The sequence below is a fragment of the Paenarthrobacter sp. YJN-5 genome (assembly GCF_015040095.1).
GTDB lineage: Bacteria > Actinomycetota > Actinomycetes > Actinomycetales > Micrococcaceae > Arthrobacter > Arthrobacter ureafaciens.
In genome coordinates this window covers 4229733-4284646 of sequence record NZ_CP053544.1, presented here as the reverse complement: position 1 = coordinate 4284646, position 54914 = coordinate 4229733, and the positions used below count along the sequence as shown (strand labels likewise).

Sequence of the window (54914 nt, the reverse complement as noted above, 5' to 3'; positions counted from 1 at the left end):
ACCGCTACCGGCAAAGTGACAGCCAAGGGGATAGTGACTCCGCCGGACGGCATCAAGGGAACCGTCAAGGTCTCGGTGAGTTGGGTGGACCCGGCAACCTCGGCAGTACTGGCACGCGGCGAGCGATCGTTCAAAGATGCTCAGCCGGGGAAGGCTTTGGACTGGTCGGTTGAAGCTGAAATCGCCAAGCCAGGGACAGAGGCCAAGTGCGTCCTCGGAGCCAGCGTGCTGTAGCGCGCTGCTCAAAAGCGCGGGCTCTTGCAGTGGGGCCTGTGCGGCGCTGGAAGCGGCTGTCCGGATCACCCTCCGGGCAGCCGCTTTTCTTTGACTTCTGAAGCAATTAGGTCACAAGAGTTTGACGTTAAGGTAAACCTAAGTAAGGTTTGCCTATGCTAACTAGTGCAACGGAAGGAAGCTGACGTGACGTCACCAACTGTCGAGGAGCGGATAGCTCAGGAGCAGGATTTCGGCTCCAAAGTGGAGCTGGCTCTCGCTGCCACCAGCCAGCTGTTCAACGCGCGAAATTCGCCCAATTATGTGGCGCAGGTTCTGCAGGGCGTCAACGCTGTTTCCACAAAAGTGCAGAGAACCGCCCGGCCGTTCACCGGCGTCGCACCTTCAGCGCTGAAGGCGAAAGTGGAAGCCGTGGACCTGGACCGTCCCCTGCCGGATACGGCTGCAGCCCTCGACGAGCTCGACGACCTCTACCTCAAGGACGCCATCTACTTCCACGACGCCCGTTACGCGGCGCACCTGAATTGCCCCGTGGTCATTCCGGCACTTGTGGGCGAAGCAGTCCTTTCTGCCGTGAACTCGTCCATGGACACCTGGGACCAGAGTGCCGGGGCCACCATGATCGAACGCCGCCTCATCGATTGGACTGCTGTGCGGATTGGATTCTCCGCAGAGGCCGACGGCGTGTTTACCTCCGGTGGAAGCCAGTCCAATTTCCAGGCGCTGTTGATCGCGCGCAACCATGCAGTGGCCAAACTCCGTGCGACCAGCCCGGGAGTGCGCCTGCCGCACCTGCTGGATCGCCTCCGCATCTTCACCTCCGCAGACAGTCACTTCAGCATCCAGAAGTCGGCCTCCATGCTCGGCCTCGGGTTCGACGCGGTGATCGCGGTTCCCACATCCGAAGACCACCGCATGGATCCCGCTGCGCTGGCGGCAGCCCTGGCGGAAGCGCACGACGCCGGGCTGGTGCCCATGGCGGTTGTGGCCACTGCGGGGACCACCGACTTCGGTTCGGTGGATCCGCTTGCCGAGGTGTCGGCGCTCGTCCGGGCCTACGATTCGTGGCTCCACGTCGACGCTGCTTACGGCGGAGGATTGCTCGTCTCGCGCAGGTACCGGCATCTTCTTGACGGCATCCACTTGGCCGACTCGGTGACCGTCGATTTCCACAAAACGTTCTTCCAGCCGGTCAGTTCCAGCGCTGTGCTGGTCCGGCGCGGTGCCATGCTCGGCCATGTCACCTACTACGCCGACTACCTGAATCCGGAAAGCGCGGCCAAAGCCGACATTCCCAACCAGGTGGACAAGAGCATCCAGACCACCCGCCGCTTCGATGCGTTGAAGCTTTGGCTGACACTCCGGATCATGGGGGCGGACGCTATCGGCGTGCTGTTCGACGAGGCGATCGAGCTCGCTGGCCGCGTGGGCACACTGCTGGCTGAGGATGCAGAATTCGAACTGGCTGCCGCACCGCAGCTCAGCACCCTGGTGTTCCGCTACCGCCCGTCCGTGGATGGAGTCGCCGTGAACGACGATGCCGCGGACCTTCTCAACCCGGCCATCCGCGCAGCAATCTTCGCGTCGGGTGAAGCAGTAGTGGCCGGCACCAAGGTGGCAGGGCATCACTACCTCAAATTCACCCTGCTCAATGCTGAAGCATCCCTGGGGGATATCCAGGAAATCATCGAACTCATCCGCCGGACGGGCGCCGGCCTGCTCGCGAACACTACGGAGGCCGCTGCATGAGCACCCCGGACAAAGGCAGGATCTACGACGTCGCGGGAATCGGCGTCGGGCCCTTCAACCTGGGTCTGGCCGCGCTGAGTGAACCGGTGGCTGACCTGGACTGCGTGTTCCTTGAGCGTCGGGACTCGTTCGACTGGCATCCAGGCATGATGCTCGAGCCGGCACACCTGCAGGTCCCCTTCATGGCTGACCTCGTAACCTTGGCCGATCCGACGTCGCCGTATTCGTTCCTGAACTTCCTGAAACAGACAGGGCGCCTGTACCGCTTCTATATCAGGGAGAACTTCTACCCGCTCCGCGCCGAGTACAACCAGTACTGCCAGTGGGTAGCCGGCCAGCTCGATTCCGTCCGTTTTGGCACGGATGTGCTGGATGTGGCCTACGACGACGGCGTGTACCGGCTCTCGGTGCAGGGCCCGGGTGGCGCTGAGGTGCTTCTCGCCCGGCGGCTGGTCCTCGGCACGGGTACCTCGCCGAACGTTCCAGCGTCCTGTGCAGGGATAGTCGACGGCGGGGGACTCGTCCTCCACAACGCCGAGTACCTGTCGAGGAAGAGTGAGCTGCAATCCAAACGGAGCATTACGATCGTGGGCAGCGGACAGAGCGCGGCCGAGATTTACTACGAACTGCTCCAGGAAATCGACGTCCACGGCTATCAACTCAACTGGGTCACGCGGTCCGGGCGCTTCTTCCCCTTGGAGTACACCAAGCTAACGCTCGAAATGACGTCCCCGGAGTACGTGGACTACTTCCACTCCCTGCCGTCCGAGCAGCGTGACTCATTGATCAGGAACCAGAAAAACCTCTACAAAGGCATCAACTCGGACCTGATCGACGATATCTATGACCTCCTGTACACCAAGAGCCTTTCCGGGATGGTGGACACCCGGCTGCATACGCATTCTGCACTGAACGCTGCCGAATGGGATGCGGGCAGGAGGACCCATACACTCCAGCTCCGCCACGAGGAACACGGACGCGACTACCAGCTGGAGTCCGAAGCCGTGGTGCTGGCCACCGGTTATGCCTACAGGGAACCGGCATTCCTGGCCGGCATCAAAGACCGCCTCCGCCGTGACCACAAAGGGCGGTTCGACGTCGACCGTAACTACGGGACCGGCGTCGAACCCGGCGAAATCTTTGTACAGAATGCGGAACTCCACACCCACGGCTTCGTTACCCCGGACCTCGGCATGGCCGCGTACCGCAATTCCTGCATCCTGCGTGAAATCACGGGCCGGGAGATCTACCCGATCGAGCGCAGCATCGCTTTCCAGCAGTTTGGCGCACCTGCAGCAGTGCAGGCTGAAACCGTAGGAGCACCTGTATGAGATTCACCTTCCGTCCCGTCGATCCGGTAGCCGACGCACCCGTCCTCCACAGCTGGGTGAGCCGGGAGTACGCGCGGTTCTGGGGCATGGCCGGATGCACGGAACAGGATGTTGTTGAGGAGTACTCAGGCATCGTCGCATCCGGACACCACCAGGCATTCCTGGGGCTCGACGGCGGTGTGCCCGCCTTCCTCATGGAACGGTACCTTCCGGAAGCGTCCCCGCTGGCGGACGTCTACGAAGTACAGCCCGGGGACGTGGGAATGCACCTTCTGGTATCGCCGCCGAGCGGAACCCCTCAATCCGGCTTCACCACGTCCGTCATGCAAGCCGTGATGACAGAACTGTTCGATGATCCCGCAACCCGGCGGGTCGTCGTCGAGCCTGACGCCCGGAACCATAAGATCCATGTCCTCAACCAGAAGGTGGGCTTCCGCCCGCACGGCGTGGTGACTCTTCCCGCCGACGACCCTTCCGAGGACCACAAGCAGGGGCTCCTTAGCTTCTGTACCCGCGAGGACTTCCTCGCCACCCTGACCCCGATTCCGGCCGTGCCCGCCGCGGCGACCGAAGGAGAAACCCAGTGACAAGCACAGCCGAGGCCGCAACAGCACAGTCGCCGGTAGCCCACCTGACGCCGGAGCGTTGGGACGTTGCCAACAGGCACCTGGTCCGCAAAGCGCTCGCCGAGTTCTCGCATGAACGAATCCTTGTTCCCGAACTCATCCGCGAAGAGGGGGACGGCACCGGTCTCTACAAGGTGGTGAGCGACGACGGTTCCGTGGAGTACCGCTTCCGCGCCCGGGTCTTGGAGCTGGAGCACTGGTCCGTGCTCCCGGACTCGATCGGCCGGCACCGGGATGGCGGGAAGTTGCCGCTGGATGCCTTGGATTTCATTGCCGAGTTCCACCAAACGCTCGGCATCGGGATGGACATGCTGCCGGTGTATCTGGAAGAGGTCAGCAGCACCCTGGCCGGCCACGCGTACAAGCAGGGCAAGCCCTTCAGGTCCGTTGAACTGTCCGCCGGCGTGACGGGTGGCTCGGATGTTGCGGCTGACTTTCAGGCAATCGAGCACAGCATGGCCGAGGGCCACCCCTGTTTCGTGGCCAACAACGGGCGGTTGGGTTTCGGCATTGAGGATTACCACGCTTTTGCACCCGAGGCCGGGGCTACCGTCCAGCTGCAGTGGATAGCGGTCCATCGGTCCAAGGCCGTGTTCACGTCGAGTGCCGGTTTGGACTACAAGGCGCACTTTGACGCGGAATTGGGCCCGGCTACCGTGGCTTGGTTCAACGCCGGGCTCTCCGCCTCAGGGCTGGATCCCGAGGACTATTTCTTCATGCCGGTGCACCCCTGGCAATGGGACAACAAACTCACTGTGACCTTTGCTGCGGAAATCGCACAGCAGCACATCGTGCACCTTGGCCATGGCGAGGATTCTTACCAGGCCCAACAGTCCATCCGGACGTTCTTCAACACCACCTCGCCCGGGAAGGCCTACGTGAAGACGGCGATGTCCGTGCTGAACATGGGCTTCATGCGAGGGTTGTCGCCGCAGTACATGAAGGCCACGCCGGCCATCAACGACTGGCTGCAGGAACTGATCACCAAAGACCAGGAGCTCCAGGACCGGGGCTTGGCCATGATCAAGGAAAGTGCGGCGATCGGCTACCGCAACGACTATTTCGAGGCTGCGTCGGCCAAGGATTCGCCGTACCGGAAGATGCTCTCTGCCCTGTGGAGGGAAAGTCCCCTGCCATTGCTTAAGGATGGCCAGCAGCTGGCAACCATGGCATCCCTGCTGCACGTCGATGCTTCCGGCACCTCAATGGTTTCGTCGCTGATTGCGCGCTCCGGGCTGGAGCCCACGCAATGGTTGCGCCGCTACTTCGACGCGTACCTCGTGCCGTTGGTGCACTGCCTCTGCAACTACGAGCTCGCATTCATGCCGCACGGCGAGAACGTGATCCTGATCCTTGAGGACGGCGTACCGGTGCGGGCGATCATGAAGGACATTGCCGAGGAAATCGTGGTCATGGGGGACAGGCTGGAACTGCCCGGGGAAGTTTCCCGCATCAAGGCAGAGATCCCGGCCGAACAGATGGTGTTGGCAATCTTCACGGACGTCTTCGACTGCATCTTCCGCTTCCTTTCCGCGATCCTCGTGGAGGACGGAACGATGCGCGAAGACGAGTTCTGGGGGACTGCTGCATCGGTGCTGCGGGAATACCAGGCCCGCCACCCCGAACTCGCCGATCAGTTCGACAGGCACGACCTCTTCGCCCCGGACTTCGAGTTGTCCTGCCTCAACAGGCTGCAGTTGCGGAACAACCAGCACATGCTGGATATCTCCGATCCCTCCGGGGGCCTCCAAATGGCGGGACGTTTGGCCAACCCTTTGGCGAAGTTCGCCTGACCCTCCGCGAGGGGTGAGCTCCCGGCACATTGGACGCCCCAAAGTGCCGGGATCTCACCCCTCGGTGGGGGTGGCGGGGGAGATGCGGGGCGCTAGGGTAGGGCCATGACCACTCGAGCCAACGAACTGACTGCCCTTGTCACCGGGGCCACCGCCGGCCTCGGTGCGGAGTTCGCCCGCCAGCTCGCCGAGGCCGGACACCACCTCATCCTGGTTGCCCGCGATGAAGAGCGACTCAAAGCCAAGGCCGAGGAACTCGAGCGCGACTTCAGTATCTCGGTGGAGGTGTTGCAAGCGGACCTGACCTCCGACGTCGGGGTTTCCGCAGTAGCGGATCGCCTGCGGGACGCAAGCAGGCCCGTGGACGTGCTGGTGAACAACGCGGGGATCGGGCTCTTGAAGTCGTTCGAGGACAACGATCTTGAGGAAGAGCGGCGGCACTTGAGCCTCCACGTCCAGACTCCCATGGAGCTATGCCACGCCGTCCTCGAGGTCATGCTGGCGCGGGGCAAGGGCCGGATCATCAACGTGGCCAGCGTGGCGGCCTTCGCCAACCGGGGCAGCTATTCCGCGGCCAAAGCGTGGCAGGTGACATTCAGCCGCTGGGCGAACACCGCTTATGCAAAGTCAGGCGTACAGGTCACCGCAGTCTGCCCGGGGTTCACCCACACGGAGTTCCACGATCGCATGGGCATGGATAAGTCCGTGGCGCCGCGATTCCTCTGGCTGAAGGCCGAGCGGGTGGTTCGTGAAGGCCTCGAGGACAACGCCAAAGGCAAAGCTGTGTCCATCCCGACGCGGAGGTACAAGGTGGTCACCTTCTTCGCGCGCGTCCTCCCGGCGAAGCTGACCGCAGGCCCGCCGAGGCGCCCGGCGAAGACGTAGGCTCATCCATTCTTCCCCGAGCCTCCTTTCAGGAAGTTCCGCCGAAAAGAACTAGTTCCACCTATGCCGCTGCACCACCACAGCAACGGCAATTCCGATGACCGCTCCCACGAACGTCTCAACGGCCCGCTCCAGTACCAGCACTCCCGGATCCATGGGTGCCGCCAGCTGCGCGATCAGCAGGATCACGGGGGTGAAGAACACCATGGCCCAGCCGTAGTGCCTGGCCATGAACAGCTCGGTGGGGAACTGGCATAACATCACGATCACCGCGAGTACCACCGGGCCGTGGCTTGGGAAGTACTGAAGCGGCGACGCCGGACTCGGGAAAAGCACGACGGCGACCACCCCCAAGCCGAGGAACGTCCCCACGATCCTGTGGATGCCCCGGTGGACCCGGCTGGGCAGATCGGCACCGGCCAGCGGGACGGCCGCTGCTGCCATGGCCCAGTGCGGGTGGCCGCTGCCACTGAGCACGCCGCAAACCCCGGCCGCGCTGACTGCAAGGACGTAGCGCGTCGCATGGACCAGGGCTGACTGCCGTAGAGGCCCGCGCAATATTGGTACGTCCCGGACCGCACCCCGTTCCCATGAGCGGGTTCGCAACCACCCCGCGAAGCCAACCACGATCGAGAACGCTGCTGAGGCAGCACCGATGAGCACCGCCGTCGTAAATGGAACGCTGGTGGGTACTGATGCGCAGGCGCCCAGGGCGAGGATTCCGAAGAACGGTCCTACGGGCCTTAGCTTCGCGGCATCACAGAAGAAAGAGCCGGCCCCCGCGAAGAGCGTAGCCACGAGCACGAGCCACCATGAGTGAATATGGTTGACGGACAGGAAGGTGCCGATGGACAGGCCGCCCACCAGCAACAGCGCCGCTTGTGCTTGGTGCCTGAGCCGAAGTTGGTGCGATTCATTGCGTCCGTACATGCCGGTCAAGGCACCGAACACCGCATACATCATGAGCTCGGGCCGGCCGATGGCAATAAGGAAGAGTCCAGGCACAACCACGCTGAGCCCGACGCGTACTGCCGATAGCCTGTCGTTGTTCGCCGGACCGATCCGGTGAAGTTCCCGGGCGTGCGTCATGAACACGGACATGGGAACACCACCAATCATCAAGGGCTTGTGGGCTAAAGACTCACGTCCGAAAATTATCAGGATTGCCGCGCGAGCTGCCATAAGCCCGGTCACAACGCGTAGCAAGGACTGTCAGAGGAATCTGGAAAGATCGAGATATGCCCGTAGCTTTCGTCTGCAGAACCCGCTCCACCATGTCACCGGCGGACTTGTTCAACTTGTCCCGAAGCATCGACGCCCACGTGGGCTCCATGACCAAAAGCCGGGAGAGGGCAATCGCCGGCACCACCACAGGCCTTATCTCGGAGGGCGAGCACGTGACCTGGCAGGCATGGCACCTCGGAGTCAGGTTTCGCATGACCAGCCGGATCACCCACATGGAGGCGCCGGCGTCGTTCACGGACCAGCAGGTCCGCGGACCCTTCAAGTACCTCCGGCACACCCACGAGTTCCGGCCCGATGGCAGCGGCACGCTGATGGTGGACACCGTGGAGTTCGCCGCGCCGTTCGGTGCCCTGGGCCGGCTGGTGGAGAAGCTTGTCCTGGCGCGCTATATGGAGAACCTGATCCGGGAACGGAACGAGTTCCTTGTGGCGCAGGCCCCTGCAACACCGGATCCGGGCCGATGATCCGGCTGGCGCATTCGGATGACCTCGGGCAGCTGCAGACCATTGAGCGCGCCGCGGGGGAGGCCTTCCGTTCCTTGGGCATGGACCAGATTGCCGACGACGAACCCTTCCCCCTGGACGTGTTGCAGGAGTATGTCTCTGCAGGACGGGCCTGGGTTTACGTCGACGGCCTCGACTACCCCGTTGCCTACATCCTTGTGGACGTGGTGGACGGCAACGCCCACGTGGAACAGGTGAGTGTCCACCCGGACCAGGCCCACCAAGGCATCGGCCGGGAACTGCTCCATGCCGCCCGGGTTTGGGCGAGGGGCCACGGCATGCACCGGCAGACCCTCAGCACCTTCCGGGACGTTCCCTGGAACGCGCCGTACTATCGCCGCCTCGGTTTCGAGATGTTCGACGCCGGGCTGTGGGGCCCGGAGCTCACCCGCCTGATGGAGCATGAGGCGGAGTTGGGACTGACGCGCTGGCCGCGGGTGGCGATGTGGCGCCCGGTGGTCCCGCCCGCGTAGGCTCCGCCACCGCAGGCGAATGCGCCTTGGCCACTCCTGAGCCTGATTGCCGAGTCTATGAGTTCCGTGCCCGCTCAACGTCGGCTGCGCTGGCCGCGTCGCCTACCGACCGGAGTCCAGCGATGACGCCTTCCACATCAGCCGGCGTCCGGTTTTGGCTGAGTTTGGCTTTCGCCTCCACCCGCGTCATCACAAGTTCGACGCCGACTATCGCCTTCAGTTGCCCGGCGATGAAGCGCTGCGGTGCTTCGTCCACCGACCACGGACGGACCATCGCCGACTCGTGGTGATCCGAAAGCTGCCGGACGTGCCTTCCCAGCCAGTCGCCGTCGTCGTGGACTACAACCCGGCCATAGACGTGGGCTGTTGTGTAGTTCCACGTGGGAACCACGCGGCCGTGCTCGGTCTTGGAGGCGTACCACGACGGCGAGATGTAGGCGTCCGGACCTTGAAGGATCATCAAGGCCTCACCCGTAGCCGGGGTTGACCATTGGGGGTTGTTGCGCGCCATGTGTGCCTGCAATGCGCCGTGGTCCCCAACGGAGGGGTCGTAGATGAACGGCAGGAGCGTGGCGAGCAGGCCGTCCGGTGTCATGGTCACGAGGTTCGCGGCCCCGGAGTTGCGGAGCAGTGCCTCGATGGTCTCTTCGGATGCGGCGAAGTGGGCGGGGGTGTACATGGAAGTGTCCTTTCGGCTTGGGTTAAAGGCGCGACGGCGGCGCGAGCCTCACGCGCACGGCGGCGCCTGCGCAGAGGATCACCATGAGTCCGCCGATGACGGTGGTCAGGGTGAGGGACTCGCCGAGCAGGAGAGCTGCCCACGCGATGGTCATGACGGGCTGTACCAACTGGATCTGGCTGACTTGGGCCATGGGCCCGATGGCAAGGCCGCGGTACCAGGCGAAGAAGCCGAGGAACATGCTGACCACGCCTAAATAGGCAAAGGCCGCCCAACCGGCCGGCGAAGCGGAGGGGAAGCCTGATGCCAGCGACAGGGCAGTCAACAGGATCATGACGGGGGACGCCACCACCAGGGCCCAGGAGATGGTCTGCCACGAACCCAGTTCGCGGGCCAACAGGCCGCCTTCCGCGTAGCCGATAGCGGCGGCCACAACGGCTCCGAGCAGGAGAAGGTCAGCCCAGTGAAGTGACCCAAAGCCGCCCGACTGCGCCAGGGCGAAAACCACTGCGGCCACCACGCCCACCCCGGTGAGCACCCAGAACAGGGGCCTCGGACGTTCGCGTCCCCGCATGACGGCCACAGTCGCTGTTGCTGCCGGCAGAAGGGCAATGACCACCGCGCCGTGGCTCGCGGAGGTGCTGGTCAGGGCAAAGGTGGTGAGTAGCGGGAACCCGGCCACGATTCCGCCGGCGACTACTGCCAGGCGCAACCACTGCATGCCTTGGGGGAAGCGTTGCTTGGTGATTGCCAAGGCAGCGGCAGCAAGGACGGCGGCTATGACTGCCCGGCCGGCTCCAATGAACAGGGGCGACATCCCATCCACGGCCACCCGCGTGAAGGGAACCGTGAAGGAGAAGGCGAACACGCCCACAAGCCCCCACCAAATTCCGGATGCGGTTGGCGTGGGTAACGCTGGCGACTGAATGAGAGTAGCGCTACTATGTTGGCTCATGAACAACGATAGCAGTTCACGGATAGTCTCGCGACTGAAAGAGTGGATTGCCGCAGCCGCCCCCGGGGCCCGAATGCCTTCTACCCGCCAACTCGTGGCGGAGTACCAAGCGAGCCCTGTGACAGTACAAAAGGCACTGAGGACACTCACCGCCCAAGGGCTTATCGAGAGCCGTCCCGGCGTTGGAACGTTCGTCCGCGCCTACCGCACCGCGCGTCCGGTGGATTACGGGTGGCAGACGGCTGCCCTTGGTGCGCTCCAGGCACCCCGGCTAACCAACACCGCTGCGATGCGCAGTGCGTCCAATGATGTGATTGCTTTCCACTCCGGGTACCCGGCGCGTGAACTCCTTCCCGAGAGGCTGGTTCGTTCCGCCCTGACCCGTGCGGCGCGTGGCGAGGCGGCGTTGTCCAGGCCGCCCGTCGCGGGCCTCCCCGAGCTGCAGTCGTGGTTCGCGCAGGAGCTTAGTACCTCAACACCGGTTGGCGTGACGCCGCCCCAGCCCGGCGACGTCGTCGTACTTCCCGGAAGCCAAAGCGGACTGAGCTCGATCTTCCGCGGCCTGGTGGGCCACGGCCAACCGCTGCTGGTGGAGTCGCCCAGCTATTGGGGCGCGCTGCTCGCCGCCGCGCAGGCCGGTGTGCGCGTGGTCCCGGTGCCGAGCGGGCCGGACGGCCCTGATCCCGCGCAGCTGTCCCGTGCCTTTGAAGAGACGGGGGCCCGCATGTTCTATGCCCAACCCAACTTCGCGAACCCGACCGGTGCCCAGTGGCCTGGCCGGCGCGGCGAGGAAGTTCTGGACGTGGTGCGGGCCCATGGAGCTTTCCTCGTGGAGGACGACTGGGCCCACGACTTCGGGATTACTGCCCAATCCGTGCCCGTCGCCGCCAAGGACGACTCAGGGCACGTCCTCTATATCCGGTCGCTGACCAAAAGCGTGTCCCCGTCCATCCGCGTCGCAGCGGTCATAGCCCGCGGTCCGGCCCGGGAGCGGATCCTTACTGCGCAGGCAGCCGAGTCGATGTATGTCAGCGGCCTTCTGCAAGCGGCCGCGCTCGACGTCGTCACCCAGCCCGGGTGGCAAACCCACCTCCGGGGAGTCTCGGCCCAGTTGCAGTCGCGGCGGGACCTTTTGGCCACCAGCCTCAGCGAGCACGTTCCGGAGGCCCATCTGACACACCTGCCCAAGGGTGGCTTGAACCTCTGGTTGCGGCTTCCGAACGGGTCCGACGCCGATCGTCTCACCAAGGATTGCGAGGCGGCGGGCGTCCTGATCGCCGCAGGTTCCGAGTGGTTCCCTGCCGAACCCGAAGGACCGTATGTCCGGCTCAACTATGCCGGGCCCAACCCGGGAGCGTTCCCGGAAGGGGTGCGGATTATCGGTGCGGCGCTGAAGCGGCAGAGGTAGCTGCCTGCCTGGTTAACAGCCGTAGCCACCAACCTCAAGGAGAGCGCCTTGTGGTTGGTGGCTACGGTGGGCGGTTTGGTTACCGCGAACTATCGGGTACGCGCGCAGAAGTCGCAGGCAAGTAAGTCCTAAGCAGGTGTCAGGTCCTTCTTGTCCCGGCCAAAGGCCACATCGCTGACGGGCTGGCCATCGAACGGCATCTCGTTCAGGTTGATGAGCGGGTTGCTGTCCTGGGTTTCCACGAGTTCACGGGCTTCGGCCTCGGTATCCACGCTGGGCATGGAGCCCGGAAGCGGTCGCTTCGCGGATTCACGCAGGAAGAAGATCGCGATCCCGCCAACAATGGACGTTGCCATCAGGTAGTACGCCGGCATCATGTCGTCACCGGTACCTTCGATCAGGCCCTGCACGATGAACGGGGTGGTGCCGCCGAAGATCGCTACCGAGAAGTTGTAGGCAATGCCCATTCCGCCGTAACGGCTGGACGTGGGGAACAGGGCCGGCAGAGCCGAGGCCAGGTTGGATACGTAGAACGTCACGGGGAAGGCGATCAGGGCGAGGCCGAACAGCGTTGACCATACGTCTCCGATGCCAATGAGCATGAAGGCAGGAATGGAGAAGACGACCGTGCTGCCTGCGCCGATCCACAGCACGGGGCGGCGGCCGATGCGGTCGGAAAGCTTGCCGGTCAGCGGAATGCAGAGGGCCATGATCACCAGGACCGGGATGGTCAGCAAGGTGCCGTGGACGGGGTCGTAGCCCTTGGAGTCCGTGAGGTATGTGGGCATGTACGAGGTCAGTGCGTAGCCAACGGTGTTGGCTGCTGCGGCAAGAATCATGGCCAGCAGGATCTGGCGCCAGTAGGCCTTGATGATGCCGATCGGGCCCTTGGCCACGTGCACGTCATGCGAAGCAGCGTCCTTTGCGAGGGCTTCCTGGGCGTCCAGGGTTGCCTGGAACTGCGGGGATTCCTCGATCTTCGTCCGGAAGTACACGGCGATGATGCCCAGGGGGCCGGCTACCAGGAACGGAATCCTCCAGCCCCATTCCTCCATGGCTGCCTGTCCCAGCGTGAGCTGCAGGACTGACACCAGGGCGGCACCGAGCGCGAAGCCGATGTAGCTGCCCATGTCCAGGAAGCTCGCGAAGAAGCCGCGGCGCTTGTCCGGTGCGTATTCGCTGACAAAGGTGGTTGCGCCGGCATATTCACCGCCGGTCGAGAAGCCCTGGACGAGCTTGAGGATCACCAGGAGCGCGGCTGCCCAGATACCGATCTGCGCATAGCCGGGCAGGAGTCCGACGGCGAACGTACTTGCCGCCATCAGCATCAGTGTTGCTGCGAGTACCTTCTGGCGGCCGATCTTGTCGCCGAGCCAACCGAAGACCACGCCGCCGAGCGGGCGGGCGATGAAAGTGGCGGCGAAGGTGCCGAGAAGGAAGAGGGTCTGGACGGACGGGTCAGCTTCCGGGAGGAAAACGGGTCCCATGGTGGTTATCAGGTAGCCGAAGACACCTACGTCGTACCATTCCATAGTGTTGCCGACGATCGTGCCGCCGAGTGCTTTCTTCAGCATCGGCTGGTTCACGACGTTCACGTCGGATTCCTTCAACCTGCGCTTCGTCCGAAGCTTCGGCATTTTGGTGCTTTTACCAACTTTCGCAGCGGCCGGTTCGTGGCCTGCCGCTACCTTGTTTCCGGAGGCGTTCCTTGCGCCATCCGGAGAGACGGTGTTGCTTTGGTCTATGGGCATTTGGGCTTCTCCTAGGGAGGTCATTTGCTTGCGACTTCTGCTGCCCCGCTCTGGGCAGGTGTTCAATTTTACGCGGTTTTGCCCACCAATCCGAGTTGGGATCGGGTTTCGGGGCCACTTCGGGGCACATATTGCTAAGCAATCTTACTTCTCTTTGCCCGGTTTTGCCCCGTCATAACAGGGAAGTAGGTGCCGGCCGCATGCCGTTATCAAATTGTTTAGTGAAATGCATCAAACGGCAGCTTTTTCACCGCGAAAGCTAACCTATTGCACCCCTAGGGCCACCGTCCGAGGACCACCGTTGCACCAAGATCCCCATCGAAAAGGACGCTCGCCCGGAGCCCCACGCCGACCATCAACGCGGCGGTCGCCGACGCCTGTACGTCCGAGGTCTCAATCAGCAGTGCTCCGCCGGGCGACAACCACTCCGGAGAGTCCCTCACGACGCGACGCTGGACGTCCAATCCGTCGCCCCCGCCGTCGAGCGCTGCCATCGGTTCGTGAAGGCGGGCCTCAGGCGGCATCATGGCGATCGAGCCTGTGGGAACATAAGGGGCGTTGACCAGCAGGACGTCCACGCGGCCCCGAAGTTCCGGGGCCAGTGGCTCGAACAGGTCACCTTGGAATACCTGGCCGCCACGCGGGCCGATGTTCCGGGCGGCGCATGCGGCAGCCAGGGGGTCGATGTCCGCGCCGTACAGCTGGCAACTGCCCAGCAGATCGCTCAAGGCAGCGCCAATGGCGCCCGAACCACAGCAAAGATCGACGACGACGGCGCCCGGCTTGGCGACCAAGGCCGCCTGACGCACCAGGAACTCCGTGCGACGCCGCGGCACGAAAACGCCCGGCTCCACCACCATGCGGCGTCCGCAGAATTCGGCCCACCCCAGGATGTGTTCAAGGGGTACCCCGCTGATGCGCTGCTGCACCATCGACGCGAAGTCTTCATCGCCCCGGGCGGCTTCCATGAGCAGCCCGGCTTCCTCCTCAGCGAAGACGCAGCCGGCGGCACGAAGCGTTTGGACGACGGCGGGATCCGGAGACATTGGGGTCATGCTAACAAAATCACGGTGCCCGGAGGGGTTCACAAACACCGGGCAAGGTAGCTAAGGTGTGACGCATGGGAACACTGATTTTTGAGTAAACCGGCCTGTGCCTTTGTGCGCCGCCGAGTTTCACCCGACAAAAATCCACGCCTGTTGAGGCCCTGCCTCCATGCCGTTCCCGTTGTCGCCTCTTTTTGCATCATGATCGCACCGTGACGCCGTGGTTCGTGCGCCTCTCCAGGATTGTAAAAACCTTTGAGGAGTTCACTAATGACTGCCAACACCCCCGACAACAACCAAGCCGCCTCGGGCGGCATTAAGTCCAAACTGACCGACGCCCAGAAGGCCATGCTTGCCAGCAAATCCGGCGGCGGCACCCCCGATGGCTGGAAAAGCACCGGCAAGGGCCACAAGCCAACGCACGCCAGCGGAAAGCAGGCCAAGACCATGAAAAAGGTCCGCTGGTAGGCCTAAAATTGAAGTCCCTTCGTTTCATCGGAGAAAGGAAGAACCATGACCGCCAATCAAGAATCCGGCAACATCAACCCCGAGGTAGCAAGCCACTTGGTGGAGTCCATGGACATGGCCCCCATGCCTGAGCCGACCGCCATCGCAGCAACCCTCGGCACCGGACAAACGAGGCAGTGGCCGGACGGGAACGGCAAGAAACGTCATCCCAAGGACCGCAACCAGGCCCACGGCCGGATGGGACAAGGAGCAGCTGTGACAGCGATCCACCGGACCAGCCGACCGCAGATGCCGCACTCCTCCTAATCACCACTTTCCAGCCCAACTGACTGGCATTTGTGGTTGCTCTGAGCGCTCAGAACAACCCCTATTGCCAGTCAGTTGGGCTGGTTCACGTCCTCAGGAGACTTGTCCGGCCGCCAACCCCGCCACACCGGGTGCCGCAAACGGCCCGGGCCGGTCCACTCCCCGAAAGTCACCTCAGCCACCAGCTCCGGATCCACCCATCGTGCGCCGGCGGCATCCTCGCGCGGAATATCCAGGAAGGGCGATTCCTCCGCGGCACGGGCCTCGAGCTTGCCCATGATCTCCTTGAGCTGCCAGCCCTTGAAGCCGGTGCCCACCCGTCCCACGTAATGCAGCTTCCCGTCACGGGGGACCCCCAGGAGGAGCGAGCCGAACGTTCCGCTCCGGGCTCCCGCGCCGGGACGCCAGCCGCCAACCACCACCTCCTGGCTCTGTTCGAGCTTCAGCTTGATCCACGCCCGGCTGCGCCGCCCGGGGGAGTAGCGGCTCCCGGCCTTCTTGGCCATCACGCCTTCCAGTTTGAGATCGGACGCCACATGCAGGAGGTCGTCCACATCATGGTCCAGTACCTCGGATAAATGAAGCGGGCAACCGCCAGCCAGGCGTTCGGCAAAGGCTGCGAGCCGCTCCCTCCGGCCGCGGAAGGGCAGCCCGGTGAGGTCCGCGCCGTCGTCGTACAGCAGGTCGAAAAGCATCAGTTGCACGGGAACCGAAGCCCGGGCCCGCTCAATGTCCCCGGCTTTGACGAGGTTCATGCGCTGCTGGAGCAAGCCGAAGTGGGGCCGCGAACCCTTCCCGAGGGCAACGATTTCGCCGTCCGCCACGAAGTCGCCGTCGGGCCAGCAGGATCGGTCCGTCAGCTCAGGGTAGGTGGCTGTGAGGTCGTTCCCGTTGCGGCTCATGAGCCGGATCTTGCCCTTGGTTCCGGTGATGATGGCGCGGATGCCGTCCCATTTGAGTTCGTAGAGCCAATCACCTCCGTGCAGATCATCGGTGGTGCCCGACGTCGCCAGCATCGGCGCATAGTCCTGCATCGGTCCGGGCTTGGGTTGAGCCTCGGCCTTGGGTCGGGGCTCGACGGCGGATGGCCGCTTGGCGGCGGAAGTCGCGGGTGGTGCTGGTGCCGCTTTCGGCGCCCTGCGGCCTCCGGGCTGTTCCTTCATGAGGTGGATGAGCCAACGGTCGCCGGTGTTGATGAGGGCGAGCCGCTTTGTTCCGCCCAAGCCACCGCCGGGTTCTCCCGTGAGGGTGGCGATCACTTCCTTGCCTTCGCGCCACTTCTCGCACGTATATTCGCCGCGGTCCCAGATGGTCATGGTCCCTGCGCCGTACTCGCCTTTGGGGATGACCCCCGCGAAATCGGCGTACTCCATGGGGTGGTCTTCGGTATGCACGGCAAGGTTGTTCCGGTCCGGCGTCTCCGGGACGCCGCGCGGCAGCGCCCATGAGGCCAGCACTCCGTCCCGCTCCAGGCGCAGGTCCAGGTGGTATCGCCGGGCGTGGTGTTCCTGGATGACGAAGATACCGCCGGGCGGGGCCGGGTCTCCGGGCTTGGGCTGTTCGGACGACCTCCGGGACGCGTCGCCTACGGAAGGACCGGACGACGACGGGAAAGGTTCCGGGGTCTTGCCCGGATCACGCATTCCTACGTACTTGGACAGGCGGCCCTCCACCGTCAGCTTCTCCCGACCACCCGGGTTCGCATCCGATGACGCGGAACCCGGCCTCCCGCCGTCGTCGTTTTCACCGTGCGGCGGGAGGTGCCGGCCGGAAATCGGCGCGAAGAAGTCCTCGCCAGTGCTGACCCGTTCCATCACTTCGGTGTAGTCGAGGTGGTCAAGGTCCGGGTCTTCGAGCTCCGCCCAGGTCCTCGGAGCGGCGACGGTGGGATGCGCCTTGCCGCGCAGCGAGTACGGGACAATAGTGGTCTTGTTGCCGCTGTTCTGGCTCCAGTCAACCAGGACTTTTCCCTTGCGGAGGGACTTCTTCATGTCACTCACAACCAACGCCGGGTGGTCCGCTTCCAAGGCCCGGGCAAGTTCGTGAGCGAAGGCGGACACCTGATCGGACTTCAGCGTTCCCTCCAAGCCCGTGTAGAGGTGGATGCCCTTGCTGCCACTGGTGACCGGCACCGGCTCCATGCCCATGTCCTGAAGGATGGACCGGGCCAGCCGGGCAACTTCAACGCATTGAGGCAGGCCTGCGCCCGGCCCGGGATCGAGGTCGAGGACAAAGCGGTCAGGGCGCAACGGATTGCCTGCAGGGTCCACCTGCCACTGCGGTACGTGGATTTCCAATGACGCGATCTGCGCCATCCACGTCAGCGTGGCGAGGTTGTTGACCATGGGGTAGACATTGGCGTGGTCCGAATGGTGGATGGTGACCCGCGGAATCCACCTGGGCGCCGAGTCTTCCAGGTTCTTTTGGAAGAAGACCTCGCCCGGGTTTTCTGCCGTTCCAACGCCGTTCACCCAGCGCTTGCGCGTCACGGGCCGGTTGGCCGCCGCGGGGATCAGGTACGGGGCAACCGCGGCGTAGTAGGCCAGCACCTCGGCCTTGGTGGTGCCGGTCTCCGGGTAGATGATTTTGCCCAGGTTCGTGAGGGTCAGCTCATGACCCTCAACGACGACACGCTCCTTCTGCTTTCCTGCCACCTCTTCTCCTCCGTTGCCTTGTGCTGTTGACTGGGTTCATGAGGGCCATCTGGAAGGGATCTATCGCGTTCGGTCTGGTCAACGTACCAGTCAAGCTCTACAGTGCCACGGAGGACCATGACATAAGCCTTCACCAAGTGCACAACAAGGACGGCGGACGGATTCGTTACCAGCGCAAATGCGAAATTTGCGGTGAAGTTGTGGCTTATGAGGACATTGATAAAGCCTACGAAGAAGAAGGACGAACGGTAGTCCTTACGGCAGGGGAACTGAAATCCCTGCCTGAAGAGAACAGCCGGGAAATCGAGGTAGTGGAGTTTATCCCTGCCGAACAGTTGGACCCGATCATGTATGAGCGAAGCTATTTCCTCGAACCGGATTCCAAGTCTCCCAAGGCCTACATGCTCCTGCGGCAAACGCTGGAAGATACGGACAGGATCGCCATTGTCCAGTACGCCCTCCGCCAGAAGACGCGGTTGGGAGCACTGCGTGTGCGTGGCGACGTCCTGTTGCTGCAGGCGCTGCTGTGGGGAGATGAGGTCAGGGAAGCCAAGTTCCCCTCCCTTGAAACCGATATCAAAATTTCGGACAAGGAATTGGAGATGTCTTCCGCGCTTGTTGAATCCATGGCGCACGATTTCGACCCCGACGAATACACCGACGATTATCAGGTCCAGCTCCGAACGTTGATTGAGGCCAAGCTTGAAAAGGGCGAGGCGTTGGATACGGAGGCCACCTTCGGTGCCACGGAAGGCGAAGCCGAGGGCGGCGACGTCATCGACCTGATGGAAGCGCTGAAGCGCAGCCTCGACAAAAAGCGCGGCAAGGAAAAAGCGTCCGACGACGAGGCTGCCGCAAGCAAAACCAGCAAATCGACCACAACAGCCAGTAAGCCAAAGACGCGGGCCAAGAAAAAGGCGTGATCCGACGTCGTTATCCCTGGCCTCCCCCAACTAAGTCGCAGTAGATGCCGTTTTGAACGCCCAAAACGGCATCAACTGCTACTTACATGGGTTGGGGTCAGTGATTCCGGAGCATTGAAATGAGTTCGGACTTCTTCTTGCCCGAATACCCTTTCAATCCGAGTTCCTTGGCACGGGACTTGAGTTTGTCCACGGTCCAATCGTCGTAGTCGCCGGACTTCCCGCCCTTGCGTCCCACTTCCTTCCGCCCCTTGGCGGCAGCGGCATTGGAAATCCGCGCGGCCTTTTCCTTGGAAGCCCCGTCATCGCGGAGTTCTTCGTAAAGCTCCGGATCCTTCAGGCTTGGATTCTTCTTTTCCGGCATGATGCTGATCCTTTCTTTGGGTGCAACTGCGTTTGTCAGGCAACTGCGTTTGTCAGGCACCGGTTTCATAGTGCGGTTCGGCAACGGGTTTGGATTCGGGAGAGCCGCGTTCACGGAGGTAGACGGAAGCTCCCACCAGTACGGCCACGGCCAGGAATTCGCTTTGCCAGTTCTGGAATGACTCGAACCAGAACTGGCTGGAGCCGAGGTATTCCCAGACGGATACAGTGGCTTGGCCGTGGCTGAGTTGTTCTTCGTTGTAGGCAGACGTGCCGCCGATGGCATGCAGCGTGAAGGAAGTCAGGAACAGGATGCCAAGAAGCGCCGACAGGGAGTGCTCATAGATCTTCAGTACCCAGCCACCCCGGCGCACAGGCCACGGGGTTTTGGCTGACTTTCCAGCGTCCCTGGGATCTTCATCCTGGGGTGCAGACTTGTCCACGGGCTTTGATTCCGAGGAACCCCGTTGGAACAAGAAGACCGTGAGGACCACGTACATGGCCATCTGCAGGAACTCGGACTCCCAGTTTTCAAAGACGGCCTCAACGAAGTCGCCGGTGGTGATGTACTCAAGGATGCCCACCGGGGATCCTCCGTGGGTTTGCTGCTCTTCGCTGTAAGTCTTCGCCCCGGAGACGATCATGCCGCCCAGGAATGCGGCGAACAGGCCCGCGTTGGCAAGCAGCAGGCCGTGGTCCTTCAGCCAATTCCGATGGGGACGGGCGTCGGTTGACGGTTCGGAGTGCTTGGTCGGTTTGAGCATGACTCACTCCTGGGGGGAGTTCCCGTTGTTGTTGTGCACGGCGCGTCGAAGAATCCAGAATGGCATTCCCACAACGATGACCAGGACAATCAAAATGATGGTTCCGCCTGTGACCAGGCCTGCGGTGCGCCCTATTGTCACATCGAAAACCAGCGCGGCCGAGCCCACGATCAGCAGGGCCACGCCGCCCAGGGCAAGTTTGGTCACCAGATCCGCATTGGACACCAGGGTGGCCTTCAGGCCCCTGCGGAAGAGACGCCGATGCACACTGACGGGCATCACTATGAGGATGGTGGTCAGCGCAGCAACGAGGACGTTGCAGAGATAGAGAGTGACCTGCCACTCGTCGAGTTCCTCGAAGCGCTCCTGGAACGGCAGCGTCAGGAGGAAGCCGCCCAGGATCTGCACGCCTGTCTGCAGGACGCGCAGTTCCTGGATCAGTTCCATCCAGTTGCGGTCCATCCGCTCCTCTGTGGATTCATTCCTCCCGGTGCGGGCGACCGGATCGGACTCTGCCATTCAGGCACCTCCAGCGGGTATAGTGCGCCGGAGGACTGCCCCTGCAGTCAGCTGCGCTGCTGCTGGAACAGCCCTCGCGGTAGACGGATGTTCAAGGCTTTCCGGCATCCTGCGCCGGTGTGGATTGATGGTGGCGTACGCCTATACGGTGTGGCCCCTGCGTCCGGACATGAAGCTGAGAAGCCATCCGATGGCTGCGACTACCAGGAGGACGATGCCCACCCAGAGGAGCCAGTTGAGGGCTGAGGAAAAACCGCCCACCAGAAGAAAAACAATTGCCACAACACCAGCAATGATCAGAAGCGTGTTCATGGTCAGCACATTCCTTTCTGCGTGAACCCGGAATGAAATTTGCCGGGTTCCTGACTATGCATTTCCTGTTACTTCGATTGAGTTATGCCGGTACCTGAAAACCCCTCCAGCTCCCAAGGTGCCAGGGCCGCCGTCGAAAACCGATCCTCGCTGGTGCGAAGTTCGCCAGTTTGCGAAGTTCGCCAGTTGTGAACAGCGACACTCTCCATTGTACTACTAAGCATCCTTATGAAAGTCTTATTGAAGTCGTCACCTGATGATTGACCGATTTTCCGCAGAGCGGTTGGCGGTGTCGGTTTGTCGTTCATATGGCCGTCAAAGAGAGGAACACATGAAAGCGTCACAGCAGCTCGCAGACAACCTTCAGGTCGTCCTGACAGACCTCATCGAACTCCAGCTCCAGGGCAAGCAGGCCCACTGGAACATCGTGGGGCCGAACTTCAGGGACCTGCACCTCCAGCTGGACGAGCTGGTCCTCGCCACCCGCCAGTTCGCCGACGACACCGCCGAGCGCATGCGTGCCCTGCACGCCCTGCCGGACGGCCGTAGCTCCACGATCGCCAAGGGCACCCGCCTGGAGGAATTCCCCGGTGGCCTGGTCAACACCAAGGACGCCGTCAAACTGGTTACCGAACGCGTGGAACGGGCAGTCCAGACCATGCGCGAAGTGCACGACGAAGTGGATGAGGAAGACCCCACGACGGCGGACCTCCTCCACGAGTTCATCGCCCGCCTTGAGCAGCTGGTCTGGATGATCAACGCCGAAATCATGGGCGCCAACGCCAGTGTGACGGACCCGGACGAAGCATAAACGACAAAGCATCAACGCGGCCCAACCGGACAGGCGGAGCAACCATGGTCAGGCTACGGCGGAGTGATCTTTCCAAGCCGGGCATCGTGCGACGCCGCTCCGGTAAAGGGTTCAGCTACCGGCATCCCGACGGGACATTGCTGGACAAAGAGGATCGCCAGCGCATCAATGCGCTGGCGATCCCTCCTGCATGGACCGACGTCTGGATCAGCCCCTACGAAAACGCCCACATCCAGGCCACCGGGGTGGACGCCGCCGGGCGGAGCCAGTACATCTACCACCCCCGGTGGCGGGAGCGAAAGGACAACGAGAAGTTCCAGCGCGCAGCCGAACTGGGCTCTGCTTTCCCGTCCATCCGCCGTGCAGTGACGCTGCACTTGAAAGACACTTCCGATCCCAGGCAGCAAACCCTCGCGGCCGCTGTCCGGCTCATGGACCTTGGAGCATTGAGGATCGGATCCGAAAGCTACATGAAGCAAAACGGGTCCTACGGACTGACAACCCTGCGGTGCCGCCACGCGCGTGTCAAGGAAAACGCCGTCGGCCTGAAGTTTCCCGGCAAGAGCGGCCAATGGTGGGACACCTCCATCAATGATCCGGCGTTGGCCGCTTTCCTTGAGCCACTCTCACGCAGGCCGGGCAAGGAGCGGCTGTTGGCTTACAAGGCCAACGGCTCATGGGTTCCCTTGGACGGTTCCATGGTCAACGAGTACCTCCGCAGCATCGCGGGGGAGGCCTACAGTTCCAAGGACTTCCGCACGTGGAAGGGGACCGCAGCAGCGGCGCTATGCCTCTTGAAAACGGAAGGCACCATGACCCGTCCGCAGGCATTGGTGAGGGCCATGAAGGAGGCGGCCGAGTTGCTGGGCAACACGCCCACCGTGGCGCGTACGTCGTACGTGGACCCGCGGATCGTGGAGGCATATCTGTCCGGCGAACTCATGGACGTGAAGCCCACCGAGCCCTCCATTGCCGAGTTCCTCATCGCAAAGCAAACCTGACTGACTGTCGCTGAAGACAAGAAAGAAGCCTGGCCGCACCCTTCCGGGTACGGCCAGGCTTCCTGGTCATGAGGTGCGCTTAGGCGTCGTGGTCTGTTTCGAGGATCTTCACGAGGTTCTCCAAGGCAGCATCTGCGCCCTCGCCCTCTGCGCGCAGGACCACCACGTCACCGTGCTCGGCACCAAGGCTCATGAGCGAAAGGATGCTGGCAGCGTCCATGGCTTCGTCGGCAGGTTCTCCCTGGCGGGCGATGGTCACCTCAAGGTCGAGTTCGCCGGCAGCCTCGGCGAAGATGGCCGCAGGGCGGGCGTGGAGGCCCACACGGCTGGCAATGGTGGCGGTACGTTCGGTCATTTCTTACTCCTTGGTGGTTTGTGGACGTTTAGACGGTTGCGGGAACTGCTTCGGCCTCGGCCGCGGCCGGCTTGCGAACGGCCCAGCGCTTGAGGGCCACCACGATGAGGGCCGAGACCACGGTGCCTGCCAGAATCGAGATGACGAACATCGGCAGGTTTCCGATGGCGAAGAAGACGAAGATTCCGCCGTGCGGAGCCTGGGACGTCACTCCGGTTGCCATGCACAGGGCACCGGTCAGTGCGCCGCCCACCATGCTGGCGGGGATGACGCGGAGCGGGTCGGCGGCCGCGAAGGGGATGGCGCCTTCGGAGATGAACGAGGCACCCAGCAGCCACGCCGCCTTGCCGTTCTCACGCTCGGCGAGGCTGAAACGCTTCTTGTCGATCAGGGTGGCGAGTGCCATTGCCAGCGGCGGAACCATGCCGGCAGCCATCACGGTTGCCATGATCTGCCATGGAGCCTGGTTGGCAACTGCGCCCGCACCCAGTCCGGCAACTGCGAAGGAGTAGGCCACCTTGTTGACGGGGCCGCCAAGATCGAAGCACATCATGAGGCCAAGGATGATCCCGAGGACCACTGCCGACGCGCCGGTCATGCCGGAAAGCCATGCGTTCAAGCCGTCCGTCAGGTTCTTGATGGGGCCGCCCAGCACGAGGAACATCAGGCCGGAAGCGACGATCGATCCGAGCAACGGAATGATGACCACAGGCATGAGGCCACGGAGCCAGCGGGGTACCTGCCACGTGCCTATCCAGTGCGCCACGACGCCCGCCAGGAGGCCGCCCACCAAGCCACCGAGGAACCCTGCGCCCATGAATCCGGCCACGGCACCGGCCGTGAAGCCGGGTGCGATACCGGGACGGTCGGCGATGCCGTAGGCAATGTAACCGGCCAGCGCCGGCACCAGGAAGCCGATGGAAAGGGCGCCGATCTTGAATGCCACAGCGCCGAGGTAGATGGCCAGGCCGCCTTCGGGCAGGTTGCCGAGGTTGTTCTCCAGCACCACCTTGTCCGCCACGGCCGTGATGTCGTAGCCGCCCAGCAGGAACCCAAGGGCGATCAAAAGGCCGCCGCCTGCGACGAACGGAATCATGTAGGAGACACCGGTCAAGAGGGCACGCTTGAGCTTCTGCCCGATGTGCTCACCCTTTTCTTCGGCTTCGCGCTCGGCCTGCTCCTCCGCACCGAAGTGGGGGACGCGGCGTGCGTGCGGATCGTCGGCGGCCGCGAGGGCTTCCTGCACCATCTTGGCGGGCTCGTCGATGCCACGCTTGACGGGCGCGTTGATGACCGGCTTGCCGGCGAAGCGCTCCTTGCCGCGAACGTCGACGTCGACGGCGAAGATCACCGCGTCTGCCGCGGCAATCACCGCCGGGTCCAGCGGTTTGGCGCCGGAGGAACCCTGGGTCTCCACCTGCAGGTCTACGCCGGCCTCCTGTGCGGCGGCAACCAGCGAGTCGGCTGCCATGTACGTATGCGCAATTCCGGTCGGGCATGCGGTGACGGCCACGAGGCGCTTGGGTCCGGTAGCCGCCGTCGTGCTTTCAGCGGCTTGAGCCGCTTCACCGGCCATGGTGGTCGTGCCCGCTTCGCGATGCCCAACCACTCCGCGACCCCCATCGCCGGCTCCGCTTGGGCTCGGCTTATCGCTCAGGGCACCGTCAACCAGCTCGACTATTTCTTGAGGGGAGGATGCAGCGCGCAGTGCAGCCGTGAAGTCCTTCTTGATGAGCGAGCGGGCGAGCTTGGAGAGAAGCTTCAGGTGCTCCTGGTCCGCGCCGTCCGGGGCTGCGATGAAGAAGATCAAGTCCGCAGGGCCGTCCTTGGCGCCGAAGTCCACCTTGTGGGCCAGGCGTGCCATGGCCAGGGCGGGCTCGGTGACAGCGGCCGAACGGCAATGCGGGATGGCAATCCCGCCGGGTACGCCGGTGGCAGTCTTCTGCTCGCGGGCAAAGGCGTCGGCAAAGAGGCCCTCCACTTCGGAAGCCCGGCCGGAGGCGGCAACCTTGCCGGCCAGGACGCGGATGACGTCGGCGGGGGAGTCGCCCAGGTTCTGGTCGAGGGTGACCAATTGGGGTGTGATCAGCTGGGTCACTGTTAGTCCTTCTGGAGGGCCGTGATGGTTACGGCGTCTGGGGTTGTCTGGTGGACTGCCGGGACAGTGGAGCCCGGCAGCGATGCGGCAGCGGCACCATGTGCCACGGCTTGACGAAGGCAGTCCTGCGGGGAACGGCCTTGGGTTGCGGCCAGCAGGTAGCCGGCAAGGGACGAATCGCCGGCACCTACTGTGCTGACTGCTTGGATGGGCGGGTGCGTGGCCAGCCACGCACCCTCTGCGGTCACAAGGACGGCGCCCTTGGACCCAAGCGTTGCGAGGACAGCGCCCACACCGCTTTCGACGACGGCGGCGGCTGCTTGTGCTGCCTTGGCCGGGTCCGCTTCGAGTTCCTCAGCCGTGGAGACACTTGCGAAGCCTGCTGCGGCTGCGAGTTCCGCAAGTTCCTCGGCGTTGGGCTTGAGGAGGTCAGGCTTTCCCGCGGCGTCGGCTTTCACGGCAGCGGCCAGCGGCGCTCCTGAGGAGTCGATGGCGATGCCGGGAGCTTCCGTGCCATCGGCGCGGGAGCGAAGCCGCCGTGCAATTGTGGCGTAGTAATCAGCCGGCACTCCTGGTGGGAGCGAACCGGCGAGGACCACCCAGCTGGCGCCACGGGAGCGGTCCAGCAGCAACCCGATCAGGGCCTCCTGCTGTTCGTCGCTCAACTCCGGGCCGGGCTCGTTGATCTTTGTGGTGACGCCGTCCGGCTCGGTGAGCGTGACGTTGCTGCGCAGTGCCTGGCCGATGGGCAAGGCCGCAAACGGAACTTTTGCGTCGTGAAGTCCGGCAAGGACGGGATCCGCATCGGCGCCGGGAAGAACGGCCACGGTTTCGAGTCGTGATGCCACCAGGGCGCGGGAAACGTTCACGCCTTTGCCGCCGGATTCCTGGTGGACGTGGAGGGCGCGCTGTACCTCGCCCCGGGCAAGCGCCGCGGGAAGTTCCACGGTGCGGTCCAGGCTCGGATTCGCCGTAAAAGTGACGATCATGCGATCACCACGTCAACGCCGGCCTCTGCCAAGGCAGCTGCAAGATCGGCAGGGGGTTCGTTGTCAGTTATCAACGTGTCCACATCCTTCAGGGTGGCGAACTGGACCAGGGTCTCCGTGTCCAGCTTGGAAGAGTCGGCGAGGGCTACCACGCGGCGGGCCGAGGTCACGAAGGCGGCCTTGACCGCGGCCTCCTCCGGGTCGGGGGTGCTGAGCCCGAATCCGGCGTGGAGGCCGTTGGTGCCGATGAAGGCAATGTCAGGGCGGAGGCGGAGGGCGGCCTCCACGGTGGACTGCCCGACGGCGGCCTGCGTCAGGCCGCGGACCCGACCGCCAAGAACCTGCAGGGAGATTCCGGCGACGGTGGAGAGTTTGCCGGCGATGGGCATGGCGTTCGTGATGACTACAAGCTCGTCCGAACCGTTCGCCGCCGGGTCCTGGGCCAGCAGGTCCGCCAGGGTTTCCGTGGTGGATCCGGCATCCAAAAGGACGCTGCCCGAGGAAAAGTCCGGGATCATGGCCAACGCCGCAGCGGCAATGCGCAGCTTTTCCGCCTTGCGCTTGATGGCGCGTTCCTGGATGCTTTCTTCGCGCGTGCTCAACTTGTCGGACGGGACTGCACCGCCGTGGACGCGCCTGAGGTTGCCTGAAACTTCCAACGCCGCCAGGTCGCGCCGGACGGTTTCGGTGGTGATGCTGAATCGGTCCGCGAGCTCAGTGACGCTCACCCGTCCACGCTCTGTAACGAGTGCGTAGATCAGTTGCTGGCGCTCTTCGGCGAACACTTACCCTCCATTGCGTAAAGCTTCGAGTCGGTTGATTCGTTGGTCCCACTGCCGTGATCACTGTCACAACTAATGTGGAATTGCTTGACTCTATCTTTGTTTATGTGGGTCCGTCAAGGGTAAAGCCACATAAACACAGATCCGCAGGTGGGAGCAGGTGGGAATGTGTGGGAACGCAGCAGAGGGCATGTCGCACTCCCTGTAGTGCGACATGCCCTCTTTCGGATCCTGACTGGGGGATTTACCAGGATCCGGTCCATGGGGTTGTTCTGAATGGTCATCTCAGCCGACCGGGCAAACCCGGCCGGCTGTGACCTCGTTTCTTTGGCTACTCCGGCGGCGAATCCCCGGGTTCCCGTTCCGGCGTCGGCTCAGGAACCGGCGGAGGGCCGGGCTCGGGGAGGGGAACGGGCTCAGGAGTGGGACCCGGCTCCCGCGTTGGCGCGGGCTGATCTTCCGGTCCGGGACCCCGCGCAGCAGTACCCTCTCCGTGCGCTTCACTCATGGCTTGGTGCTCCGGCCCCGGACATAGTGCTGCGGCCGCAATGTCCGGGGTGTCGCTGAGGGGAAGCTGCTGGAATCCCAGCCGGCTCCCGGATAGTCGATGGGGAGGTTGTCCGGATCGGGCGGATCCGGCAGCTTGTGCTTGAGCCCTGACCGGGGTTCGGAGCTGGCAACCCTTGGCTCTGTCCTGCGCTTCTCTGTTTGCATGTCACTCTTCCCTTTTGACCGGTTCAGTCCGGAATCTCCATCCGGAAGCCACATTTGCACCCAAGGATGCGTGTGTTGAGGTGGACCTCGTAAGACTGGGGCTGGCCCTTTCCCAGGGCCAAGGTCGCCTCGATGCGTCGAAGCTCGCAACTGCGCGTTTTCATGGGCTCCCCGCAGTGGAGGTACTGGCCGCCGAACTTCAACATGCCCTGAGGTGAGCCCGGACGGTTGACGATGATGGCTACCTTTTGGACACTGGCCAGCTGAGAGTAGATGTAGCGGCATGCAGCGCATTCGTAGCTGACATTCACCATGTTGGGCGCGGGCGGGTAGTGCGACTGGATCGAGTTGACCTGCAGGAACTGGTCGGAATCGCACCGGGAACACCACAGGGGCTCGTCAGGGGGCTGATGCGCTTCGTCGGGAACTCTCGAAGCCGGCTGGGCGGGCATGGGACGCACCTTTGCACAGGGATGCTGGGCGCCCGTCTGCATGAGCTGTGAAGCCGGGTCCGTCAACGCGGACTGTAGCTAGATTGTGCACATAGGCGCACAGCAGATGCAAGGATTTTGCCAACACCTAACCTCACGGAACCGGACGCTCCTACTATGGGAGCATGGATGAAATGCAGCATGGAGCGGTGTCTTCCAACAATGTTGCGGCTCCGGATGAAGCCGGCTTCCTAGGTGGCGAAGCGGGCGTCCCCGTCGCCGAACACTTGCAGGACCTGGTGATCGACAGCGAAGACGTGAACGGGTTCCTCAATGAACTCGCGGTCTTTTCCTCAGGGGCGGTTTCGGCTGAGGTTGGCATCGAAGTTCTGTGCGGGGTGACCCTGAGCCGACGCCGCAAAGCCCTGACCGTCGCCGGAAGCAGCCCTGAGGCGCGCCTCATCGACGAGGTCCAGCAGGCATACGGTGACGGTCCCTGCCTGCACGCCATGCGGGAGCGCAGGACCGTGCTGGTCCACGACACGTCAACGGAAAAACGCTGGGCAGATTACTGCTCGGTCATCGCCCAACGCGGTCACCTCTCAGCCCTCTGCGTTCCGCTTGAACTGGACGAGGGTGCTACGGCTGCCCTGAACTTCTTCGCTCCCAAGGCCCGGATCTTCACGGACTCCATCATCCGGGGCTGTGATCTTTACGGCAGCCAGGCCGAAAAGGCTTTGCGTCTGGCCGTTCGAATCGGGACCAGGCAGCAGCATGCGGAGGACCTCCGCGAGGCGATGTCTTCGAGAACGGTGATCGACCTCGCGTGCGGAATCATCATGGGCCAAAACCGTTGCAGCCAGGAAGAGGCCTTCGAGATTCTCAAGAAGGCATCGAACGGGCGGAACCAGAAGCTGCGCGACATCGCAGAGTCGCTCATCACATCGGTAGCGGGTGCCGCCCCTGTGTCGCACTTTGAGCCCTAGCACCTGGGGACTCCGGACGCCATCCCTTGTGAGGCCGCGCACTGTTGAACTAGATTCATAGATGGGTTAAGCCACCAGCCCTTGGAGCCTCATGACTTGGACCATCCGCGATGATGGTCCGCAGTGCGGCGCAATCCTCCGTTAGCATCCGCCGCCATTTCGCATGCAGCTCCTACAGGAGCAACCGCTTCACCCGACGCTGTTCAGTGCGTCCCGCAAGGGACGGTTGTCGGAAACCACCGGCCCCGGTGGTGCTTGCAATAAAGGAGAATGGCAATGTCGCTTGGTTCCCCGCTTCCCGCCCCGAAACGCCTTACCGGGGCGACACCCGCGATCGGAGACACCGGATCCCGTCCCTGGTGCACCGTCTGCGATACCGATTCCTACATCTTTGTTGAAACCGTGGTTGAAGCCGCGCCGAACCAGTCCGAAATTGTTGAAGTCAGCTACACCTGCAGCGAATGCGATACGTTCTACGCCCACGCTGTCCGTTTGGCGGAGCTCGCGCCCCACATCCAGGCGGAATTCCTCTCTTCCACCGCAACAGGTCTCTGGTACAGCTGCACCCATTGCGGTGAGCCCATGACCTTGGGCCGCCCGGCTGAGCAATTCATCGAGGCACCCCGGAACACTGACGACCCGGGCGGGCCAAGCTTGTTGGAGGTGTACCTGCAAACCCAGGTGCTGCACTGCCGCTGCGGCTTCCAAACGGAGGTTCCGCACGTCGGGTGAGGCCGGCTCGATAGACGTATCCGGTGGGGAGGGGTGGCCATGCGTACGTTCGGCGTAGAGGAAGAGTTGCTCATTGCCGATCCTGTGGACGGGATTCCGCTGGCCCTTGCCAACGGAATCCTCGAGACCACAGGACCCGATGACGGGCCCTCGCTCAAATCGGAGTTTAAACAGGAACAGATTGAGGTGAACTCCCGCCCATGTTCCTCGGCCGTTCAGTTGCGCGAGGAGATCCACCTTGGCCGGGCGCTCGCGGATTCTGCCGCCCGGACCCTGGGCGCCCGCGTTGCGGCCCTGGCAACGCCGCCGGTATTCCATGCGACGCCCACCCTGGGAAACCAGCGGTACGCCACCATGGGAACGGAGTTCGGGCTGGTCTCCAGGGAGCAGCTCACCTGCGGCTTCCACGTGCATGTTGCCATCGAAAACCCCGAAGAAGGCGTAGCTGTCCTTGACCGCATGCGGCACTGGTTGCCCGTGCTGCTCGCCCTCAGCGCCAACTCCCCGTTCTGGATGGGCGTCGATACTGGGTTTGCCAGCTACCGCACCCAGATCTGGAACAGGTGGCCAACTGCCGGCCCCATGGACGTCTTCGGTTCCGAGCACGGTTACAGGTCCGTGCTGGAGGAGCTGCTCAAAACGGGCGTGCCTCTGGACGAGGGCATGATCTACTTCGACGCGCGGCTTTCGCGCGGACACCCGACTGTCGAGCTGCGGATCGCCGATGTGTGCCTTTACGCCGAAGACGCGCTGACCATTGCCGTCCTTGCACGGGCCTTGGTCGAGACGTCGGCGAGGCAATGGCGCGAGGGGGTTCCGCCGTCGGGCGTTCTCACCAGCGTGCTGCGCATGGCCAACTGGCGCTCCAGCCGCTTTGGGGTTGAAAACCACTTGCTGCATCCCGCGGAACTGCGTCCGTCCCCGGCAGCCGAAGTGCTCGAAGCGCTGCTGGCGCACGTCCACGAGGCGCTCGCGGACGCGGGCGACCTCGAACCCGCGCGCGCCGGAGTGTCGGCGATACTCCGGCGCGGAACGGGTGAGCGGCTCCAGCGAAAGGCCTACGCCCGCGGGCTGCGGCTGGCCGACGTCGTCACGGAAGCGATTAATTCCACGCACCGGTACGGAGTGCCCGACGCCGGCCTCCTCACCGGGTGACCGACGGCCTCCACCGGATGCCCCAGCGGACGCGGATTCCTAGCCCTGGTTGAAGCGGATCAGGTTTCCAGAGGGGTCGCGGAACGCGCAGTCGCGGGGACCCCACGGCTGGTCGATGGGCTCCTGCAGGACTTCCGCGCCGGACGCGCGGAGCTTCTCGAACGTGCCATCGAGGTCATCGGTGGTGAAGACCAGCATGGGCATGACGCCCTTGGTGAGGAGTTCCTGGATGGCATCGCCGTCGGCCTGGGAGCGGCCGGCATGCGGGGGCGAGAGGACCAGCTCCAAGTCCGGCTGCGCGTCGCTGCCAAGGGTCACCCAGCGCTGCCCGTCGGAGCCGACGTCGTTCCTCACCTGCAGGCCCAAAGCGTCACGGTAGAACGCCAGGGACTCGTCGATATCAGTGACAGTGACATGTGCGTACTTCAGGGAAATGTTCATGAGGCCCACGCTATTGCAGCCGCGAACGCCGTGCTTCTTCGATCCTGCTCAGCTTTTGAGGGCTGCTGCAGGAGGGTTCCTGGCCGGGCGTGTGTGCTGCTTTGCGATGCAGTTTGGCATGGCTTTCACGGCCTCGTGTTCCAGTGCCCGGTACTCGCTGGGCGGCATTCCCACGATTTCGGTGAAACGCGAGCTGAAGGAACCAAGGGACGTACAGCCAACCTCCATACAGGCGTCGGTGACGGTGGCACCGGCACGGAGGAGCGCCATGGCCCGCTCAATGCGCCGGGTCATGAGGTAGTTGTACGGCGATTCCCCATAAGCGGCTTTGAACTGGCGCGAGAAGTGGGCCGGCGACATGAGGGCGCCGGCTGCCATGGTGGGAACGTCCAACGGCCGCGCGTACTCGCGATCGATGAAGTCGCGGGCCCGCCGCAAGTGGGCCAGGTTGGCCAGTTCCTGCGGAGTCATGCGGTCAGTCTACTAGGCTCATGCCCATGGATTCAGTGGTTTGGTCGAAGCCGGAAAACGAGCGCGCGGGTACGCCGTTGTTGGTGATGCTGCACGGTTACGGCACCAGCGAGGAACGGATGGCGGCGCTCTTCCCGCACCTGCCGCAAGAGTTCACCTGCGTTGCCTTGCGCGGACCCAAAGTCATTGGCGACCACTACGGATGGTTCCTGCTGGACTACTTCCTGACCAATGACTTCGCGGACGTTATCTCCTCCACCAACAGGGTGTTCGACTGGATCAACACCGTCCGGAACAACCACAGCAGCGTGAGCCTCCTGGGGTATTCCCAAGGCATGGCCATGGCCAGCACCCTCCTGCGCCTGAAGCCGGAGCAATTCGTGGCTACGGTTGGGCTCTCCGGCTTTGTGCTGGACAACGACCTCCTGGCCCTCAGCGAATCCTTCGATGCCCCGCCGCCCTTCTTCTGGGGCAGGGACAAGGCCGACCCCGTGATCAATGACGAAGCGATCGAACACACGGACGGCTGGCTCAACGCCAACACCGCCCTTACGGCCCGGACGTATCCCGGGATGGGGCACAGGATCGAGCCCGCTGAACTGGTGGATGTGGGCGCCTTCCTGCGGTATTACGTCCTCGGCCCCCGCTAAACCGGCCCAACTGGGTCGCATTTGTGCGCGTTCTGAGCCCTCAAAACGCGCACAAATGCGACCCAGTTGGGAGGGGGAGGGTTAGGTGGGCCGGGGGATTAGACGTCACCCGCGGCCTTGAATCAAGCTTTCCGTGAGATTCGCGTCACATTCCGATGTTGGACCACACAGTGTTGAATGACAAAATTGTAAGCGCTTACACTTTTGGCTGCGGTGGCCGACGGCGCCGCCCCGCAAGGTGTTGCTCAAGCATGGAAAGGGTTGAGGCCGTGTTGCATGGTTAGGACTCACAGGGTGACCATCCAGGACGTGGCAGTCCTCTCCGGACTGTCCATCTGCACCGTCTCCCGGGCACTCCGGAATCTCCCCAACGTTTCGGAGAAGGCCCAACGGCAGGTGGCGGAAGCCGCCAGCAAGCTCGGATTCAAGGCCTCGGCTGCTGCTTCGCGGCTGGCCGGCGGCAGCACAGGATCCGTAGCCATCATTGCTCCCACCGCCACCACGTGGTTCTTTTCCCAGGCAGTGGAAGCAGCAGAAGAAGTATTCGGCGACAGCGGCTATGACACCATGCTGATCAGCCTCCGGAACAAGAAGACAGTGAAACAGCAGGTGTTCGGCCGGCTCGAGTCACTGGCGCAAAGAGTCGACGGCGTGCTGCTGCTTAATGTTGACCTGGACCCCTCCGAGGTGGAAGCCTTGGAAGCTTCGGGGCTGGCAGTGGCCAGCGTCGGCCTGCGGAATGTTCCGTGGGACAATGTTGGAATCGACGACGAACATGCGGCCTGGCAGGCAACGTCACACCTGCTGGAGCTGGGTCACTGGGACTTGGCGGTTCTCACGAATACCGAACCCGTCCTCAGCGACGTCGCTCCGGCACAGCCGGCAGGACGCGGACAACAGGCAACAACAGCGAGGTTCCGTGGTTTCAGCCGTGCCTTGGATGACCACCACCTCACCGTCCACCCGGACCTGGTGGTTGCCTGTGCTCCCGGCATAGACGACGGCCGGCGGGCCATGACCGAGCTCATTGCACGGGGTGCAAAGCCAACCGCGGTGTTCGCCCACTGCGACGAGGCGGCGTTCGGCGCGTTGATGGCGTTGCGCGAACACGGCTTCTCCGTGCCGAAGAACATGTCCGTGATCGGCATTGACGATCACCCCATGAGTTGGTTCCTTGGCCTGAGCACCGTGGCCCAGCCCGTTGCAGACCAAGGCGCCTTCGCGGCCAACCTGCTCTGCGAGCGACTTTTGAATACAGATACCCCCAACCAACCTGCAACCCACCTCCTCGACACCAAGCTCATCGAACGCAAGACCACGCGCCACCGGCGCTGAAACGGAAAACGCACATGACTGATCTTCGTACTGCCTGGACCGGCGCTTCGGCGCTGCTGTTCGACCTCGACGGCGTGCTGACGCCCACTGCCGTGGTGCACGAACAGGCGTGGCAGGAACTCTTCGACGGCTACCTTGCCGAGGCCGGCCACCCCGACGGCTACCGGGAGGGCGACTACTTCGACCACATTGACGGGAAGCCGCGCTTCGACGGCGTCAGGGACTTCCTGACCTCCCGCGGCATCACCCTGCCGGAGGGACCGGCAGACGATGCCCCCACGAACGAGACCGTGCAGGGCCTGGGCAACCGTAAGAACGCGATCTTCAACCAGATCGTGGACACGCGCGGCGTGGAGCCCTACCCGGGGTCGGTCAAATTCATCAATGCAGCACTGGAACTAGGCCTGAAGGTGGCGGTGGTTTCGTCCTCCCGCAACGCACCGGCAGTCTTGAAGGCCGCGGGGCTTGACCACCACTTCGAGGTGGTGGTTGACGGGCAGGTTGCCGCCGCCGTCGGGCTTCCCGGAAAGCCGGACCCCGCAACATTCACCTATGCCGCCTCGCTGCTGGGTGTTCCCACGGAGGAATGCATCGTGGTGGAGGATGCCGTCTCCGGAGTGCAGGCCGGCAAGGCCGGGAACTTCATGTCGGTGATCGGCGTGGACCGCGGGGCGGGCCGGCAGACGCTGCTGGATGCTGGTGCCACCTTGGTGGTCGACGACCTCGATGATCTTCTCTAACCCTACTTTTTCGAAGGAATTCAACAGCCCATGGCACTGATCAGCTCCGACCGGCTGCGCTTCCCGTGTGAACCGTGGAAGCTCGTGGAAAACATCCACGTCCCCGGTGACGAAGGGACGCTGGAGACGCTTTTTGCGCTCGGCAACGGCCACTTGGGTGTGCGCGGCGCGCACTCCACGCGCGGGGACGGCGAACTCCCGGGTACGTTCATCAACGGGTTCCATGAGATTTGGGACATCAAGCACGCGGAAAACGCGTACGGCTTTGCCCGCACCGGCCAGCGCATCGTGTACGTCCCGGACGCCAACAACTTCACGGTGACAATCGACGGCGAAGCCCTGAGCCTGTCCGAATCCACAGTGCTGGACTACCACCGGAGCATCGACTTCTCCACGGGTGTCTACGAGGAATCAACCACGTGGGCCTGCCGCTCCGGCGCAGTGGTCACCACCGTGGAGCGGCGCGCTGTGGGGTTCGATTCCCGCGGCTGCCTCGGGCTTGAACTGTCCATAACTGCGGACCGTGACGTGTCCGCGGACATCACATCCGCCGTCGTGAACCGCCAGGACCAGCCCGTGGAGGACCATTCGGTCCACGATCCCCGGCGTTCCGGACGGCACGCCGGCCGCGTGCTCCTTCCCCTGCACCTGCACGGGGCCGATGGCTCGCTGCGCCTGGCGTGGGAGACCTCCGAGTCCCGGCAGCGCGTGGCCATGGCAGTGGACCACTGGATTTCCTCGCCCGAGCAGCCGTTCGAGACCGTAGTGGCCGAGGACGAGTCCTCGGTGCGTTACGTGCTGGCCATTACCGGCGGCGGGCCGTTCCGTTTGGAGAAGACGGTCAGTTACGTCGTGGCCGGTTCCGCGGACGACGCCGAAGACCGTGGCGAGAGCCTGGCCGCGGAAGCGGAAGCAAACCTGGTGCCGTTTTCCGACATCCTGGCCCAGAGCCAGGCCCACTACAACACGTACTGGACCACCGCGGATGTTGCGATCGGCGGACAACCTGAACTCCAGCAGGCAGTCCGTTGGGCACTGTTCCAGCTCTCCCAGGCCACGGCGCGTGCCGGTGTGGCAGGCATCCCGGCCAAGGGCGTCAGCGGTTCGGGCTACGAGGGCCACTACTTCTGGGACCAGGAGGTCTACCTCCTGCCCTACCTCACCTACACCAACCCGACCGGTGCCCGGAAAGTCCTTGAGTCCAGGCATGCCATGCTTCCCGACGCCCGTATCCGGGCCAAGGAGCTAAGCGTGGACGGAGCCCTTTTCCCGTGGCGGACCATCAACGGACTGGAAGCCAGCGCCTATTACGCCGCGGGAACGGCACAGTTTCACATTGCCGCCGCCATCGCTTTCGCGGCCAACCGCTATGAGTGGGCCAGCGGGGATGCGGCCTTCGAAGCCGAGGTGGGCGCCGACCTCCTCATCGAGACGGCCCGCATGTGGGCGTCGCTGGGCTTCTTCGGCAAGGACGGTTTGTTCCACATCCATGGCGTGACGGGCCCGGACGAGTACACGGCCGTGGTGAATGACAACCTCTACACAAACGTCATGGCGCGCTTCAACCTGCGTGCGGCAGCGGCCCTCGAGCATGAGGGCATCGCCGATACCGAGCGCCTGGTGTGGCGGCAGGCCGCGGAACGCATGTCACTGCCGTACGATCCTCACCTGCAAGTCCACAGCCAGGACAACGACTTCATGACACTGGAGCCCTGGGACTGGAACACCCCCAAGTCCAAGTACCCGCTCCTGCTGAACTTCCACCCGTTGGTCATCTACCGCCACCAGGTCCTCAAGCAGGCCGATACGGTCCTGGCCATGTTCCTCCAGTGGCAGGACTTCTCCGCTGAGGAGAAGCAGCGGGCGTTCGACTTCTACGATCCCATCACTACTGGCGACTCCACCCTGTCCGCTTGCGTGCAGGGCATCATGGCGGCCGAGGTGGGTTACGGCGACGTGGCGCTGAAGCACTTCACGGAAGCGTTGTTCATCGACCTGGATAACTCCCACGGCAACACCATCGACGGCGTCCACATCGCGTCGACCGGTGGCATTTGGAGTTCGCTGGTGTGCGGTTTCGCGGGCATGCGGGACCAAGGCGAGGTGCTGCGCTTCGATCCGCGCCTGCCAACGGAATGGGATGGCCTGGCGTTCCGGCTCAAGGTCCAAGGGCGCCTGTTGTCCGTGGAACTCTCCCAAGGATCAATCGCGCTGACCTTGGTCCCCGGACCTGACTACAGCCAGGAACCGTTGCCGGTCAACGTCCGCAACCAGGACGTCCAGGTGGGCACGACGACGGTCACGGTACCGCTGGATGCGGTCCCCGTGCCGCCGCCGTCGATCTTCCCGAGTTCATTCCCGACGGCGGGACTCCCGATCGTGGGGCAGTAGCGGTGCCGCCGGGGCCGGCCGGGTGTGGTCCTCGATGAGGCCACTGGCCGCGATTTCCCGTAGCGAATAGATCCCCTTGGCTGCGGAGTCCTTGTCATGGAAGCACATGGACAGGGCCAGTTCGATGCCGTCCGCGTCCACCAGACGTACGCGACAGTCGCCGCCGGCGGCATCGATCAGTTCAAAATGTCCTGCCATCAGGCGGCGCTCCCCTCTCGCCGCTCCGGTGACTCCTGCCGTTCCGGTGACTGCCGGGGCGGCGACTCCCGCGCGGCAGGGGACTCCCGCCGTGCAGTCGACTCCCGCCTTGCTGTCGACTCCCGCCTTGCGGGGAGAGTCGGCGTTTCCGTGCGTGCGGCCCGCAGCCTGCCACTTGCGGGATGGGCCGCCATCGCGGCGTTCCTGCGGCGGTCGAGCTCCGATGAGATGAGCTCCAGCAGCGCTTTGGCAGGTTCGGAGAGATGGTGCGAGTCCGCCGAGCCCAATTGGTCGCAATGGACCAGGACGTGGCGGATGCGTTCCAATTCCCTCGTCGGGACCAGCGGCCAACGCCGGAATAGTTGGCGGACCGCGATGGCGCCAAGGAGCGCGTCGGGTTTGTTGGGCAGGTCGTGCGGCCTTGATGCTCCTCGTCGAGCAATGGGGGCCGCGAACGGCGCTACGCCATGCGAGTAGGTGGTTTTGACGGTGTTGGGGGCCATACGGACCTCCCCGAAAAGTAGAGCGAAGGAAGCCGGCTGCGTGACTATGAAAAGTAGCTTACAGAATGTGAGTTATGTCATTCAATGATTATGAAAAAGTTCGTAAAACGAGTTTATAATACCCAGCTTACTGACTACTCGCCTTGCTGATTACTCGTCGAAATATGTGCTGTTGGTCTGCGGCGTCCCGGCAACCCTGTCAACGATTGCCTGGGCCACGTCGCGCAGTTTGCGGTTCCCGCTGCCGGAAGCACGCCGGAGGATCAAAAAAGCCTCGTCGTGTGAGCACCGGTTTTGCGACATGATGATGCCGCACGCAAGGTCAATGACGGTCCTGCTCTGCATGGCCGACTGGAGGTCGTCGCCGCGTTGGTTGGAGGCTGCCATCCGGACGGCAAGGTGGAGTGCCTTGCTGGACATCTTGACGAAGAGGACCGCGTCGGCGATCGCCTTGGTGGTGAAGACCCCGGGCCTGGGAGCGAAGAAGTTCAGGACCGCACTGGAGTCATCCCCCAGTTCCATGGGCACACCCAGCGCGCTGCTGATGCCTTCGGCGAGCAGCTCCTGCGCGTACACGGGCCACCGCGGATCCTTGTGCGCGTCCTCCAGGACCTTCGGCTCGCCGGATTCCAGTGCATCCACGCAAGGGCCCTCGCCAAGGCGTTGTTCAATGCGGTCAAGGATGATGGCGCGTTCGCTGTTGCCGCCGATGGTCGCTGTGCGCTTGCGGCGGCGCAGCGTCACGGCGCACTCGATGTCCACTCCGGTGGCGCGCCTCATCATGTCGGCCGAGAAGTTGGTCAGGCCATCCAGGAATTCCTTGATGTCTTCCGTGCCGGAGATAAGGTCCACCAGTTGTTCGAAGTCGTCGGACCTCTCTTGGTCACTCATGGCTCCAAATGTAGGAGCCTGCCCCTCACCTAACAAGCGAACTACCTTTCCTGCCCGCTGCGCACACGCGCAAGGGCTGTCATGGAACGGGTCCGCACAACGATCGCGGCTCCCAGGACGGCGGCTGCGGCGGCGGCTGCAGCTATGGCCGTCGGTGCGGACTCGGGAGAATCCGCGCTCCTGCCTACAGTAATCCAAGCCAGCCCCCACGCGATGGCGGCTGCCAGTGCCAGCCGACCCTCACCTTTGATGGCCACAGCGATTCCGACGGCGGCCACGACCACCAGCACGGCGATGGACCAGACTTCCGGTCGCCAACCGAAACCGGAGAAGCCGGCGGCCTTCAGGGCGGCGGCAATGTTCGCGCAGACGGCCACGCTCGCCCAGCCAAGGTACAGGCCGAGGGTTCCGTCAACCACCACCGCCTCCGGTACTGACGCGGGCCGCCGGGAAATGTAGCGCCGGAAAGCGACCACCAAAACCACCAGCAGGGCAACGATCACCAGCACGCTGACCGGCAGCCAACCCGCCTGGACCGACAGGATCCACGCGGCGTTCAGCAGCATGGAGCAAGCAACCACCCAGCCCAGGGACCGTTCGCGTGGATTGCTCTTCTGCGAAGGCAGCCACTGCCATGCCGTGTAGGCCACCAGCCCTGTGTAGATCACGGACCAGATGGAGAATGCAGGCGTGGCCGGCGCAAGCAACGTGGAGTCCGCGCTGAGGGCGCCGCCCGCCGCTTGGGCGATGGGAGTTCCGCCAAAAACTCCGACGCCGATCATGGAGCCAACAACGCAGACCACCAGGCTCAGGGTCACAAAAACCTGGCGCGCGAGGTCATTCCGGGCCGTCGAATCGGTGGATTCTGGAATATTCACTCTGTCAGCCTCTTTCCTTCCGGCACGTGCCGGGACTTAGTATCAGATGCTAGGGAAACGAGCTTCAAGCTGATCGAAGGAAACACAGGATGGACGCGGACCACCACGCGAAGGGTTATTGGTACGGAAAAGACCCGGTGCAGAAGGAAATGGCCGTAGACGTGCTGAACGCCCTGCGCGACTACAGGGTGTCCGAGCAGGCCATGCGGCGCCGGACGCGTTCATCCATGCTGATGGGCGAAAAGGACCTGCTGGCCCTGCGTTACCTCTTCGAGGCCGAGGCCGACGGCCGCGTAATGAAGCCGAAGGATTTGGGCGAGCGGCTCGGGATAACTTCGGCGTCCATGACCACCCTGATTGACCGCCTCGTGGAGTCCGGCCACATCCGCCGCGAACCGCATCCGACCGACCGGCGGGCACTGATCCTCCGGGCCACTCCGGCTTCGGACCAGGAAGTCCGGCATACGCTGGGCGGCATGCACCGCCGCATGATGGACGTGGCAAGCGCGCTGAGCCCGGAGGAAGCTGCCGTGGTGACGGCTTTCCTGCGGGATATGCGCCAAGCCCTGGACACAGTCGACGACGAGAACACAGTGGATGGCGGGGCCGGTCGCGGGGAACCGGGTGCCGCAGCGGGGGATTCACAGCCTTCATGACGTGAGGCTCCACTGGAGGATGAGGATCAGCGTCACCAGGAAACCCGAGCCGTAATTGAGCCAAATGAACCGCCGCCAGGCCACATTGGTGCGGGCCGCCGTCGTATCCGTCACGTTCCACCAGCGGGCGCAATTGACGATGTAGGGGATGGCGATCAGGGCCGCCAGCGGCCCGGGCCAGGGGGTGGCCAGCATGGCAAGACCGGCAAGCAGCCACAGCACGACGGCGGTACGCACGGTTCGCCGGGCACCGAAGACCGTGGCGATCGAAGCGATATCGGCCTGCCGGTCCGGTTCAATGTCCTGCACGGCGCCGAATGCGTGGGCGGCCATGCCCCACATGAAGAATGCTGCCAGCAGGATGACCAAGCCGGGCGTGACGGTGGCTCCGGCGATAGCCAGCCCCACCACTGCCGGGCTCACAAAGTGGGTGCTGGACGTGATGGAATCCAGCACGGGGCGTTCCTTGAACCTCAGCCCTGCCGCCGAGTAGGCAACCACCGCGAAGGCGCTCACCAGCAACGGCAGCCACGAGGCCGGGCCGCCTGCGGCAGCGAGGACCACCAGGAACGGGACGTTGCTGACGGCCGCGAGCCACAGCATGGGCCGGTGCAGCCGCGGCGCAAGGAGGGCACCCTCGATTCCGCCTTTTCGTGGATTCTTCAGGTCCGAGGCGTAGTCGAAGACGTCATTGATGCCGTACATGGCCAGGTTGTAGGGAACCAGGAAGTAGAACGTGCCCACTATGAGGACCCAATCGACCTCGCGGGTGGTCAGCAGCATGGCCGCGGCGAACGGGTAGGCGGTGTTGATCCAGCTGATGGGCCGGGACGCGACGAAGGCCTCGGGGAGCAGCCCCGTGAGCCCTCCGGCGGACTCGGCTTTGGCACCCGGGTGCTGCTTGATTGAGTTGCCTCCGTCCGGTGTTGGCCTGCGTCGCGTCATCCAGGCCCACAAGCCGGGAAGGGCCAACACGCCGGCCAGCGGATAAGCGAAGTCTTCAACAGGCGCCAGCCCGATGCTTGCGCCAAGCAGGTGCCGGGAATCGTAGTGGAACAAATCCATGCCGATCATGACGGAGTCGAACACCGCCGTGAGCACGGCCAAAGCGGCGAAGGCGATACCCGTGGCCTGCCAATGCCGGCGGCCGGCGCCCCGGGCAAACGCGACTCCTGCCACCGCGGCAGCAGCTACGAAGGCGAGGGCGAGCCACAAGTACGTCATGCGTTCTCCCGTTCGCGCGCCGGCTTTCCGTGCGAAGAGCCTGCGGCTGCTGACGCGCCGCCCTTTCGTTTCCGGTCCGCCGCCCGCGCCAGGACCTCCCGCGCACCCGTAAAGAGGACCATGGTGCACAGGATGAGGAAGAGGAGGAATACGGGCTCTTCAAGGGGAAGCTCGGGGGCAAGCAGGATGCCGGTGGCAATGGCACTTTCTCCACGCAGGAAAATCCCCAGCCCGATTCCGGCAACGTCCCAGGCCAGGAAGAACGCCAGCCCGACGGCGGTGACCACCGTTGCCGCTTTGGCGTCACGCCAAAAGAAGAGCCGGAAACGGTGGTCCAGCAGCAGCATGCAAACGATGCCGGCAAGAAGCGATGCCAGATAGATGACTCCCATCAGCCCACCTTGCCTGAAACCCAGGCAGGATGCTGCACCCGGGTTGGTCCGGGGCTGTGATCGCCGCGGATCCTCTTGAGGACCAGCTCGGCGCTGATGAGGCACATGGGGACACCGACGCCGGGAGCCGTGGTGGCACCGGCGTAGTAGAGGCCGTTGACCTTCTTGGACGCGTTCTGGGCCCGGAACATGGCGCTTTGGCCCAGTGTGTGGGCAGGGCCCAGCATGCCGCCGCGCCACGAGTTGTAGTCCCTGGCGAAGTCGGCGGGCCCTATGGTCTGCCGGACCACGATGCGCTCGCGGAGATCCGGGATGCCCGCCCAGTTCGCGATTTGGTCAATTGCGGCATCAGCAATGCCCTCGATGAGTGCGTCTCCGCCCCCTTCTGCTCCGCCGGCGCCCAGCGAGGGATCAGCGGGAATGGGGACGAGCACAAAGAGATTCTCGTGGTCCTTCGGGGCGACGCCGGGGTCTGTTGCGCTGGGTTTGCACACATAGATGGAAGCGGGATCCGGGACGCGGGAAGGCTTGCCGAAGATGGCCGAGAAGTTGGCCTCCCAATCGCGGGTGAAGAACAGCGAGTGGTGGGGCAATTCAGGGAGTTTGCCCTGTACGCCCAGCATCACCAGGACAGCTCCCGGCCCGCTGGTGCGCCGCTGCCACCAGGCGCGGGGGTAGCTGCGGTCCGGGATGTCCAGCAGCTTGGTTTCCGTGTGGTGCAGGTCGGCTCCGGAGACCACGATGTCCGCGACGCTGAAGTGTTCGCCGCCCTCACTGTCGCGCCACTTAACGCCGGTAACCTCGCGGGTTTTCCGGACCCGGAGCGGGGCGGGCCTTTGGAAATGTCCGCGCGGGGTGAACCGCTCCCGGGACTTGGGTGGGGCCTCGCGCGTGGTGATCTGGAGGACCTGCGCCTCGGTCCGGATGCGTACCCCGGCTTCGAGGGCGAGGGCCTCAAGGCGTTCCACCAAGTGCCAGAAACCACCCATGGGGTACTGGACGCCATCACCGAGGTCCAAGGCGCTCATCAGGTGGTACATGGCGGGAGCATCGGCCGGGTTGGTCCCCAGGAAGACCGCGGGGTAGCCCAGCACCTGACGCAGCACCGGGTCCTGGAAGCGGATTGAGATGAACTTCTCCAACGGCATGGCCAGCAACTTGGCCAGCTCGGGGAGGCTCCGCACCACCTCGGGCTGCATCAGGGCCTTCAGCCTGGTGAAGGGGTTGTAGAGGAAGAACCGCTCCGCCATGTCCGAGGTGTTCCGTGCGGAGGCCAGGTACGTTGCCAGCTGCTTGGAACTGCCGGGCTCAACGCGTTCGAAGGTTTCCATGACCTTGTCACTGCCCAACGGAACCGTCAGCGGGACCGGACGGCCGCCGTCGTGCGGTTCGCTGAAGACGCGGTAGGCGGGGCTCAGCGTTCGCAGGTCAAGCTGTTCTTCGGTGCTGGTGCCCAGCAATTCGAAGAAATGGTCGAACACATTGGGCATCAGGTACCAGGAGGGGCCGGTATCGAAGCGGAAACCGTCCCTCTCCAAGGTGCCTGCGCGGCCTCCGACACGGGGGAGCCGTTCGAGGAGCTGGACCTCGTGTCCTTCGCGGGCGAGGAGGGTCGCTGTGGCAAGGCCGGCGATGCCGCCGCCCACTACTACGGTCCTGGTGCTGCAAGTCATGCGCGGGGCTCCAACCACGTGGCGGCGACTGCGCGGGCAGCAAGGCCGGCTTTGAAGACGTCCGGGACGCGGACGCGGGATTCGTAGAGTTCGGCGATGGGTGTCCGCTCGAGCCGGCGGGTGAGCGCGGCAAAGAGGGCCAGGGCGCTCCTGACGGCGGCACGGGCGTCATGCGGCAACAGCGGGATGACGGCGTTGGCATCGGCCAGTTGGGCGTGGATGGTGCTGATCCATTCCATCCGGTCCCGGTCCTCGAGATGGTCCGCCGTGCCCAGATAGCTCCTGCCGAGCCGGGCGGTGTCGTCGGAGAGGTCGCGGAGGAAGTTGATGTTTTGGAAGGCGGCCCCGAGCCTTCCCGCGCCGTACTCCAGTGCGGCGGCATCGGCGTCGTCGATTCTTTGGCCCCGCATGAAAATGCGCAGGCACATCAGGCCCACTACTTCTGCGGAGCCGTAGACGTACCCCTGGTGGGCTGCGGAATCGAAGCGCAGCGGTGCAGCCGGGGCAGCATCCTGCCCGCCCAGGTCCGTGCGCATCGACGCGAAGAACGGATCCACCAGGGAAGCGTCGATGCCTGCCGCGCGGGCTGTCTGCGCGAAAGCGTGGATGATGAGGTCGCTGCTGTAGCCAAGCTCCAGCGCACGGTGTGTTTCGTCCACGAAGTGGTCGAGTGCTTCGCTCTGCTGCCGTCGGCTCAGGCCAGCCTCGGCGGTAACTCCGTCCACGAGTTCATCGGCCACCCGCACCAACGCGTAAATGTTGCGTACGTGCTGCCGGTGGCGCGGGCCCAGAAGGCGGGTGGCCAGCCCAAAGGAAGTGGAGTAGGCGGAAATCACCTGGTTGGCCGCACGCTCGGCCGTGCGGGTGAACTGCGTAAAGGAAGTGTCGACGTCGACGCTCATGATTGCCGTCCTTCAAGCTGTGCTGCCAGGTCCAGCAGGACGTTGCGGACCTTGTCCGGGATGGGGTTGGTTGTGTCCGCGAGGACGTCGTGGAACGCCCGCGTCTGTTGGTCGATATGGCCTTGGACGAACGTCTCCGCGCCGCATTCGGAGAGCCGGCGGCGGACATTTTCGCCGTCCTGGGTGCAGAGATCGGGCCGGCCGAACCATGGCTCGATCTCCGCCCATGCGCTGGTTTTCCGGGCGTAGGCGATGATGGCGGTTTGCTTGCCTTCGCGGAGGTCGGAAAAGGGATCCTTGCCGTGCCGGCGCGGATCCCCGAAGGTTGAAAGGAAGTCGTCCTGGAGCTGGAAGGCCAGGCCCAGATGCCGTCCCGCCGTCGCAAGCGCGGACTCCACGGAAGGTTCGACGCCGGCAAGGGTCGCCGCTGCCCGCAGCGGCAGCTCAAACGTGTACGTTGCCGTCTTGTAGCCGCACATGGTGAGGATGGTTTCGAGCTCCGGTGCGATGATGCCGTCACCGAGTCCCACGTCCAGTTGCTCGCCCGCCACGGTTTCGTTGATGGTGTGTTCCAAGAGGTCCAGGAGCCGGATGCGCAGCGGGTGGGGAAGGTCCACACGGGCGAAAGCCTGGTGGGTAGCGGCGAGAAGCATGTCGCCCATGAGGATGCCACCGGTTTGTGCCCAGTGCAGGGCGCTGTCCGGACGGCCGGCGTCGGGCCTTTGATCCATCGGCGGCAGTTGGCCCGCCTCCGCAAGGAGGGCTCCCACCAGGTTCGGGCGGCCGCGGCGGACGAGGTCGCCGTCGATCACATCGTCGTGCAGGAGGAACGCGTAGTGCAGCAGCTCGATCGCGGCTGCAATGCTGATGGCCGTGTTGCGGTCCCGCGCGTGTTCGTCGAAAGCGTCGTAGGTTTCCACGAGCAGCAACGGCCGCACGAATTTCCCACCGAGGATGTTTTCCCCGGCAATGTCCCAGAGCCGGCTGAACTCCGGTCCGTAGGCCCGGGCCGAGTTGGAACGCGTAGATATGAGGCCTGTCAGTTCGCCTTCGATGGCGGAACAGAGGTGTGAGCGGGTTCGGACGACGTTCGCCATGAGAGTCATGCCCTCGCTCCGGCCTGGAGGGCCCCGGACTTTATGAGCTGGGGGAACTGCATGGCAAGCCACGGGCTGAATGCGGAGGCGGAGTGCTCCAGCGCCCCGGACAACAGGTCCGGCGTCACCCAGACCCAGTCCGCGACTTCCGTGGGGTTGGGCTTCAGTTCGCCGTGTATAAGGGCTGTGTAGACGGGGCAGATCTCGTTCTCGACAATGCCAAAGCGGTCCACTGCCCTGTAGCGGAAGTCGGGGAGCGCCAACTCAATCCGCGTCACGTCGGTGCCCAGTTCGAAGCGGGCCCTGCGCATCACGGCCTCTTCTTGTTCTTCACCGGGCCCCGGGTGGCCGCAGAAACTGTTGGTCCAGATTCCGGGCCAGGCTTTCTTTTCCGGGGAGCGCCGCGTCAACAGGACCTCACCCGCGTGGTTCATGAGGTAACAGGAGAAGGCCAGGTGGAGCGGGGTGTCGGTCGTGTGGACCTCGGACTTGCGTGCCTCGCCGATGTGCCGCCCGGCGTCGTCTAGAAGGACCACCATCTCTACTGTGTTCATTCCTGAGCCTTCCTTCAACGCCGGTAATTGCTAGACAAGCTAGAAAGAAGACTACCATGTAGGCAGATAGGTGTAACATACCCATATGCTTAAAAGGGAAGAAGTTGACGGCCAGCCCTCTTCCCGTCTCTATAACCTGGATGCCAACGATCCGTTGCATGAGCTTGTGGACCGGGAGGGGCTTAGCGAGGACGATCTGAGGCAGATCAACGAGCTGATGGCTGCCATGGGCAGGCTCAGCGAGGCCGAACAACGGTTATCCGAAGCTTCGCTCAAGTACATGCGTCTTAACGCCTCCGACATGCGTGCACTGCACTACCTCATCGTTTGTGCCAACAGTAATGTGCTGGCGACGCCCGGCGCCATAGCCGCGCACCTGCATATATCGACGGCGTCCACCACCAAATTGCTGGACCGCTTGGAGCGTGCCGGGCACATCTCGCGGGAGCCGCACCCCTCCGACCGGCGGGCCCTGGCCATCTCCATCACCCCGGAAACGCATGCGGCGGCGATGCGGACGGTGGGACGCCAGCACGCGCGGAAGTTCATTGCAGCGGCTCGGTTGACCCCCGCCGAAAGGGAAGTCGTGATGCGGTTCCTGGATGACATGGCCAAGGAAATCTCCTTGGAGAACACCAGCTGGGAGTAGTCCCTTCAACGCGGTGGCGGTTCCGGGAGCGCAGCAGTGCGCTATCGCTGCCGCGGGCTCAATAGATGAAGATCGGAAGCCAGTCCCGGTTGTGGGCATGCACCAGGGCAAGGAACAGCACAAAGTCGAAGATCAAGTGCACTGACACCACGTAGGTGAACGACTTGGTCAGCTTGAACGTGTAGCCCTGAAGAAGGGCAAAGGGGAAGGTCAGCAGCGGCCCCCAGGCCTGGTAGCCGATCTCCCACAGGAATGACGTGAACACCACGGCCTGCAGCAGGTTCGCCAGCCAATCCGGAAAGTGCTGCCGCAACAGGGTGAATGTTGTGCAGATGAAGAACAGCTCGTCCCAGATTCCCACGGTGTTCACGCCAAGGAACAGCCGCCAGAAGATCGTGGGGTCCGAGGCGTCCGGCCAGTTCGTGTACACGCCCGTATTGATCAGGTAGGCGGGCAGGATGAAGTAGCCCAGTGCCACTACTCCCACCAAGTAGAGCTTTGCCGCGAGCGGCCACTTCCGGCCTGTATTGACGGGGAACCGGATGACTTTTTCCCGGTAGATGAAGCGCGAAACCAGCCACGGGACCAGTACCGCCAAAGCCAGGGCCCCGCCCATGAGGGCCATGTGTTCCAGGCTGAGGTCCGCGTTGAGCGGTACGAGGCTGATGATTACCACGCCCGCCGCCACCAAGGCCAGGTGCCGTAGGAGCTGACGATCAATGAATGCAGCCGTTATCAGGCTGAGGGCGAGCAGCGAGTAGCCCGTCGCGTCGTCGCGGATGGCAAACAACGGCACCGCGGAAGCGGAGAGAAGGGCCGCGGGCAGCAGTTTCCATGTGAGGGCTGTCCGCGGCGCTTCAGTCGAAAGGTTCGTCACCCCTTCAGGATGTCAGGTATCAGATCCACTTGGGTGCAACGGGCACCTCGCTGGCCGGTGCGGCCGGGCCGGCGGCGGTCACGCCCGTGCTGCCGCGTCCGGCAGCCCATTCGACGACGGCGGGCAGCGGCCCGGCGACGACCGTGGGTTACTACGGTGTTGCCGCGATGGTCGGAAAACCGCTCAACCCTGGTCGCGGAGGTACTGCCTCAATCCGGGGATTGCGAAATCGACTTTCCCGTAGCCGGCGGACTCGATCAGGCCCGCGGCAATGAGCCGCTTCCGGTACTTGGACACCAGGTTGGGTTTGGCTTGCAGGATCCCGCCGATCTGACCGGCCGTCGACGGACCATCCTGGGCCGCCATGGCATCCAGGAACTCTCGGTCCTTGTCAGAAATATCCGACAGTGCCGACTCGACGACCACCAGGCTGTTCCGTCGTTCCGCGGCCCTGATGGCACGCTCAACGCTGTCCTCGTTCAAAGCCCAGTCTGCCTTGCCCGCTTCCAGCCAGAGGAAGTAACCAACGAGCTGGATCAGGAAGGGGTACCCTTCCGTGGCTTCGGCGGCCTTGGAGATGAGCCCGGGGGTGACGTCAATCCCGCCCTGGCTGAAGAGCTCTTTGTAGGACGCGGTGACTTCGGCGATGGCCGCTTCGTGGAGATTGATCCGGTCGGCCCGTCGGAGGAAGGTCGCGACGCCTTCATTGAGGAGGTCCGACACCGCCGACGGCAGGCCGGCGAAGATCAGCCCGACTGGCAGCCCTTCGCGGATGAAGTGTTGGACATCGGCGGCCAGCTGAGAGATTTCCGTGCGGTCGACGGCGTGGATCTCATCGATGGTGATGACCAGACCCGTGCCCTTTTCACCGAGCCTGCGCAGCAACTCGCCTCCTATCCGGCGCCAGTCATTGGCGCGCTCGGGAGGTAGTTGTGTCGTGAGCCCGAAACCTGCCGCGGAGAATGCGGTGATCTTCCGGGACGGAGGGCCATCTCCGAGCTCATCGAGAAGGCGCAGCATGTCATCACCGATCCCGCCCAGGAAGCCAGGGGTTGCTGTCCGGGAGATGACTGCCCAGCCTTGCTCGCGTGCGATGCCTTCGGCTTCATTCAACATCACGGTCTTGCCGATGCCCCGGGAGCCCGTGATGATGGTCAGAAGCCCCGGCGCCCCGGAACCCTGCTGTAGGCCGTACTCGAACTCGTCCAACAGTCCCGCCCGTCCCACCAAGGCGGGTGGGGTGGCGCCGGCCGTCGGCTTGAAGGGGTTAAGCACGGCACCTCCAGATAGCAGACAGGTGAAACTAGGTGAAAGTGGTGAAACTGGTGAAGCTTCAGCCACTCTAGGCCGAAGCGATCCATCCAGGCAAGCGCACGGAGGCGAAGCGGTAGCATCAAGCTGGAGAAATGAGCCTGGAGGCGTCTATTCCGTTCGGTCCTCTAGATCCACTTAGGCGCAGCAGGCACCTCGCCAGCTGATGCGGCCGGACCTGCGGCGGTCACTCCCGTGCTGCCGCGTCCCGCGGCCCATTCGACGACGGCGGGCAGCGGCCCGGTGACGATCGTGGGGTCGGCCGCGCTTGTGTCGCCGAACGTGAGGTCGGTGCCGGTCACCTTGATCAGCAGGCCGGTGTCTGATCCGCGGGTTCGCCAAGCGGACGTGACGTCCTTCAGGAGCCGCTCCAACACGGGGGCGGGAATGTCGTTGAATGTGGCCCCGTTGTCCAGGTCCACCGCGTGCATCCATACTTCGCGGGTGCGCATCCAGGCGGTTTCCGACGCCGGGACCGTGCGTCCCTGTGCGGTGCGGACCTCGTTGGACCAGCCGGCGTCGGGAAGGTCGCGCCATTCCACGGACAGGTGCACGGCGGAGTGGTCGAAGAGGTTCCGCAGGGCGGTGGGTGACAGGGTGGCGCCGAAGTCGATTTCCTGGTTGCGGGCTTCCGGGGAGGAGTACATCGGCGTTTCCACGCCGGTTGCCGCCCACTCGATGAGGCGTGCGATGGCCCTCGCGTTGTAGCCCACATGTGCCACAACATGGCGGCGCGTCCAGCCCGGAAGCCGGGTTCCGCCGTCGAGCTCTTCATCGGTGAGTTCGTTGAGCTTGCGGGCGAAAAAAGCAGTGCCCCGCCGCGCCTGCAGGAGTTCTTCCTGCAGGCGCGGATCGGTGGTGAGGTCGTGGCGGGCGGCCATCAGGCTTCCTTGACCACGCGGTTGTTCAGCTGGCCGAGGCCTTCGATGGTGGTGGTCAGGAGCTCGCCTTCCTGCAGGTAGCGCTTGGGTTCCTGCGCGTGGCCCACGCCGCCCGGGGTGCCGGTGGCGATCACGTCGCCGGGGTTCAGCGTGATGATGGTGGAGATGTAGGAGACCAGGAATTCCGGGGTGAACACAACGTCCTGGGTGGGCGTCTGCTGCTGGATTTCGCCGTCGACTGCCGTGGTCATAAGGCCGCCGGTGAACTCGTCCTTGGTGACCAGGGCGGGTCCGAACGGGGTGGAGTTTTCCCAGGTCTTACCCTGCAGCCACTGGATGGTGCGGAACTGGTAGTCGCGCATGGAGACGTCGTTAAGCACGGCGTACCCTGCAATGTGGTTGGCGGCGTCGGCTTCGGAGATGCGCCGGCCCTTCTTGCCGATGATCACTGCGAGCTCGGACTCCCAGTCCACGGTGTCCGATTCCTGCGGCAGGGCAAGATCGTCGTTCGGGCCGATCAGCGATTCCTGGTACTTCGCGAACAGCGTAGGGTGTTCGGGGACCTCCCGGCCCATTTCCTTGATGTGGTTCCGGTAGTTGTGGCCTACGCAGATGATCTTGCCAGGTGCGGGCACGACGGCGGCAAGGTCGGCGCCGTCGAGGGCGTGCGTTGCGCCGTTGGCCGCCTTGGCTGTTTCTTCCCAATTGGGGGTGGCGAGCAGCGCGCCGACGTCGGCGAAACCGGGGATCTCAGTGAGGGTGTCCCCGTCCTGGCGGACGGCAACGGTGCCCTTGCCGGTGGTGGCTTCGGTGCGGAGGGTGAGGAGTCTCATTACTTGTTGCGTCCTTCGGAGTAGCTGCGGTTGAAGTTCAGTCGTTCGTAGATGGGGGCGTCGCTGAAGCGGAAGAGATCGAATTCAGTCCCGGCCTGGAGGGACCATTCCTGCCAGGACGGCACCACGAACAGGTCACCCTTGGCCAGTTGCTTGGTTTCGCCGTTCAGCACCGCGGTTCCCGAGCCTTCGAAGACCTGCCATACGCTGGAACCGACCTCACGGAGGGGTTCGGTGGAAGCTCCGGCCCGGAGACGGTGGAATTCTGCCCGGATGGTGGGCATGACGTCCCCGCCGGTGGTCGGGTTGGAATAGCGGATGGCCGCATGGCCTTGGGAAACGGTGGCCGGGTGGCCTTCGTCCTCAAGCAGCAGCTGTTCGCGCAGCGCGGCGTCGGTATGTTCCCAACGGTAGGCGGCGATGGGGGAGTTGGTGGTGTCCTGCAGGCCGGAGAGCGGGCGCAGTCCGGGGTGGGCCCAGAGCCGCTCGGACCGGGAGATGTCCGGGGTGGCCTCATCGGTAACCCGTTCGGTGCCGAATTCGAAGAAGCCCGCGTCTGCGTAGTGGGCAAAGGGGATGTCCAGGCCGTCCACCCAGGCCATGGGCTGGTCGGTGTCGTTGTGGTGGCCGTGGAAGTGCCAACCGGGAGTGAGCAAAAAGTCGCCACGACGCATTGCTACGGGATCGCCGTTGACGACGGTCCACACGCCTTCACCCTCCACCACAAAACGGAATGCGTTCTGCGAATGCCGGTGTTCCGGAGCGACTTCGCGAGGCCCCAGGTACTGGATGGCAGCCCAGAGGGTGGGAGTGGCGTACGGGGCGCCCGCAAGACCGGGATTGGCCAGCGCTATGGCCCGGCGTTCGCCGCCACGGCCCACGGGAACAAGATCGCCGGCACGGGCGGCCAGGGGATAGAGATCGTCCCAGCGCCAGATGTGCGGAACGGCCTTTGGAGCCGGGACCATGGGCATGAGGTTGCCGATATCGCTCCACAGCGGGACCAGGTTCTCTTTGTCGAAGTCCTTGTAGAGCTGGTCGAGCTGGGCCTGCTCCTCGGGCGTGGGTTCCGGCAAAGCGTGGCTGACGGCCACGGATTCGTGAGTCGTGTTCTCGGCGCTGATGGACACGGGGCCCTCCTCAATGGGTCCGAACGGGTTTGTTCAAACCTAGGAAGGTTTTGGGGCTGGTTCGCAGAAGATTCTGCTCTACAGAATCTCCGCCCGTCGCGAGGGGCTAGCCGGGTTCCGCCGGATTGGCCGCAATGTCCACCTCCAACTGCCGGCACGTTCCGCGGAGTGCGGCGACCAAACCGTCGTCGAACACTTTCCGGAAACGGGTGGACGGCATGGCGACGGTCAGGGCGCCCACCACTGCGCCGTGCCTGTTGTGCAGCGCCATCCCCAGGGCGCTGACGTCTTCTTCGGTCCCTTCGAAGTTTGCCGCGAATCCGTTGTTGCGGACGGACTCCAGCTCACGCGTGAAAGCGGCGTATTCCCGGTCCGGGATGGTGTCGCCCCCAATCTCGGCATTGTGGCTGCGGAACAGTTGCTCCACCATTACCGGTTCCAGTTCAGCGAGCATTGCCTTGCCCCCCGAGGTCAGATTGGCCGGAAGTACCGCTCCTTGGCGATCCCCGATCCGCAGCACGTTGCTGCCCTCCACAGTGGCCAGAAAGCGGACTTTGGTTCCCACCCGGACCATGAGGTTGACGGTCTCGTTGAGCTGGGCCGAGAGGAGCTCCATGTGGGGCTGGGCGAGTTCGCGCAGCATGCGGGTCCAGCTGAGTCCGGCCGGTCCCCCACCCATGGCCGGCCCGGGCACGTAGCGCCTGTTTTCATCCTGGACTGCGAAGCCCCGGTAGACGAGCATCGCCAGCAGGCGGTGTGCCGTGGAAGGTGCGACGCCAAGTTCGGCAGCAGCGTCCTTGAGGCGCAGGGCGCCACCGTCGCGGAGCAGCTGGAGCAGCACCAGCGCATTGTCCACCGCCTCGATGGAGTAGGTGGGCCGCTTCTGCAGCGGTTTGGGGACTGATGAAGCAATGAATTTCTTCTGCACAACAGAATTATATTGGTGGCTGGCCTCGGTGGTCCCGACAGTAGGGGAAACACATCACACCGCTCCCGCTGCACACAGCATCGGGGCCACATTCCAAGGAGCGAACACATGACGGAGAGCAGCGCAGCTACTGATGTCCTGGTTGTTGGAGGGGGCATGGCCGGGTTGGCCGGAGCCCTTGCACTGCGCGAGAACGGGGCGAACGTCACCCTGGTGGAACGCGCACCGGAGTTCGGGGAAGTGGGGGCGGGGCTGCAGATGGCCCCGAATGCCACCCGTGTCCTCAAGCGCTGGGGGCTGCTGGAGAAGGCTTTGGAAATCGGAGTGCAGCCCAAGCATCTGGTTTTCCGTGACGCGCTGACCGGGGAGGAGCTGACGCGCCAGAGCCTCAAGGGGGAGTTCGGGGAACGCTACGGTGCTCCGTATGTGGTGATCCACCGCAGCGACCTGCACCGGGTCCTCCTTGAAGGTTGTGAAGCAGCAGGCGTGAAGCTGGTGAACGATGTCATGGTTGAGAGCGTCGAAACGCTGAACGGCCGGGGGATCGTCCACACCGAGGCCGGTGTGGACTATGAAGCGGACGTCGTGATTGGCGCCGACGGCTTGAAGTCCACCCTTCGTCCCCTCGTGGCGAACGACGAGCCGGTTTCTTCGGCCTACGTCGCCTACCGCGGAACTGTGCCCATTACGGATGAGACGCCCAAGGCCGACCTTGAGGACGTGGTGGTGTACCTCGGTCCCGACTGCCACTTGGTCCAGTACCCCCTCCGCAAGGGTGAATTGCTCAATACTGTGGCAGTGTTCAAGTCGCCTTCGTTCGAGAGCGGCGAGGAACAGTATGGCGGCGTCGATGAACTCGAAGCCGCGTACAAGGACTGCATTCCGGCCGTCCGGGCCGCCCTGGCCAATCTCGGCACCGGCATCCGCTGGCCCATGTATGACCGCGATCCGGTGGAAAACTGGGTTGCCGGCCGCATGGTCCTGATGGGCGATTCCGCCCACCCCATGCTCCAGTACCTCGCCCAAGGCGCATGCCAGGCCCTCGAAGACGCGGCAGTATTGCAGGATGCCAGCGCCGGAACAGTGTTCACCGCGGAAGGGATCAACCCGGCAGGGTGGGACGAGGCGATCCGTGCCTTCAACGTGGCCCGGGCGGAGCGCACCGCCCGCGTCCAGCGCACGGCCCGCGTGTGGGGCGAATCGTGGCACGTCTCCGGCATCGGCCGCACCCTCCGGAACCTGCTCTTCAAGAGCCGCAAGGACAACGACTTCCAGTACAACGACTGGCTCTACGCCCAAGGCGTCCCCGGCGGTCCTGCCACGGAAGCGCCGCGCGCAGCCAGCCAGCTCGCGGTCTGACACCAAACGCTGAGAGCCGCCTGCCGTCGTCGTACTTCACGGGAAGAGTACGACGGCGGCAGGCGGCTTTTGTGCGTTAGGTGCCGGTCTCGTGTCCGCTGTGGACTCGCCCGCCACGAACGCCATTTCCGGATGGACAGGATCCTTAGGGGTTACGATGTGCTTGCTGGGACACGAGTCGAGTAAACGGCCGTTGGTTTGAATCATGGGGAAGGTCTCCCGTTTTCCCTCCATGATCAAGCGCTTCTGACGGTGGCTTACCCGACTCATATTTTTTTGTGGGCAGTTGCAGGAGCGGGCACAACTGAGGGTTGCTCATGCAGCTGTTCTTCTCAGTCTCGGGAGGTAGTTGATGAGCAGCAAACCAAGCCCCTTCATCCGTTGCGCGGTTGTCACGTCCCTAAGCCTGTGTCTGTGGGCTACGGGCTGCACCAATGGATCCGGCCCTGCCCCGCAGTCTTCGCCGCCGACAAGCAGCCCAACCCCTACACCCACTGAAAGCACACCGACCACTTCAATAACGGCAACGAGTACAAGTGCCGCCCCGTCGCCGAGTGCGTGGCCTGAGGTCGTCTCGGATGTTCAATCCGGTGTGGGCCAACTCTTCGTCACCACATGCGAGTACGACGGTACGGGAACCGGGTTCCTTATCGAACCGAACCTGGTGGTCACTGCAGCGCACGTTGTGCGGGACGCTGCCGCGATCAGCGTAGCTTTCGGCAGAACCTCTGTGAACGCCACCGTTGTGGGCACGAATGACGTAGCGGACATCGCACTTGTCAGAACCGACCAACCGGTCCAAGGACATGAGTTCCAACTCAGAACCAGCGAACCTCCGGTAGCCACCGACATCGCAGCGCTGGGGTTTCCGCTGGGCCGGCCGTTCACCTTCACCAAAGGAACAGTCAG

Annotated in this window: 59 protein-coding genes (2 of these 59 cut by a window edge); 25 read left to right on the top strand and 34 right to left on the bottom strand. The window is 63.8% G+C overall.

Annotated features, from left to right (window positions below):
- The 6 genes from HMI59_RS19840 to HMI59_RS19815 form a co-directional block, all read left to right on the top strand.
- Nucleotides 1–234, top strand: the 3' portion of a protein-coding gene (locus tag HMI59_RS19840) for a hypothetical protein (protein ID WP_193592305.1). 186 nt of this gene lie to the left of the window's left edge; 234 of the gene's 420 nt are visible here — the last part of the coding sequence; its start codon lies off the left edge, out of view; the stop codon is at nt 232–234.
- A gap of 186 nt (nt 235–420) precedes the next feature.
- On the top strand, nt 421–1983 hold the full coding sequence (locus HMI59_RS19835) for an aspartate aminotransferase family protein (RefSeq protein ID WP_166184954.1): 1563 nt from the start codon (nt 421–423) through the stop codon (nt 1981–1983).
- Entirely contained in the window at nt 1980–3314 is a 1335-nt protein-coding gene (locus tag HMI59_RS19830; RefSeq protein ID WP_193592304.1) for a lysine N(6)-hydroxylase/L-ornithine N(5)-oxygenase family protein, read from the top strand. Before HMI59_RS19835 ends, HMI59_RS19830 begins: the two co-directional genes overlap by 4 nt.
- Complete coding sequence (locus HMI59_RS19825; RefSeq protein WP_193592303.1) at nt 3311–3901, top strand: GNAT family N-acetyltransferase; 591 nt, start codon at nt 3311–3313, stop codon at nt 3899–3901. Before HMI59_RS19830 ends, HMI59_RS19825 begins: the two co-directional genes overlap by 4 nt.
- On the top strand, nt 3898–5733 hold the full coding sequence (locus HMI59_RS19820) for an IucA/IucC family siderophore biosynthesis protein (RefSeq protein WP_193592302.1): 1836 nt from the start codon (nt 3898–3900) through the stop codon (nt 5731–5733). Before HMI59_RS19825 ends, HMI59_RS19820 begins: the two co-directional genes overlap by 4 nt.
- Before the next feature lie 105 nt (nt 5734–5838).
- On the top strand, nt 5839–6618 hold the full coding sequence (locus HMI59_RS19815) for an SDR family oxidoreductase (RefSeq protein WP_193592301.1): 780 nt from the start codon (nt 5839–5841) through the stop codon (nt 6616–6618).
- 51 nt (nt 6619–6669) lie between these two features.
- Here HMI59_RS19815 and HMI59_RS19810 read toward each other — a convergent pair whose 3' ends face one another.
- Nucleotides 6670–7719, bottom strand: coding sequence for an FUSC family protein (locus HMI59_RS19810; protein ID WP_193592300.1), 1050 nt, complete (start codon nt 7717–7719; stop codon nt 6670–6672).
- A 137-nt stretch (nt 7720–7856) separates the two neighbouring features.
- On the opposite strand from HMI59_RS19810, the gene HMI59_RS19805 reads away from it, so the two are divergent.
- Together HMI59_RS19805 and HMI59_RS19800 are read left to right on the top strand one after the other, a co-directional pair.
- Nucleotides 7857–8327 carry an SRPBCC family protein gene (locus tag HMI59_RS19805; protein WP_193592299.1) on the top strand — a complete coding sequence of 157 codons (471 nt, stop codon included), beginning with the start codon at nt 7857–7859 and terminating at the stop codon, nt 8325–8327.
- Nucleotides 8324–8839, top strand: coding sequence for a GNAT family N-acetyltransferase (locus tag HMI59_RS19800; RefSeq protein ID WP_193592298.1), 516 nt, complete (start codon nt 8324–8326; stop codon nt 8837–8839). The genes HMI59_RS19805 and HMI59_RS19800 overlap by 4 nt, the downstream gene beginning before the upstream one ends.
- A 55-nt stretch (nt 8840–8894) precedes the next feature.
- Here the strand turns inward: HMI59_RS19800 and HMI59_RS19795 are convergent, their stop codons facing one another.
- Nucleotides 8895–9518 carry an FMN-binding negative transcriptional regulator gene (locus tag HMI59_RS19795; protein ID WP_193592297.1) on the bottom strand — a complete coding sequence of 208 codons (624 nt, stop codon included), beginning with the start codon at nt 9516–9518 and terminating at the stop codon, nt 8895–8897.
- Nucleotides 9519–9540: 22 nt separating this feature from the next.
- Entirely contained in the window at nt 9541–10473 is a 933-nt protein-coding gene (locus HMI59_RS19790; protein ID WP_193592296.1) for a DMT family transporter, read from the bottom strand.
- Between HMI59_RS19790 and HMI59_RS19785 the strand changes: the two genes are divergently transcribed.
- Nucleotides 10472–11881 carry a PLP-dependent aminotransferase family protein gene (locus tag HMI59_RS19785; protein WP_193592295.1) on the top strand — a complete coding sequence of 470 codons (1410 nt, stop codon included), beginning with the start codon at nt 10472–10474 and terminating at the stop codon, nt 11879–11881. The genes HMI59_RS19790 and HMI59_RS19785 overlap by 2 nt on opposite strands.
- Before the next feature lie 128 nt (nt 11882–12009).
- Here HMI59_RS19785 and HMI59_RS19780 read toward each other — a convergent pair whose 3' ends face one another.
- Both HMI59_RS19780 and HMI59_RS19775 read right to left on the bottom strand, forming a co-directional pair.
- Nucleotides 12010–13632, bottom strand: a complete 1623-nt coding sequence (locus HMI59_RS19780) for an MFS transporter (RefSeq protein WP_021471250.1) — start codon at nt 13630–13632, stop codon at nt 12010–12012.
- A gap of 275 nt (nt 13633–13907) precedes the next feature.
- On the bottom strand, nt 13908–14678 hold the full coding sequence (locus HMI59_RS19775) for a putative protein N(5)-glutamine methyltransferase (protein WP_370583543.1): 771 nt from the start codon (nt 14676–14678) through the stop codon (nt 13908–13910).
- Nucleotides 14679–14948: 270 nt separating this feature from the next.
- On the opposite strand from HMI59_RS19775, the gene HMI59_RS19770 reads away from it, so the two are divergent.
- Together HMI59_RS19770 and HMI59_RS19765 are read left to right on the top strand one after the other, a co-directional pair.
- Nucleotides 14949–15146, top strand: coding sequence for a hypothetical protein (locus tag HMI59_RS19770; protein WP_193592293.1), 198 nt, complete (start codon nt 14949–14951; stop codon nt 15144–15146).
- A gap of 45 nt (nt 15147–15191) precedes the next feature.
- Nucleotides 15192–15452 carry a hypothetical protein gene (locus HMI59_RS19765; protein WP_166186786.1) on the top strand — a complete coding sequence of 87 codons (261 nt, stop codon included), beginning with the start codon at nt 15192–15194 and terminating at the stop codon, nt 15450–15452.
- 71 nt (nt 15453–15523) lie between these two features.
- Here the strand turns inward: HMI59_RS19765 and HMI59_RS19760 are convergent, their stop codons facing one another.
- Nucleotides 15524–18106, bottom strand: coding sequence for an ATP-dependent DNA ligase (locus HMI59_RS19760; protein WP_193592292.1), 2583 nt, complete (start codon nt 18104–18106; stop codon nt 15524–15526).
- A 38-nt stretch (nt 18107–18144) separates the two neighbouring features.
- Here HMI59_RS19760 and HMI59_RS19755 point away from each other — a divergent pair, with 38 nt between their 5' ends.
- On the top strand, nt 18145–19029 hold the full coding sequence (locus tag HMI59_RS19755) for a Ku protein (RefSeq protein ID WP_193592291.1): 885 nt from the start codon (nt 18145–18147) through the stop codon (nt 19027–19029).
- A gap of 97 nt (nt 19030–19126) precedes the next feature.
- On the opposite strand, the gene HMI59_RS19750 is transcribed toward HMI59_RS19755, so the two are convergent.
- The 4 genes from HMI59_RS19750 to HMI59_RS19735 all read right to left on the bottom strand — a co-directional run bounded on the left by HMI59_RS19750 (nt 19127) and on the right by HMI59_RS19735 (nt 20987).
- The gene (locus HMI59_RS19750) at nt 19127–19393 is read right to left on the bottom strand and encodes a Rho termination factor N-terminal domain-containing protein (protein ID WP_193592290.1); all 267 of its coding nucleotides are present in this window, start codon (nt 19391–19393) and stop codon (nt 19127–19129) included.
- A gap of 52 nt (nt 19394–19445) precedes the next feature.
- Nucleotides 19446–20156 carry a DUF6766 family protein gene (locus HMI59_RS19745; RefSeq protein ID WP_193592289.1) on the bottom strand — a complete coding sequence of 237 codons (711 nt, stop codon included), beginning with the start codon at nt 20154–20156 and terminating at the stop codon, nt 19446–19448.
- Between the two features lie 3 nt (nt 20157–20159).
- On the bottom strand, nt 20160–20675 hold the full coding sequence (locus HMI59_RS19740; protein WP_166186790.1) for a DUF6328 family protein: 516 nt from the start codon (nt 20673–20675) through the stop codon (nt 20160–20162).
- A 141-nt stretch (nt 20676–20816) separates the two neighbouring features.
- Nucleotides 20817–20987, bottom strand: coding sequence for a hypothetical protein (locus tag HMI59_RS19735; protein ID WP_164888678.1), 171 nt, complete (start codon nt 20985–20987; stop codon nt 20817–20819).
- A 331-nt stretch (nt 20988–21318) separates the two neighbouring features.
- Between HMI59_RS19735 and HMI59_RS19730 the strand changes: the two genes are divergently transcribed.
- Entirely contained in the window at nt 21319–21798 is a 480-nt protein-coding gene (locus HMI59_RS19730; RefSeq protein ID WP_166186791.1) for a Dps family protein, read from the top strand.
- 44 nt (nt 21799–21842) lie between these two features.
- Entirely contained in the window at nt 21843–22799 is a 957-nt protein-coding gene (locus HMI59_RS19725) for a DNA topoisomerase IB (RefSeq protein ID WP_021471239.1), read from the top strand.
- A 79-nt stretch (nt 22800–22878) separates the two neighbouring features.
- Here HMI59_RS19725 and HMI59_RS19720 read toward each other — a convergent pair whose 3' ends face one another.
- From HMI59_RS19720 to HMI59_RS19695, 6 genes are all read right to left on the bottom strand, one after another.
- Entirely contained in the window at nt 22879–23154 is a 276-nt protein-coding gene (locus tag HMI59_RS19720) for an HPr family phosphocarrier protein (RefSeq protein ID WP_021471238.1), read from the bottom strand.
- 28 nt (nt 23155–23182) lie between these two features.
- Nucleotides 23183–25252, bottom strand: coding sequence for a fructose-specific PTS transporter subunit EIIC (locus tag HMI59_RS19715; RefSeq protein ID WP_193592288.1), 2070 nt, complete (start codon nt 25250–25252; stop codon nt 23183–23185).
- A gap of 2 nt (nt 25253–25254) precedes the next feature.
- Complete coding sequence (locus tag HMI59_RS19710) at nt 25255–26241, bottom strand: 1-phosphofructokinase family hexose kinase (protein ID WP_193592287.1); 987 nt, start codon at nt 26239–26241, stop codon at nt 25255–25257.
- Nucleotides 26238–27026, bottom strand: a complete 789-nt coding sequence (locus HMI59_RS19705) for a DeoR/GlpR family DNA-binding transcription regulator (RefSeq protein WP_193592286.1) — start codon at nt 27024–27026, stop codon at nt 26238–26240. Before HMI59_RS19705 ends, HMI59_RS19710 begins: the two co-directional genes overlap by 4 nt.
- 501 nt (nt 27027–27527) lie before the next feature.
- Nucleotides 27528–27737: a hypothetical protein gene (locus tag HMI59_RS19700; RefSeq protein WP_166186793.1), complete on the bottom strand. Its 210-nt coding sequence runs from the start codon at nt 27735–27737 to the stop codon at nt 27528–27530.
- A gap of 23 nt (nt 27738–27760) precedes the next feature.
- Nucleotides 27761–28189 carry a hypothetical protein gene (locus tag HMI59_RS19695; protein ID WP_021471234.1) on the bottom strand — a complete coding sequence of 143 codons (429 nt, stop codon included), beginning with the start codon at nt 28187–28189 and terminating at the stop codon, nt 27761–27763.
- Nucleotides 28190–28353: 164 nt separating this feature from the next.
- Here HMI59_RS19695 and HMI59_RS19690 point away from each other — a divergent pair, with 164 nt between their 5' ends.
- The 3 genes from HMI59_RS19690 to HMI59_RS19680 all read left to right on the top strand — a co-directional run bounded on the left by HMI59_RS19690 (nt 28354) and on the right by HMI59_RS19680 (nt 31041).
- Nucleotides 28354–29154 (top strand): GAF and ANTAR domain-containing protein, encoded by an 801-nt coding sequence (locus tag HMI59_RS19690; protein ID WP_193592285.1) that lies wholly within the window; start codon nt 28354–28356, stop codon nt 29152–29154.
- Between the two features lie 276 nt (nt 29155–29430).
- Entirely contained in the window at nt 29431–29886 is a 456-nt protein-coding gene (locus HMI59_RS19685; RefSeq protein WP_166186795.1) for a hypothetical protein, read from the top strand.
- Nucleotides 29887–29925: 39 nt separating this feature from the next.
- Nucleotides 29926–31041, top strand: a complete 1116-nt coding sequence (locus HMI59_RS19680; RefSeq protein ID WP_193592284.1) for a glutamate--cysteine ligase — start codon at nt 29926–29928, stop codon at nt 31039–31041.
- A gap of 39 nt (nt 31042–31080) precedes the next feature.
- Here HMI59_RS19680 and HMI59_RS19675 read toward each other — a convergent pair whose 3' ends face one another.
- Complete coding sequence (locus tag HMI59_RS19675; protein WP_021471230.1) at nt 31081–31482, bottom strand: VOC family protein; 402 nt, start codon at nt 31480–31482, stop codon at nt 31081–31083.
- A 48-nt stretch (nt 31483–31530) separates the two neighbouring features.
- On the bottom strand, nt 31531–31953 hold the full coding sequence (locus HMI59_RS19670) for a helix-turn-helix transcriptional regulator (protein ID WP_021471229.1): 423 nt from the start codon (nt 31951–31953) through the stop codon (nt 31531–31533).
- Between the two features lie 26 nt (nt 31954–31979).
- Between HMI59_RS19670 and HMI59_RS19665 the strand changes: the two genes are divergently transcribed.
- From HMI59_RS19665 to HMI59_RS19650, 4 genes are all read left to right on the top strand, one after another.
- A complete protein-coding gene (locus HMI59_RS19665) occupies nt 31980–32603 on the top strand; it encodes an alpha/beta hydrolase (RefSeq protein ID WP_031216152.1) in 624 nt (207 codons plus the stop codon).
- 294 nt (nt 32604–32897) lie between these two features.
- Complete coding sequence (locus HMI59_RS19660) at nt 32898–33938, top strand: LacI family DNA-binding transcriptional regulator (RefSeq protein ID WP_021471227.1); 1041 nt, start codon at nt 32898–32900, stop codon at nt 33936–33938.
- 14 nt (nt 33939–33952) lie between these two features.
- Nucleotides 33953–34678 (top strand): HAD family phosphatase, encoded by a 726-nt coding sequence (locus HMI59_RS19655; RefSeq protein ID WP_193592283.1) that lies wholly within the window; start codon nt 33953–33955, stop codon nt 34676–34678.
- A 30-nt stretch (nt 34679–34708) separates the two neighbouring features.
- A complete protein-coding gene (locus tag HMI59_RS19650; protein WP_193592282.1) occupies nt 34709–37069 on the top strand; it encodes a glycoside hydrolase family 65 protein in 2361 nt (786 codons plus the stop codon).
- Here the strand turns inward: HMI59_RS19650 and HMI59_RS19645 are convergent.
- From HMI59_RS19645 to HMI59_RS19630, 4 genes are all read right to left on the bottom strand, one after another.
- Nucleotides 37031–37267 carry a hypothetical protein gene (locus tag HMI59_RS19645; RefSeq protein WP_166186801.1) on the bottom strand — a complete coding sequence of 79 codons (237 nt, stop codon included), beginning with the start codon at nt 37265–37267 and terminating at the stop codon, nt 37031–37033. The two genes, HMI59_RS19650 and HMI59_RS19645, sit on opposite strands and share 39 nt — an antisense overlap.
- The gene (locus HMI59_RS25800; RefSeq protein ID WP_227471462.1) at nt 37267–37770 is read right to left on the bottom strand and encodes a hypothetical protein; all 504 of its coding nucleotides are present in this window, start codon (nt 37768–37770) and stop codon (nt 37267–37269) included. Before HMI59_RS25800 ends, HMI59_RS19645 begins: the two co-directional genes overlap by 1 nt.
- Before the next feature lie 150 nt (nt 37771–37920).
- Nucleotides 37921–38661: a GAF and ANTAR domain-containing protein gene (locus HMI59_RS19635; RefSeq protein ID WP_166186802.1), complete on the bottom strand. Its 741-nt coding sequence runs from the start codon at nt 38659–38661 to the stop codon at nt 37921–37923.
- Between the two features lie 41 nt (nt 38662–38702).
- A complete protein-coding gene (locus HMI59_RS19630) occupies nt 38703–39539 on the bottom strand; it encodes a tryptophan-rich sensory protein (RefSeq protein WP_227471461.1) in 837 nt (278 codons plus the stop codon).
- A gap of 89 nt (nt 39540–39628) precedes the next feature.
- On the opposite strand from HMI59_RS19630, the gene HMI59_RS19625 reads away from it, so the two are divergent.
- Entirely contained in the window at nt 39629–40195 is a 567-nt protein-coding gene (locus tag HMI59_RS19625) for a MarR family winged helix-turn-helix transcriptional regulator (protein ID WP_193592281.1), read from the top strand.
- Here the strand turns inward: HMI59_RS19625 and HMI59_RS19620 are convergent.
- The 6 genes from HMI59_RS19620 to idi are packed head-to-tail and all read right to left on the bottom strand — an operon-like array spanning nt 40190 to nt 46037.
- Entirely contained in the window at nt 40190–41419 is a 1230-nt protein-coding gene (locus HMI59_RS19620) for a prenyltransferase (protein WP_193592280.1), read from the bottom strand. The genes HMI59_RS19625 and HMI59_RS19620 overlap by 6 nt on opposite strands.
- A complete protein-coding gene (locus HMI59_RS19615; protein ID WP_166186805.1) occupies nt 41416–41811 on the bottom strand; it encodes a lycopene cyclase domain-containing protein in 396 nt (131 codons plus the stop codon). The genes HMI59_RS19620 and HMI59_RS19615 overlap by 4 nt, the downstream gene beginning before the upstream one ends.
- Entirely contained in the window at nt 41811–43484 is a 1674-nt protein-coding gene (gene crtI / locus HMI59_RS19610) for a phytoene desaturase family protein (RefSeq protein ID WP_166186806.1), read from the bottom strand. The genes HMI59_RS19615 and crtI overlap by 1 nt, the downstream gene beginning before the upstream one ends.
- Nucleotides 43481–44386 carry a squalene/phytoene synthase family protein gene (locus HMI59_RS19605; protein WP_193592279.1) on the bottom strand — a complete coding sequence of 302 codons (906 nt, stop codon included), beginning with the start codon at nt 44384–44386 and terminating at the stop codon, nt 43481–43483. Before HMI59_RS19605 ends, crtI begins: the two co-directional genes overlap by 4 nt.
- Nucleotides 44383–45492, bottom strand: a complete 1110-nt coding sequence (locus HMI59_RS19600; protein ID WP_193592278.1) for a polyprenyl synthetase family protein — start codon at nt 45490–45492, stop codon at nt 44383–44385. The genes HMI59_RS19605 and HMI59_RS19600 overlap by 4 nt, the downstream gene beginning before the upstream one ends.
- Nucleotides 45489–46037 carry an isopentenyl-diphosphate Delta-isomerase gene (gene idi / locus HMI59_RS19595; protein ID WP_193592277.1) on the bottom strand — a complete coding sequence of 183 codons (549 nt, stop codon included), beginning with the start codon at nt 46035–46037 and terminating at the stop codon, nt 45489–45491. Before idi ends, HMI59_RS19600 begins: the two co-directional genes overlap by 4 nt.
- 85 nt (nt 46038–46122) lie before the next feature.
- Between idi and HMI59_RS19590 the strand changes: the two genes are divergently transcribed.
- On the top strand, nt 46123–46686 hold the full coding sequence (locus tag HMI59_RS19590) for a MarR family winged helix-turn-helix transcriptional regulator (RefSeq protein ID WP_193592276.1): 564 nt from the start codon (nt 46123–46125) through the stop codon (nt 46684–46686).
- Between the two features lie 58 nt (nt 46687–46744).
- Here HMI59_RS19590 and HMI59_RS19585 read toward each other — a convergent pair whose 3' ends face one another.
- The 6 genes from HMI59_RS19585 to HMI59_RS19560 all read right to left on the bottom strand — a co-directional run bounded on the left by HMI59_RS19585 (nt 46745) and on the right by HMI59_RS19560 (nt 52646).
- On the bottom strand, nt 46745–47563 hold the full coding sequence (locus tag HMI59_RS19585; RefSeq protein WP_166186811.1) for a CPBP family intramembrane glutamic endopeptidase: 819 nt from the start codon (nt 47561–47563) through the stop codon (nt 46745–46747).
- Between the two features lie 183 nt (nt 47564–47746).
- Entirely contained in the window at nt 47747–48838 is a 1092-nt protein-coding gene (locus tag HMI59_RS19580) for an AAA family ATPase (RefSeq protein ID WP_193592275.1), read from the bottom strand.
- Nucleotides 48839–49002: 164 nt separating this feature from the next.
- Entirely contained in the window at nt 49003–49755 is a 753-nt protein-coding gene (locus HMI59_RS19575) for a maleylpyruvate isomerase family mycothiol-dependent enzyme (RefSeq protein WP_193592274.1), read from the bottom strand.
- Nucleotides 49755–50588: a fumarylacetoacetate hydrolase family protein gene (locus HMI59_RS19570; RefSeq protein ID WP_193592273.1), complete on the bottom strand. Its 834-nt coding sequence runs from the start codon at nt 50586–50588 to the stop codon at nt 49755–49757. The genes HMI59_RS19575 and HMI59_RS19570 overlap by 1 nt, the downstream gene beginning before the upstream one ends.
- Nucleotides 50588–51718 (bottom strand): cupin domain-containing protein, encoded by a 1131-nt coding sequence (locus HMI59_RS19565; protein ID WP_193592272.1) that lies wholly within the window; start codon nt 51716–51718, stop codon nt 50588–50590. Before HMI59_RS19565 ends, HMI59_RS19570 begins: the two co-directional genes overlap by 1 nt.
- Nucleotides 51719–51824: 106 nt before the next feature.
- The gene (locus tag HMI59_RS19560) at nt 51825–52646 is read right to left on the bottom strand and encodes an IclR family transcriptional regulator (protein ID WP_193592271.1); all 822 of its coding nucleotides are present in this window, start codon (nt 52644–52646) and stop codon (nt 51825–51827) included.
- 108 nt (nt 52647–52754) lie between these two features.
- Here HMI59_RS19560 and HMI59_RS19555 point away from each other — a divergent pair, with 108 nt between their 5' ends.
- Together HMI59_RS19555 and HMI59_RS19550 are read left to right on the top strand one after the other, a co-directional pair.
- Nucleotides 52755–54005, top strand: a complete 1251-nt coding sequence (locus tag HMI59_RS19555) for an FAD-dependent oxidoreductase (RefSeq protein ID WP_193592270.1) — start codon at nt 52755–52757, stop codon at nt 54003–54005.
- A 592-nt stretch (nt 54006–54597) separates the two neighbouring features.
- A protein-coding gene (locus HMI59_RS19550) for a S1C family serine protease (RefSeq protein ID WP_227471460.1) crosses the window boundary here: on the top strand, nt 54598–54914 show its 5' portion. 685 nt of this gene lie beyond the right edge of the window; the window shows 317 of its 1002 coding nt (coding positions 1–317); it begins with the start codon at nt 54598–54600; the stop codon falls past the right edge of the window.

Excerpts from the sequence above, each read along its gene's own strand:
- HMI59_RS19625 (WP_193592281.1), top strand. The coding sequence starts at position 39,629 with ATGGACGCGGACCACCACGCGAAGGGTTATTGGTACGGAAAAGACCCG.
- idi (WP_193592277.1), bottom strand. The coding sequence starts at position 46,037 with ATGAACACAGTAGAGATGGTGGTCCTTCTAGACGACGCCGGGCGGCAC.
- HMI59_RS19810 (WP_193592300.1), bottom strand. The coding sequence starts at position 7,719 with ATGTCCGTGTTCATGACGCACGCCCGGGAACTTCACCGGATCGGTCCG.
- HMI59_RS19780 (WP_021471250.1), bottom strand. The coding sequence starts at position 13,632 with ATGCCCATAGACCAAAGCAACACCGTCTCTCCGGATGGCGCAAGGAAC.
- HMI59_RS19735 (WP_164888678.1), bottom strand. The coding sequence starts at position 20,987 with ATGAACACGCTTCTGATCATTGCTGGTGTTGTGGCAATTGTTTTTCTT.
- HMI59_RS19720 (WP_021471238.1), bottom strand. The coding sequence starts at position 23,154 with ATGACCGAACGTACCGCCACCATTGCCAGCCGTGTGGGCCTCCACGCC.
- HMI59_RS19685 (WP_166186795.1), top strand. The coding sequence starts at position 29,431 with ATGTCGCTTGGTTCCCCGCTTCCCGCCCCGAAACGCCTTACCGGGGCG.
- HMI59_RS19645 (WP_166186801.1), bottom strand. The coding sequence starts at position 37,267 with ATGGCAGGACATTTTGAACTGATCGATGCCGCCGGCGGCGACTGTCGC.
- crtI (WP_166186806.1), bottom strand. The coding sequence starts at position 43,484 with ATGACTTGCAGCACCAGGACCGTAGTAGTGGGCGGCGGCATCGCCGGC.
- HMI59_RS19590 (WP_193592276.1), top strand. The coding sequence starts at position 46,123 with ATGCTTAAAAGGGAAGAAGTTGACGGCCAGCCCTCTTCCCGTCTCTAT.
- HMI59_RS19710 (WP_193592287.1), bottom strand. The coding sequence starts at position 26,241 with ATGATCGTCACTTTTACGGCGAATCCGAGCCTGGACCGCACCGTGGAA.
- HMI59_RS19775 (WP_370583543.1), bottom strand. The coding sequence starts at position 14,678 with ATGTCTCCGGATCCCGCCGTCGTCCAAACGCTTCGTGCCGCCGGCTGC.
- HMI59_RS19655 (WP_193592283.1), top strand. The coding sequence starts at position 33,953 with ATGACTGATCTTCGTACTGCCTGGACCGGCGCTTCGGCGCTGCTGTTC.
- HMI59_RS19765 (WP_166186786.1), top strand. The coding sequence starts at position 15,192 with ATGACCGCCAATCAAGAATCCGGCAACATCAACCCCGAGGTAGCAAGC.
- HMI59_RS19800 (WP_193592298.1), top strand. The coding sequence starts at position 8,324 with ATGATCCGGCTGGCGCATTCGGATGACCTCGGGCAGCTGCAGACCATT.
- HMI59_RS19615 (WP_166186805.1), bottom strand. The coding sequence starts at position 41,811 with ATGGGAGTCATCTATCTGGCATCGCTTCTTGCCGGCATCGTTTGCATG.
- HMI59_RS19785 (WP_193592295.1), top strand. The coding sequence starts at position 10,472 with ATGAACAACGATAGCAGTTCACGGATAGTCTCGCGACTGAAAGAGTGG.
- HMI59_RS19620 (WP_193592280.1), bottom strand. The coding sequence starts at position 41,419 with ATGACGTACTTGTGGCTCGCCCTCGCCTTCGTAGCTGCTGCCGCGGTG.
- HMI59_RS19700 (WP_166186793.1), bottom strand. The coding sequence starts at position 27,737 with ATGCAAACAGAGAAGCGCAGGACAGAGCCAAGGGTTGCCAGCTCCGAA.
- HMI59_RS19750 (WP_193592290.1), bottom strand. The coding sequence starts at position 19,393 with ATGCCGGAAAAGAAGAATCCAAGCCTGAAGGATCCGGAGCTTTACGAA.
- HMI59_RS19830 (WP_193592304.1), top strand. The coding sequence starts at position 1,980 with ATGAGCACCCCGGACAAAGGCAGGATCTACGACGTCGCGGGAATCGGC.
- HMI59_RS25800 (WP_227471462.1), bottom strand. The coding sequence starts at position 37,770 with ATGGCCCCCAACACCGTCAAAACCACCTACTCGCATGGCGTAGCGCCG.
- HMI59_RS19570 (WP_193592273.1), bottom strand. The coding sequence starts at position 50,588 with ATGAGACTCCTCACCCTCCGCACCGAAGCCACCACCGGCAAGGGCACC.
- HMI59_RS19670 (WP_021471229.1), bottom strand. The coding sequence starts at position 31,953 with ATGACTCCGCAGGAACTGGCCAACCTGGCCCACTTGCGGCGGGCCCGC.
- HMI59_RS19690 (WP_193592285.1), top strand. The coding sequence starts at position 28,354 with ATGGATGAAATGCAGCATGGAGCGGTGTCTTCCAACAATGTTGCGGCT.
- HMI59_RS19680 (WP_193592284.1), top strand. The coding sequence starts at position 29,926 with ATGCGTACGTTCGGCGTAGAGGAAGAGTTGCTCATTGCCGATCCTGTG.
- HMI59_RS19730 (WP_166186791.1), top strand. The coding sequence starts at position 21,319 with ATGAAAGCGTCACAGCAGCTCGCAGACAACCTTCAGGTCGTCCTGACA.
- HMI59_RS19575 (WP_193592274.1), bottom strand. The coding sequence starts at position 49,755 with ATGGCCGCCCGCCACGACCTCACCACCGATCCGCGCCTGCAGGAAGAA.
- HMI59_RS19635 (WP_166186802.1), bottom strand. The coding sequence starts at position 38,661 with ATGAGTGACCAAGAGAGGTCCGACGACTTCGAACAACTGGTGGACCTT.
- HMI59_RS19725 (WP_021471239.1), top strand. The coding sequence starts at position 21,843 with ATGGTCAGGCTACGGCGGAGTGATCTTTCCAAGCCGGGCATCGTGCGA.
- HMI59_RS19740 (WP_166186790.1), bottom strand. The coding sequence starts at position 20,675 with ATGGCAGAGTCCGATCCGGTCGCCCGCACCGGGAGGAATGAATCCACA.
- HMI59_RS19665 (WP_031216152.1), top strand. The coding sequence starts at position 31,980 with ATGGATTCAGTGGTTTGGTCGAAGCCGGAAAACGAGCGCGCGGGTACG.
- HMI59_RS19815 (WP_193592301.1), top strand. The coding sequence starts at position 5,839 with ATGACCACTCGAGCCAACGAACTGACTGCCCTTGTCACCGGGGCCACC.
- HMI59_RS19555 (WP_193592270.1), top strand. The coding sequence starts at position 52,755 with ATGACGGAGAGCAGCGCAGCTACTGATGTCCTGGTTGTTGGAGGGGGC.
- HMI59_RS19795 (WP_193592297.1), bottom strand. The coding sequence starts at position 9,518 with ATGTACACCCCCGCCCACTTCGCCGCATCCGAAGAGACCATCGAGGCA.
- HMI59_RS19745 (WP_193592289.1), bottom strand. The coding sequence starts at position 20,156 with ATGCTCAAACCGACCAAGCACTCCGAACCGTCAACCGACGCCCGTCCC.
- HMI59_RS19790 (WP_193592296.1), bottom strand. The coding sequence starts at position 10,473 with ATGAGCCAACATAGTAGCGCTACTCTCATTCAGTCGCCAGCGTTACCC.
- HMI59_RS19805 (WP_193592299.1), top strand. The coding sequence starts at position 7,857 with ATGCCCGTAGCTTTCGTCTGCAGAACCCGCTCCACCATGTCACCGGCG.
- HMI59_RS19675 (WP_021471230.1), bottom strand. The coding sequence starts at position 31,482 with ATGAACATTTCCCTGAAGTACGCACATGTCACTGTCACTGATATCGAC.
- HMI59_RS19650 (WP_193592282.1), top strand. The coding sequence starts at position 34,709 with ATGGCACTGATCAGCTCCGACCGGCTGCGCTTCCCGTGTGAACCGTGG.
- HMI59_RS19605 (WP_193592279.1), bottom strand. The coding sequence starts at position 44,386 with ATGAGCGTCGACGTCGACACTTCCTTTACGCAGTTCACCCGCACGGCC.
- HMI59_RS19755 (WP_193592291.1), top strand. The coding sequence starts at position 18,145 with ATGAGGGCCATCTGGAAGGGATCTATCGCGTTCGGTCTGGTCAACGTA.
- HMI59_RS19825 (WP_193592303.1), top strand. The coding sequence starts at position 3,311 with ATGAGATTCACCTTCCGTCCCGTCGATCCGGTAGCCGACGCACCCGTC.
- HMI59_RS19600 (WP_193592278.1), bottom strand. The coding sequence starts at position 45,492 with ATGACTCTCATGGCGAACGTCGTCCGAACCCGCTCACACCTCTGTTCC.
- HMI59_RS19695 (WP_021471234.1), bottom strand. The coding sequence starts at position 28,189 with ATGCCCGCCCAGCCGGCTTCGAGAGTTCCCGACGAAGCGCATCAGCCC.
- HMI59_RS19770 (WP_193592293.1), top strand. The coding sequence starts at position 14,949 with ATGACTGCCAACACCCCCGACAACAACCAAGCCGCCTCGGGCGGCATT.